Below are 57,671 nucleotides of genomic sequence, written 5' to 3' on the forward strand. Positions count from 1 at the left end.
ATGCCGAACCATTTCACGAGCAGAAAGTTAATAATGCCCGACGTCGGGGACAAAAACGTAATCATAATACCGGCAATGACGACCGTGGACAAAAAATGCGGCAAATAGCTGATCGTCTGCGCGATGCGCTTAAGCCATTTGAATCTCAGCTCGTGAAACAGCAGCGCCAGAATGATCGGCGCGGGGAAGCCGAACAGCAGGTCGTACGCGTTCAGCATGACTGTATTGCGGATCAGCTTCCAAGCATCGGGCGTATTGAAGAAAAACTCGATAAAATGATCCAGCCCGACAAATTTGCTGCCGAGTATGCCGCGGCCGATCGAAAAGTTCTGGAAAGCAATAATGATTCCGTACATCGGCACGTACTTGAAAATGATGTAATATAAAATACCGGGGAGCATAAGCAGATAGAGTGCCTTATGCTTCTTTAACACATACAGGGTACGGGACATCGCTGCGCTGCACTTCCTTTCTGCAATCGTTTTCAAACTACTCGTTCCCGGTGTATCCCGGTGCAAGGCTAACTATACGCCGCTGGCCGGCGGGACGTAAAGATCGCATATTTTGGTAAAGTAGCCGTTATTGCGGGAGGCTAAAAACGCTGTAGCGGCGCGGGTTCGGAGGAAAAAAAGAAGACATCCGAAAAAACGGAGTCTTTTTGAATAACTCCACAAAGTGGAGGATAGTCTTCGAAGTGTGTTCCAAATACTTTGCGGGGAGCCCCGGAACTTAAGAAGCTTGATTTTACGATGTCGCGCTGTAGAGGTTCCGGTATTTGGCCGGCGTAATTCCTTCGTATTTGCGGAAGATGGGGATAAACGAGTTGCGGCCCCAATAGCCTACCTTCTCGGCGATTTCGTCGATTTTCAAATCCGTTTCGAGCAAATACTGCTTCGCCTTGCCCATCCGCACTTTGGCGATATATTCGACGTACTTCTCACCGACCTCTTCCTTAAAGGTGCGGCTGAAATGCCCGACCGACATGTTCATCTGCTGGGCGAACCGTTCGATGGACAGCTCCTCGGCGTAGTGGCCGTGAATATAGGCGAGCACTTCGTCGAACTGGCCTTTCCCGACATGGGGCTCCTCCTTGCGGAACAACAGCGCATGAATGTCTCGGAACGCTTGACGCAGCTCCTCCACCGTTACGCAGCCATCCAGCATATGGAACAGCTTCGTGTAAAAAGCGATGCTGTAATCGGCGTGATCGTGCTCGGCCGCCCGAATCCACGTGTTAAGCACATCGGAGCAAAGCGCCTTCATCTCGAACGCGCGCACATGCTTGCCGGCTTCCAGCAGCTCGAACACCGCTTGCAGCAGGCTGTCGTAGTCGCGGGACCTGCACTGATTGATGATCCGATTCACTTCCATCATGGGCAAGTAGCTGTCCCAAGCCTTCCGGTCGTGCCTGAGCGGCTCCTCGAAACAAATTTCCACCTCCGGCTGCACACCCTTGAACCGGAGCATGGCGCTGGCCTGCTCATAGGAGATGTACAGTTCCTCGATCGAGGCCACAGTGCTCCCGACGCCGATCGTCGCCTTGTAGTACGGCGAGAACCGCTCCAGCTCCAGCTTGATTTGCCCCGCTGCTTCCTTCGGTCCAACGCCCGGCCCCGGGTTATGGTGCAGTACGCAAGCGAGTATATCGGACTTCGTATGGCTCAGCCATATCGTCTGATCGGGGAACAGCTTCCGGATGCGGTCCTTCAGCTCCGCCAGCAGAAACGTCCGCGACGTTTCGGATTGTCCTTCCTGAACCCGCGAATAATATTGGAACTCGACGCACAGGACGGTTCGGATCGCTTTCGGATCGTACGCGAAGTCGATCTCCTTCGCGCTCGCTTCAAGCGTGCCCGAATCGCGAAAATCGCCGAGCAGCAGCTTGGTCACAAAATGCTCCTGCACCATCGGCACCATGCCGCTGACGAGCCGCGACAGCTGGTTGTTTTCGGAGATTAGCATGCCGGAGAACCGCTTGATCACGTCAAAATCGTTTCCTTCGCGGCGCACCGCTCTGCCCGGCTCGTGATGGGTGGCGAGGCCGGTCTTGATCTCGAGTATCGGGGCATACAGCTTCCTGCTCAAGTAATAGGACACCACGCTGCCAAGCACAAGGAAAAAGCCGAGGAAAACGAGAGAGAGCAGTCGGATCATGCGGGCCGGTTGCAGCAGCTTCTGCAGATCGATAACGCTTACGTATCGCCACGAGTCGTTAAAGGCGGACTGGATCGACGATAACGTTTTCTTGTTTGCCGCTCCCGATCCGGCTTCCATCGAACCGGTCTGGACGACCGCCTGGCCGGCGCCGTCGATAATCGCCGAGCCGATCACCCAATCTTCGCGGCCGCCGATGCGCTCCTGCAGCACGTCCATGTTCATATCCAGCACCAAATAAACGTCCGGGTCGGCGGAATTAAACGGATAGCTCATAATCGTCGAGATGACGGTGCGGGGAGGCGTGGATTTGTCCGGGGTCAGCGGACTGACGCCGAGCGAATAAGGCTTCGTGAAATACATCATCTGCTTGCCGGACAAGTTCGGAAACAGCTTCGCCCGATCGGCGTCCCCGACCGGATGCTTGAAGCGGAAATAGTACGCTTTGTCGCTGTGCGTCTCGGTATCGATGACGAGATCGTATCTGGTCATATATAGATAAGCGTTCAGCACAAGATCGCCGTTTTCGATTTTGCCGAGCTGGCTCATGAGCGAATGGAGCCATTCGTTGCGCTGCTGGTTGTCGAGGGAATCGCCCGCGACCGGGAGGAAGCTTTTGAGGTTGACGTCGCTCAGCATATGGATCATCGTCGTTTGCAGCGCCGTGAATGCGGTGTCGATATGTTCGGAGTTATTCGTCATGATGATGTCGTTTCGCTGTCTCGCATCGTCCTCGATGAGACGGACAACGAAAAAGTACGTAAAGGTGATGGCCACGATGACTGGAATCAGGAAAAGCACGAAGTATTTGGCGTAAAATTGCCAAAACAAAGCGATACGAGGCCTGTGCAATCGCAACATTCGGATTCGTCCCCCTTTTCACACATTGTATCTTTTGGCCGCATCCTGATTGTTACCGCTTACATGATCCATGTACAAAAAATTATATCATCGTGCAATATTATTTCAATAGTTTAGGACTTGTTGCGTAATATTTATTTTTCGTAAAAAATCGGGATTTGCGAAGGTTCGCTTCCCTTCTGCAAATCCCGACAATTGCGCAGCTACAACCGAGCTTCGGCCGCTTGCACGTGGAACGGCAGCCGCTCGTACCCGCCAAGCTCGCGGACGATCGGAAGCAGGCCGCCAAGCGCCTCCCGATCCAGCTTTCCGATCGTGGACGCCTTCACCATATCTTTGCTCGTAATCCCTGAGAAGGCGGCGGCATAACCGTTCGTGGGCAAAACGGCGGTTATGCCGATCCCGTAGTTGGCCGCAGAAAACGGCGTATACGGTCCGATTAACAGTTCTCCCGCATTCTCGATCAACTCGAGCGCTTTCCGCTCCGTCTCCGGCTTGCAGACGATCATGACATGCTCCGGCGCATAGTCGTTTATGAAACGGCAGCCCTCCTCCGTCGACGAAGCTACGACGATGGCGCCAAGCCCATTTGCGCCGAATACGGTATGCAAATAGTCCTTTCTCGGCGGCTCCGTTTGTCCGATCAGCTCGGCCAAGTGAGACTCCACCCGAGCCGCCAGTTCGCCGTTGGTCGTGACGAGGACCGCCGAAGAGTCCGGACCGTGCTCGCCTTCGTTCAGCAAATCGTAAGCGACGATGCGGGCATCGGCCGTTTCATCGGCAAAAACGACGCATTCCGTCGGCCCGATTCCGACGACCGTCTTCACTCCGTACGACGACGCCAGGCTCATCGCCGCGGCGATGCCGCCGGGCCCCGGTCCGAATATCCCATTCGCGCGAGGTATCGACGCCGTTCCGTGGCAAAAGCCGGCGATGACGGCAACTCCGTTGCCGACGACAATCTCGCCTGCACCGGCCATCCGTGCCGCAGCTACAGTGGCTGGATCGCCGAGCCCGTTTGCAAGCGGGGGCATTCCGACAACGATACGGCGAACGCCGGCCGTTTGGGCCGCCGCCACGAGCATGAGCGCCGTCGAGATGAGCGGGCCTTTCCGGGCGGGAATCCAGATGCCGACCGTATCCAGCGGGCTAATTTTTTCGCCGATGATCGTCCCCGGCCTGATGACGCGCTGCCAGGATGCGGGCAGCAAAGCGGCGTTTACTTCGCGGATATGGTCCCGGGCTTGCTCCATCGCCGCCTTCAGCGGTGTGGGAAGCTCGCTCAAGCAGCGTTCGATGTAATCGTCCGTCAGCTTCACCTGTGCGATTGGGACCCCGTCGAACGACTCGGTCAAGCGTACGACCGCCTGATCGCCTTCCCGCTCCACTTGATCGAACAAGTCCGCTACGCCCTTTGAAACGCTGCGGTCATACAGCTTGCGCTGCGGCGCCAGACGACGGGCAAGCTCTGCTCGCTCCTCCGGCAATCGGTACGTGATCGTGCTCATGTTTCTTCCTCTCCCTTGATCGTTTTCGGTTTCCTCTCCAAAAAAACAAAGAAGCCATACAGGTACAAAAATACCTGCATGGCTTCTATAAGCTGCGCAGGTATAAGTGCAAATAGCGCTTATACCTGCGGATAGTTTCATCCGGGGTACAAACGCTCTACGTATGATGATGCCGTATCGGATTGTACGCAACTGCGTTCCGCATGAAAATACCGCCTTTACTGGGATTTAGCAAATCTTACTATACTCTTGATCGTATGGCAAGAGCCTGCGCCACTTACAGCTGCTGCTTCCACCATACATCGTACGGAGTGACCGGAAGCTCCCGCTTATGCTGCGATCGCCGGAAGATCGATTCGATTTTGTCCGCGACCTCGTCCGCAACCGGCTTTCCTTCCAAATAATCGTCAAGCTGCTCGTACGAGAGGCCTAGCTCCGTTTCGTCCGCTTGCCCCGGCTTGTTATCGAGCAGATCGGCTGTCGGCGTTTTCATGTACAACCGCTCAGCCGCGCCCAGCTCCTGAAGCAGCTGCTTGCCTTGCCGCTTGGTTAGGCCTGTCAGAGGAGTAACGTCCGCCCCTCCGTCGCCGAATTTGGTGTAAAATCCGGTAACGGCCTCCGCCGCATGATCCGTGCCGATGGTTAACGCCTCGCCGGCGTACGCTCCGATCAAATACCAGGCGACCATCCGAATGCGGGCTTTCACATTGCCTTTATCATAATCCTTAATCGGGGCTCCTGTCGCGGCTTCAAATTCGGCTGCGATCCCGTCGGTTGCCGCTTTGATATTAAACGTATATACCTGATCCGGCTGTATAAATTGCAGCGCTAGCTGGGCATCGTCCTCGTCCGCTTGCACCCCGTACGGCAAACGAATCGCTATAAACCGGTACCCCTCGTCGGACGTTTCCTCCCGCAGCTCCTCCACGCACAGCTGCGCCAGTCTGCCGGCAAGCGTCGAGTCTTGGCCGCCCGAAATGCCGAGCACGAGCTTTTTCGCTTTGCAGTGGAGCATATAGCCTTTGAGCGCGTCGATTCGGCTTCGGATTTCCTCCTTGGCGTTAATTGCCGGACGAACGTGCAGCGTATTCATGATCTGTTCCTGAAGTCTGGTCATCTGCGGCCACTCCCTCGATAGTTCTGTTTTCCTTAATAGTACCAGATAGAGACAAGGAATAGAAACATTACTGCCTGCGCCCGAAGCAAAGGCGCCGAACCGTTCGGTACCGGACGGACGGAAATTTCGTGCGAATGGGCAAACACCCATCTCCGGGGAACGGAATATGCTGGAGCAAAAGCGATTGCTTGCACCGAACTACTATACGAGGAGTGCTGCATATGAACGGAACGGCCCGCCACTATTTCGCAAGAGGCAATACGGCTCGCGGAGCCCATTTCCTGTACGGCTCGGCTTTTCAGGGCTTGAGCAAGCTCGTCCTGCTGCAAGGTCCCTCCGGCACCGGCAAATCGACCGCGATCGAGCGGCTTGCGTATGAGCTGATCGCTCAAGGACAGAGCATCCAGCTGTTTCATTCCCCGATTCAACCGAACGATCTGGACGCTCTGATCGCAACCGACCTGAACATCGGAGTTGCCGATGCGAACGCCTGCGAAGGTTTGCCTTTAACCGAATCGGCTGCCATCGTACGGCTCGACTTCGGGCAAGCGGTTAACTATGACGCCATCGCTGCGGATAACGGGGAACGGATAGATGCGCTCCGGGAGCAGCTCGTCGACGCTTATTCGAAAGCGTACGGAACGTTTGCCGAGGCGCTGCGCATACACGACGACTGGGAGAAGGTTTACATCGCCAGCATGAACTTTCAAAAGGCGGATCAAGTCGCCAAGGAGCTGGCGCAAACGCTCTTCGCCGAACCGCCTGGCAAAAACGCGGTCATTCGCCATCTGTTCTTCGGAGCCGCCACACCGAAAGGGGCTGTCGACCATATCCAAAACTTGACCGCCTCTCTGGATAAACGGATTTTTATTAAGGGCCGTCCGGGGTCGGGCAAATCGACGATGCTCAAATATTTGGCCAGAGCCGCCGAGACATCCGGCTTCGACGCGGAGGTGTTTCACTGCGGCTTCGATCCGAACAGCCTCGACATGCTCATCTTCCCGGAGCTGCGCACCGCGATTTTCGACAGCACGGCTCCACATGAATATTTTCCCGACCGCCGGGGCGACGTCATCCTCGACATGTACGAGCGGACCATGTTACCCGGCACCGACGAGCGCTACGCGGATGAGATCGAGCCGCTTCGGCAGCGTTATTCGCAAAAAATGAAGGAAGCTACAGCCTTCCTCGGCGAAGCGCAAAAATTCGACGCGCGCATCAAGGAGTTTTATACGGAGGCGACCGACTTTTCCCTCGTTCGTACGCTCCAGACTCAGTTGGAGCGGGAATTTATACAGTCATGAACGGAGCGGTCAGCGAGTTAGCGGAACTGTTTTTCCGCTAATCCGCAAAAGAGGTGCGAATTTCAGGGGGGTTACTGATATAGCGGAACTTTCGTTCCGTTCACATAAAAGCTCTAAAGCCAGCCGGCTCCTAACGGAGCTGACTGGCTTTTTACTTCGAGGCGCCGCCGCGCGGCTTGCCCGTCTTATCCTTTGGCTGCTCTGGCGAGCAGGTCGCGTACAACGACGCTGACCGCCATCAAACCGGCAACCGGCGGAACGAACGAATTGCTCGCCGGCGGCTGCTGCGCCTTGCGGATATCCGGCGCGTTCTCCGGAACGATGCGCTGCGTCACGTCATCGCGCGGCTTGATCGGCTCCTCGGTCGAGAAGACGACCTTGACGCCTTTTTTGATGCCGTCCTTGCGCAGCTTTTGGCGGATCACCCGGGCGAGCGGGTCGACCGACGTCTGCGAAATGTCCGCCACGCGAAACTGGGTCGGGTCCATTTTGTTCGCCGCACCCATACTAGAAATGATTGGGATTTTGCGCCTCAAGCATTCTTTGATCAGGTGGATTTTGTACGTGACCGTGTCCGATGCGTCGATGACGTAATCGAGCGGATAGTCAAAAAACTTCTCGTACGTCTCCTCGGTATAAAACATCCGCAGCGCGATCGCGTCGCAATCCGGATTGATCAGCTTCGCTCTGTCGCGCATCAGTTCGGCCTTCGGCTGGCCGACCGTCGTCGTCAGTGCATGGATCTGCCGGTTGATGTTCGTCACGTCGACGACGTCCTTGTCGACCATGATCACCCGGCCGACCCCGGTGCGCACCAGCGCCTCCGCCGCGATCGAGCCGACCCCGCCGATGCCGAGCACAGCGACCGTGCTCCGCTTCATCACGTCGAGCCCTTCCGGACCGATCGCCAGTTCCGTTCGCGAAAATTGGTGGAGCATACGATACCCCCAAAAGTGAAGTTTGTCTTCGCAGCTTATTCCGGGTACTTTTGGGGGAGCCCCCGAGAAAGAACCCCAAAAGTGAAGTTTAGCTTTGTAGCTTAGTCCGGGTACTTTTTGGGAGCCCCCGAAAAAATACCCCCAAAAGTGCAACAGCGGAAGCGAATGTTCCGCTTTTAGCTTGAATCGTCTAAAAAAGAAAGGATTGCGGAACAAATAGTTCCGTTATTCCGCAAATCCCTTTGCTTTTTGCCGACATTTTTGCATGTAACGGAACTATTTGTTCCGTTATGCCGCCTATCCAAGCCGGTTTTCGACCAATAGCGGAACTTCAACTTCCGCCTAACCGGTTCCCAGCGAAACTCTGCACGGATCGATTACGCCTTCGCGGCGACTTCCTTAACGGCCACGCGGATCGACAGGTCGTCCAGCTGTTTCGTATCCACCGTCGACGGCGCGTTCATGAGCAGATCGGTCGCGCTTGCCGTTTTCGGGAAAGCGATCGTTTCGCGCAAGTTGGTGCGTCCTGCAAGCAGCATGACAAGCCGGTCGAAACCGAAGGCGATGCCGCCGTGCGGAGGCGTGCCGTATTCGAACGCGTCCAGCAGAAAGCCGAACTTCTCGTACGCTTCTTCGCGGGAGAAGCCTAGCGCTCCGAACATTTTCTCCTGCACGTCGCGTTTGAAAATACGCATCGAGCCGCCGCCCACTTCGTAGCCGTTCAGCACGAGGTCGTACGCCTGGGCGCGGATTTGGCCCGGATCGGTATCGAACAGCGGCAGGTCCTCTTCCTTCGGACGCGTGAACGGATGGTGTTCCGCCACGTAGCGCTTAGACTCCTCGTCGTAGCTGAGCAGCGGGAAGTCCACCACCCAAGCGAATTTAAACACGCTGTCGTCGATCAGGCCGAGGTCGCGGCCAATTTTCAGACGCAAATTGCCGAGTACGTCGGCAACGACTTTTTTCGTATCGGCGGAGAACAGCAGCAGGTCGCCTTCCTCGGCGCCAAGACGCTCTTTCAATGCAGCGATCTCTTCCTCGGAGAAGAACTTCACGATCGGCCCTTTCCACTCGCCGTCCTTCACTTGAATCCAGGCGAGGCCTTTCGCTCCGTAGCGGGCCGCGAACGGCAGCAGGTCGTCGATTTCCTTACGGCTCCACGTGCCGCAGCCTTTGGCGTTGAGCGCCTTCACTTGGCCGCCCTTTTTCGTCACGTTTGCGAATACTTGCACTCCGGAATTTTGCACGAGGTCGGATACATCGACCAACTCGAGGCCAAAGCGCAGATCCGGCTTGTCCGAGCCATACTTGCCCATCGCATCGGCATAGCTGAGTCGCTGGAACGGACGGGCGATGTCGGCGCCGACCGTCTCCTTGAACAGACGGACGACCAGTTCCTCCATCAGATCAAGCAATTGATCGCGGGATAGGAACGACGTCTCGATGTCCACCTGTGTAAATTCCGGCTGGCGGTCGGCGCGAAGATCCTCGTCGCGGAAGCAGCGAGCGATTTGGTAATACCGTTCCAGCCCGCTGACCATCAGCAGCTGCTTGTAAATTTGCGGCGATTGCGGCAGCGCGAAAAACTCGCCCGGATGCACCCGGCTCGGCACGAGATAATCGCGCGCGCCTTCCGGCGTGCTTTTCGTCAGGATCGGCGTCTCGATCTCGAGGAAGCCGTTTTCGTCGAGGTAGTCGCGGAATATTTTGGCCGCTTTCGAGCGCAAATACAGCGTCTTTTGCATTTCGGGACGGCGCAAGTCGAGATAACGGTATTTAAGCCGAAGCTGCTCGTCGATTTCGATGCCGTCCTCGATGAAGAACGGAGGCGTTTTGGCCGTATTCAAAATGTCGATCTCGCTGATCCGCACTTCGATCTCGCCGGTTGCCAGGTTCGGGTTGACGGTGGCCGGGTCGCGTTCGACGACTTTGCCTTTAACCGCAAGCACATATTCGGTGCGCGCCTTGTCGGCGATGGCAAGCGCTTCTCCTGAAAAATCCGGGTTGAACACGATTTGCACAATGCCGCTGCGATCGCGCAGATCGATGAACAGAACACCGCCCAAGTCGCGGCGAACCGCGACCCAGCCGTTCAGTGTAACGATTTCGCCTACATTCGCTTTGCTCAGGTTACCGCAATGATGTGTTTTGAGCATCATAGTTTTCTCATCCTCCGCTACTCATTCGTTTAGTTTCGTTTTCGTGCTGGTCAGTTGCCGCGTTTGGCCGCAATGGCGGCAGCCACGTTTGCGAGCGGCACTTCCTCCTGCTCGCCGGTTGCCATCGTTTTCACCATCGCCGTGCCGCGGCTCAGCTCGTCTTCGCCGATAATGACCGTGAATCGGGCGGCAAACCGGTCGGCCGATTTCATCTGGGCTTTCATTTTACGTCCCAAGTAATCTTTTTCCGCCGACAGTCCCGCCGCGCGTAGCTCGAACAGCAATCGGGTCGCTTCGTTCTCGGCCGCTTCTCCCATGCCGATCACATAAGCATCCAGCGGCAGCACGCCTTGGACGTCTACGCCTTGCGCTTCGAGAACGAGCAGTACCCGTTCCAGCCCGAGTCCGAAGCCAACGCCCGGACGGTCAATCGCACTGCCCCCGATCGTACCGACGAGCCCGTTGTACCGGCCGCCGCCGCTTATCGTGTCGATGGCGCCGATGCCGGCCGCCTTGTACTCGAACGCCGTATGCGTATAGTAGTCGAGTCCGCGCACCATCCGCGGGTTGATGACGTATTCGATGCCCATGTCGGTCAAATGCCGCTGCACTTTGGCAAAATGCGTAGTGCACTCCTCGTCGAGAAAATCGAGGATCGACGGAGCGCCGACGCCGTACTCCTGATCTTTTTTGCAGTCGAGAATACGCATCGGGTTGCGGTCATAGCGCGATTGGCAGTCTTTGCACAGCTTGTCCTTCACCGGAGCGAAAAACTTCTGCAGCTCTTCGCGGTAAACGGCGCGGCACGACGGATTGCCGACCGAGTTGATCTCAACCGTAACGCCCTTCAGGCCGATCTCCTTGTAGAACAAGTAGCCCATCGCGATCACTTCCGCATCCAGCGCCGGGTCGGTTGCGCCGATCGCTTCAATCCCGAACTGGTGGAATTGGCGGTAACGGCCGGCTTGCGGTTGCTCATAGCGGAACATCGGTCCGATATAATACAGCTTGCTGACGTCCGGTTCGCCGTACAGCTTGTTCTCCACATAAGCGCGGACGACCCCTGCCGTTCCTTCCGGCCGAAGCGTCATGCTGCGGTCCGCCTTGTCCGGGAACGTGTACATTTCCTTCTCCACGATATCCGTCGTTTCGCCGACGCCGCGCTGGAACAGCTCCGTCGTTTCGAATATCGGAGTGCGGATTTCCTTGTAGTTGAACCGGCGGCAAACGTCGCGCGCCTTTTCTTCGATGTACTGCCATTTCTCGACGACGCCGGGCAAAATATCCTGCGTCCCCTTCGGCTTCTGAATGCTCATGTTCCTCCTCCTGACCTCCTTTTTCATATAAGGCGCGATCAAATAAATAATAGACCGATCCGTTGTCCAGAAAAGTCGTAATGACGTGTGTAACAAGAAACAACATCAAGTCCGCTATTTCTTTGATCGCGCCAAAACGCAAAAACGCCCCCGGCAGCAATTGCCAGGGACGGGACTTCGTGTGTCGAATGACCCGCGGTACCACCCGCATTCGCGCTTTTAGCCGGATTCGAGCCGACCGGCATAGGCCGTCAGCCGAAGCGCCGCATAAGCGCGCACTTTCATGCGGTTAACGCCCGCCTTACGCGAAACGGCTACTGTCCGGACGCCGACCTGATCCGATTCTGCCCGATTACGAGCAAAACGGCCTGTTGTCGAGCGCACGGGGTTCCCCGTCCGTTCTCCGGGATGTTATTCGTCCGTCCATCGCCGGGAAGCTTGCAGCCTGGTCTTCCCTCTCTGAGAAACGTGGGTTCGGAGTACTCGGTCCCATCCAAGAATCGTGAAAGTATCGTTATGATTGTATCCAACGGACCGGACAAAGTCAAGCAGAGCCCAAAGCCTCGGGCCGAAGCCCATACATGCAACAGTCTTTTGGGCATCTTATTTATCCCGAAACCAGCATATTTGGAAAAATAGAGTGTTTTTAGGACCCTTATCTCCCATACAATCGCCGGATAAAACGATTTCGACAAAAATAAAAGCCCCAAAAAGCTGCTATGCCCCCGACATCCGGAGTATAGTTGAATTAAGATGCTCCAGAGACTCCAATTTTAGCAAGCTCGTGGCAGCACACCTCGTTCCGTTCATGCTACCATCTTCACCTTCACAAGTAGACAAGCTCGCCGATGGGCCATACCCCAACCGGCATATTGAAAAATCCCACCACAAAACAAGCAGCTTGCAAGAAGACTTCTCTGGTTCGATAAGCACGACTGACCCGAATCGCTTCCGGCGTGATACAATATTCGTACGATACCAAGCACCCCGATCCAAGAAAGGAGCTGCATCCGAATGGATTTCGTCGGCAACTGCTCGAAGTGTCAAACCGCCGTTTATTGCAAGGGCGGCTTTCTGGACGGCGTCACCGAACATCATGTTTTGTACTGCCATTCCTGCTTTGCGGCCGTGCTGAAGGAACGGGAGCAAGCGGCGACCGCCTCCGGCCAGGGCGACCCGCAGGCGCAGCGGGACCCGGCTTGTAACGAATAAGCTTGCCGGGAAAAACGCAACCCGTCCGCCCCTCCCGAAGAAACGCAAAAATCCCCCACAGTCCGCTGCGGGGGATTTTGCGTTTCTTCGATATAGAATTTTTAATTTTTCGGACCTTCTGGATGAAAAGAGGAAATTGTATACCAAGAAAAGCTACCGCTTACGCAGGGTCATTCATCGTGGAGAAGGCTTCGTCTAAAAGCTTTTCTTATTTTTTGTTCAGCGCTTCGACCAGATCGCGAATCATCATATACGTGTCACCGTTGTTCAGCTTCGCTTTGTCGGCGATGCCGTCCAGCGTCGCTTGCTGGAGCAGCCCTCTGGACTGGAGCTCCTTCACGGCCTGTGCCGCCGGAACGTCCGCACTGATTGCCTTCGTTATCGTGAACGCCGCCTGGTCCAACGTCAGCGCCGCCTTCGCCGGCTCCTGCACGCCGGTAACGGCGGGCGCCGGATCGCCGGTCAGCTTGTTCACGCGCTTTACGCCCTGCATCAGATTCACCATCCGCTGCGGGTTCGAGTCCGGCTTCGTATCGAAGCCGCTGTTGTCGTAGCCGCCGATAACGAGTCCCATGCTGACGACGGTTTTGAGCCCCGGATACGCCTTCTGGTCCATGAACGCTTCCTTCTTGGCCTCGTACGGCTTCAGTACCATGCCCTGCTTGTTCAGCATGTCCTGAAGCTGCGCTATCTGCTCCTTCGATGCCGACATTTGGCGGAACGTCACGCCCTTGTCGCCAGCCAGCTTGGCCGCGGCACCGGCCGCTTCGGCCGTAGCCATGCCGACCGGAATGACTCGCGCGCTGCCGTGAGGAAGCGTATCGAAGCTGGCGGAACGTCCGACCACGAGCAGATTGTCCACCTTTTGCGGCACGATCGAGCGGAACGGAATCGCGTACTTCACCGGATGGCTCATGACCGCTCCGTTGTCGGTCGGCGACGTCCGCTGAATATCCACCGGATAGGAGCCGAAGCCGATCCGGTCCCACTGGTCGCGGTTTTCCAACACATCGATCATCGTCATCCGGTACTCGCCCTGCATATGGCGCGTTTCCCGGATGTACAGCTCCGGCGCGGTAGCGTCCAGCTCCAGACCCGCGAACTCCGGATAAAGCTTCTTCATATGGTCCATAACGTATGGCAGCTCTTTTTTACCGATTTCGAACGCTTCCTCGCGCGATTTCGGGTCAAGTCCGTCAATGCCGAAAATTTGCAGCGCGTTGATGAGGATCGTATCGTCATTTTGGCGGCCGATGTTGAGCCCGCGCATTTTCACCCGTTCCTTGTTGTTCGGCGGGTATTTCTGCATTTCCCCGAAGCCCCATGCGCTTCTTTCGTTCGCGTCGGTGTTCGGATCGCCGTCGTCTCTGAGCCGCTTCTGGATTTGCTTCCATACGTCCGGCGTGACGTTTTTCAGCCGGAATACGAGCGTAACCGCCATGCGCGATTTCTCATCGCCTAAGTCGGCTCTGCCGATCGTAAACGGAACGCCCGCCGCTGCCGCGATATCTGCGTCCTGAGTCGCGTCGATCACCGATTTGGCGGCGATTTCCTGCTTCGCGCCGTCTGCTTTCGTTACCGTAACGCCGACGATTTTGCCGCCGTTCATCTTCGGCTCGATCGCTTTCGTTTTCAGCAGCAGGTCGATGTTTTTCTCGTTTTTTACTAGCGTATAGAAGGCGTTCGCCGCCGTTACGACGTCGAAGGAGTCCCCCTCCACCTGCTTGTACCATTCGCTGAAAATACCTTCGTTCAGTATATAAGCCTTGCCGGGGTTTTGCTCGTTTTTCTCCCGGTCGTAATTGTGGTCCAGGCTGTTCAGCCATCCCAGCGTCATGAGGCCGCCCAAAATCTCCCGGTCTCGTCCGTCCACGAGCAGCGTCTTCTGTCCGTTTCGCGCGGCGGACACAGCTGCGGCTACGCCTTCCGGATCGGTGCCGACGACAACGACATCGTATGCATTTTGTACCGAAGCCGCCGACTGAACCGGCATCAGCTTGCCCGGCTCCAGCGCCTTCCCTTTATCGCCCCGGTCCCACAGCAGGCCGATTGCCGTAACGGCGGCAATAAGAATGGCAATAATGAGCAGTGAAACAAATACGATAACATTTTTACGTGCGGTAGTGCGGTCCACGTGGCGAGCCATGAATCCCATCCTATTCTACGATTGTAAAATGACATCCAAAGTGTATCATAATCGGGCCATTCGGGCAAAAAGCGACAACATGGGACAGATAAGGCCGCAAACCCTGATCCGCCTCTATGTTCGAGACACCTTATCTGCAGACGGCCGCTTGATATCCGCTTCCAATTGTTGCAAAATTCAATATATTGTCACAACTCCATGGATAGTTTCGTGGAATAATTATACATGCAGGCCAATAGGGCAAGCCAAACCAAACTAGGGGGACGTTATGACTACTGGGGATATCAAAATATTCGCCGGAAGTTCCGGAAAAAGCTTCGCCGAAAACATGTGCAGCTATCTCGGAGCCGAGGTCGGGATATCGGAAACGCGGACGTTTTCCGACGGCAATACGTTTGTCCGAATCGGGGAAACGGTCCGGGGCAAGGATGTCTACCTGGTCCAGTCGATCGGGCTGAAGCCGAATGACGAGTTTGTCGAAATCTTGTTCTGGATCGACGCGTTCAAACGGGCAAGCGCAGACTCGGTCACAGTCATTCTCCCTTATTTCGGCTACGCCAAAGGCGATAAGAAGGACGAGCCGCGCGTATCGATCCGGGCCAGAGTGTGCGCGGAGGCGATTGAAACAGCCGGGGCCGACCGAGTCGTAGCAATGGACCTGCACAGCCATCAAATTCAAGGCTTCTTCAAAAAGCCGGTCGATCATCTGTTCGCCCTGCCCGTCCTGTGCGAAGCGATCGCCCGCATGCAGCTCCCCGACCTCATCGTCGTATCCCCGGATGCAGGCTTCGCCAAGCAAGCCCGCAAATATGCGGATTACCTTCACGCCCCTCTCGCCATCGGCGACAAGACGCGAAAGGATCACAGCGAGCGGGCGGAGCTGATGGAGCTGATCGGGCATGTGGAAGGAAAAACGGCGGTTATCATCGACGATTTCTCGATTTCCGGCGGCACGCTTGTCGAGCTTTCGAAGCTGCTGATCCGCAGGGGGGCGAAACGAGTGCTGGCCTGCCTGTCTCATCTCGTGATCAGCGAAGCCGGTCTGCGCAAGCTCGAGGACAGTCCGATCGAGCTGATTATCGGCACCGATTCCGTCTACAATCCTCGTCTCTCGTCTTCAAGCAAAATCAAAATCGTATCCGTAGCGCCTCTGTTCGGAGAAGCGATCAGCCGCATCCATTCGCGAGATTCGGTGAGCCCTTTGTTCGAGAAGGTGTCGGAACGCGTTATAGCCCGCGCACTCGAGCACAATCGAGACTAGCGGGCCGATTCTACATGGCATGGTACAACCGAAGCGGCGGCAAGCGGGAGCTGAAGTCCAATTCCCCCCTTGCCGCCGCTTTTTTTGTCCTGCCCGCTCCCCGGACCAAAATGGCAAAAGTTTGGCCCGGGGCCGCAAAGCCAGGAAACCGCATTGCCCTTATGATATGGAATATACGCTCCCATGGAGATGGAGAGAAGGGATGTACAACATTAAGGGATCGCATCCGTATGAACGGTGCGGAGGGAATGGAGGGAGGCAGAGCTTCGGCAGTCACTGACGTTCGGCGTCGGACGCTGCAAATGAAAGGCAATAGGTTCGGCAGCAAAATTCAAAAATGGAGGAGCACCCACATGTTCAAACAAAACTGCAGCGTGATCGGGCTCTCCGGTTTCGCCGCAGCTATGATTCTGATGACGGGATGTTCGGGGGGAAAAACGGAACCATCGTCTGCCGCCCCCTCGGACGGCGCGACTGAGAACAAAAGCAGCGAGCCCATCGAGCTCGTCTTCCACACGAACACAGGAGGCGACTTGGACAGCTTCAATAAAAATATCGGAAACCGGATCAGCGCCAAGTTTCCCGACTACAAAATCACCTACATCCAAAGCAAACAGGGCAGCACGCTCGCCGACCTGATGGCGCAAGGCAAGCAGGTCGATATTTTGTATCAGACCGACAGCTATTATTTCGAACTGGCGGACAGCGCCAAGCTGCAATACGACATGAGCGATCTGGTCAAAACGCACGGTTTGAACCTGAGCACGATCGAGCAGCCAGTCCTGGACAGCTTGCGGAAATCTGGCGGCGGCAAATTGTATGCGCTTCCAGTTAGTAATCTGACGCAGGTTATGTATTACAACAAAGGCCTGTTCGATAAATTCGGGGTCCCGTATCCGAAGGACGGCATGACCTGGGACGAAACGCTCGAGCTCGCCAAAAAAGCTGGACCGCGAGGAACAAGGACAATCGTATTTCGGCTTCGCCGCCTCCCCCGCTCACATCCTTGGCAACAACCAGCTGTCCATTCCTTACGTGGACATACAGACCGACAAGCCGACATTCACGAACGACGCTTGGAGCAAGCTGATCGACACGTATATCGTTCGCCCCGCGCAAGGCCAAGGCTACCAGAAATTTATTACCAAGAAGAAAAAACTGCCGTACCGTCTGGAGTTTACCGATACGCCGCAAATCGCCATGTTCGTGTTTAATTCCAACTTCCCGTTTTCGATTCCGAATATCGATGCGATCAACTGGGACCTTGTATCCTTGCCGACTTTCGCGGACAAGCCGAAAATCGGTTCGCAATCGATGCCCGTCGTATTCGGCATCACCTCGATTTCCAAGCAAAAGGACGCCGCGATGAATGTCATTCAATATTTGATGTCCGAGGAGATGCAAATATCCGAATCGAAAAAAGGCGTCATGCCCGTCTCCACCACGGACGCGGCCCGCAAAGCGTTCGCCCAGGACACGCCGTTCAAAGGGAAAAACTGGGGGGCGCTCTACTACAACCAGATCGCTCCGGGCGTTCCGAAAAGCAACTATCAGCTTAGCGTGGAGAAATCGTTCACGTCCTACATTCAGCCGATCGTCGAAGGCAAAAAAGACGTAAATACGGCGATGCGGGAAGCTTAGGAAGCGGCGGAGAAGCTGATTGCCGAAGCCAAACAGAAAAAATAGCCGGGTCGCTCCATCGCACCGACGAGGCAGCGCCGAAAACCGGAAACCGCAACCCCGGCGCGACAAATGAGAAGAAAGGAGCCTCGCTTCATCCGGCGAGCGCTCCTTTCCAGCAGAGCTGAGCTTATTCCGATCGAAGTCTGCCCGACCTTCGCCATATCGATTCTTGAGCCCGTTTCACTTACACCCGCGAAAACGAGATTCCTCGCATCCTGTGGTCGGATGGGTCTGCGAACGGTTTATCGTGGTTTGACGATCTGAGCGTGGAGCGCAAAGCGACACCTTGACGAATGAAATGCCCACATACGGCAGCGGCAGCCCGGGATTATTCCCAGACTGCCGCTATTTGCGTATGATTCGTTCTTACGGATAAAACGTGCTGGCCGGCGTCGTCGTCGGACACCACCGGGCCGGGCGAAGGAAGTCGAGCAGCGCATTTTTGGCCTTGTCCGTGCCGATGTAGTACAGCGCTTCAGCCGCATGGGCGCGAACGTAACGGTTGCTGTCGTCCAATGCAGCGATCAGCGCCGGTACCGCCTTCTCCGCCTGCACGCCCCATTTGGATAAGCTCAGCCCAACTGTAAAGCGCACTTGGGCATCCTCGTCCCGCAGCGCGTTCGATAACGCCTCGACGCCGACACTGTGCGGCTTCTTGCCGCTCCATGCACCGACCGAGCCAAGCGCATCCGCAGCCGCGCAGCGCAGTCTTGCCGACTCGTGGGACGCCAGTCCTGCAAGCGTCCGCATCGCTTCCTCCGATTCGCTCGTCCCCTTCAGCTCCCCGAGGGCGAACACGGCATAAAACACCTTGTCTTCGTCGGCTCCTCCGGCAACCCGCGTCAGTCCCGGAATCGCCGCATCTCCGGCTACGGATAAGCCGTATCCGGCAAGACGCGAAGCTTTCCCTTCGCCATGCTCCAATGCTCTCAGCAGCGCCTCGACGCCGTCATCGCCCATCCGGGCCAAGCCGTAGGCGGCGTTAATGCCGACCGGCTCGAACTCGTCTTCCAGCGCGCGCTCCAGAGCGGCTGCGGCGCCGTACGGCACAGCGGCTGCGCCAAGCACGGCCAGACGATCGCTCGCTTTCGTCCGCTCCTCCGCATCCCCGGAGCGAAGCTGCTCCAGCAGTGACGCGACTTGCACCGGCGACGCCACCTCCGAGTCTTGCGGCTCTTCGCGGCCGCTAAGCCAGTACCACGCATCGCGCCACATCGCTTCGTTCGGATACACCGCATCGCTAATCGCCGCCGGCGTCACCCACTCCAGCTCGCGATTGTCCCAGCTCGGCACGGTCGGCGCCTGGGTGCGCATAAATTCAAACTTGAGCATAAACCGCTCCTTGCCAAGCAGGTTGGCCGTAGACCGGTGCCAGATGTCGTAATGAATCAGGACGAACGTTCCGGCTTCTCCTGCCGCCGTTACTTCTCCCCGGCTTTCGTCCGAGGTGAACGTGCGGCTGTCGAAGTTTTGCGTTCCCGGCATTACGCCCGTCGGTCCGAGCTCCACCGGCGTATCCTGCGGGAAGTACATAATCATCGCCCACCACGGACGGTGGTTGCGCATCCGCTTGTAGCCCCAATAGCTGTCCTTGTGCCAGCCGCCCGGCTTCGGCGAGTTATTGAAATGCCCGTGCCGGTGCGCGTGCATCATATAGCCTTCACCAAGTACGCTTGTCAGTGCTCCGCTGACGACCGGATGGTCGAATACTTTTTGCAGCTGCGGAATGCGCGGAAGCAGATTGTTGCCCGGATTGCCTTCGCTGCTGTACACTTCGCTCAAATTGGCGATCAGCTCTTCATGAAACGATTGCGAAAAATCGGTTTTGAGCAGCAGATAACCTTCCGTAATAAATTGGCGCATCTGCTCGTCGGTAAGCAAGCGGTTTTGATTGTCCATCCCCGTTCTCCTCCATGCCGCATAAGGTTTTGATCTCCCCTTAAATATGACGGATTCCGAATCATAAAGAAATGGAGGAAGTTCACCTTCATTTACACAAAACAAACCTGTTTTTAGCAAATATGTACATCGGTCACGATTTCATCAGCTGCCGGTATTCGGTCGGAGCTACGCCCATATGCTTCTTGAACATGCGCGAAAAATAATAAAGCTCCAGCCCTACGGCGCGCGCAACCTCCGACACCGGCTCGTTCGTCGCCGTCAGCAGCGATTTGGCCGTTTCCATTTTGAGCCGCTGGACGTACTGGATCGGCGAGACGCCGACGAGCTCGCGGAATTGGCGGATCAAATAGTTCGGATGAAAATGAACCAGATCGGCAAGCTGCTGCACCGTCACATTTTCGTGCAGATGCGTTTCGATATATTTCAGCACCAGGTTCAGATTGTGCATCCCTTTGTCTTCCCGCGAGGGCGGAAACGAGAGACGGTTTCGCGCGGCGCCCTCCAAATACAGGCTGATCATTTCGAAAAGCACCGCCTTCTGCATCAGCACGGAGGAAAATTCGCCGCTCTCGTAATGCGCAATAAGCTCCTTGAACAACCGGGTCAGCCGCTCTCCGTCTTCCACATCGATAAAATACGGAGCGCCGGTCAGGCGGAACAATTCGGTGTCGCCGATCCTAGCCGTAAAATGGCACCAGTATTTGCCAAAGTAGTTCTCGTCCAGCGAGTAATACGACATCTTCACGCCGGCCGGCATGACAAAAAGCTGTCCGGGACGGGGATAATACGTTTCCCCGTCGATCACAAGACAGCCTTCGCCTTCGCGGATATAATAAAACCGGTTGAAGTCCGGCACGAAATTCAATTGCCGCCAGCGCGCATCCACCTTCGAATAATTGGCGAACGTCAGATGCACCTGCACGTTGGCCAGCAAATGCCGCAGCCGCGACAGCGATTTGTTCGTCTTCATGCGATTCCCGCCGTTTACAGGATACTGGGCGCAGTTCCATACGCTTCGTCCAGCAGCCTCATTTTTTTGTCGAAATATTCCTTGTACGCCTGATTGTAGATCGACGGCTCTTTCGGATTCGGGAACCGTTCGATTTTTTGCAAATCCTCGCCTTCTTCTTCCGCACCGGACGGATACACGACCTTGCTGACGGCGCCGCAGCCAAGCCCGATAATCGTCTGACGCTCCTCCATCATGAGGATGTTGTACAAACTGTCGCGATCGCCGAGCGCATAACCGACGTTTTCGAGATTGCCGAGAATGTTTTTTTGCCGGTACATGTAATAAGGATGGTACCCGTTCGCGGCCATAAAATCGTTCGCCATCTGCATCATCTCGGCGATTTCATTGCGTCCCCCCACTTCGTACTGGTCGCGGTTTTTCGTCATTTTCGAAGCGCGCTTGAACGACAGCGTGTGAACCGTGAGCGACTCCGGCAGCAGCTTCGCCGTCTCGTCCAGCGTATGCTGAAATTCCGCCGTGCCTTCGTTCGGCAAGCCGATGATCAGGTCCATGTTAATATTGTCCATCCCCATCTGGCGGGACAGCAAAAACTTCTCGACCGTTTCCTCCACCGTATGGTGGCGGCCGATTTTATCCAGAGTCAGTTGCGTAAAGCTTTGCGGGTTGATGCTGATCCGGTCGACGTTCCATTTCTTCATCACGCGCAGCTTGTCTTCCGTAATCGTGTCGGGACGCCCGGCCTCGACCGTCAGCTCCCGCACCTTGTCCATATCCGGCAGCGATTCGTGCATCGTTACGAACAAGGCGTCGATCTGCTCCGCCGTAATGCTGGTCGGGGTGCCGCCTCCCCAATAGATCGTCGTAATGGACAGCCCGGCCCTCTTCAACCATTTGCCCGTTTCGCGAATTTCGTAATGAAGCCCTTCCAGAAACGTATCGACGGAGCCGTTATTGCCGCGTATGTCGTAAGCGGGGAACGTGCAGTATGCGCATTTCGTCGGGCAGAAAGGAATGCCGATGTAGAGGCTCACTTCGCGGTCCAGCTCGAACAGATCGGGAATGACCTGGAGCTGGCGTTCGGCGATGTCGGCAAGCAGAGTCGCTTTCTCCTCGGTCAACAAATACTCCTCGCACAGTTGCCGCACACTGGCCTCGCGTCCTTGCTTGCGGAGCATACCGTGCATCAGCTTCGTCGGTCTGACGCCGGTGAGCACTCCCCACGGCTGCTCTATTCCCGTCGCCTCCTCCAGCACGCGCAGAAGCGCCGAGCTGATGACTCGCTTCAGCTCCTTGCGCCGCTGATCGTCCGACTGCCCGCCAAGGCGCCGCCGTTCCCCTGCACTCCAGCTCTCGGCCGTGTCCGCCATCTGCAGTTGCGCCTGCACGTCCGCCGTGTCGTTCTCACAGTTCACCGTAAGCGCGATCCGCATCGCAGCGTCTTCCGCCGCCTCGTGCACAACTTCGACCTGCTCGAAAAATAGCTTGCATATATGAAACAGATTGATGTCAAAATCGGGAAAGTTGTTTTGAATCACTTGAATTTTCATCGCTCAATACGCCCCTTACTTCTTCGATCCGTATAAGCTGAACGAACAACATCGAGGAATAGGCCTAAGTGCAATGGAGGAATGGAATGGCCTCGCAGCGAGTTTTGGCTTGGAGTTCCGACGGTCCGAAGGCCCATTAAATCCAGGGAACTCCAAACAAGATGTCTGAAGCGGACTTCCATTTCGGAATGGAACGGACCTCCACAACATTCGTTCAGCTTATATAGCACACCTATTTTATCACAATAACCGGCGGGCGGCATCTCGCGGATCGAAGAAACGGGCAAACGGATTTAAGAGCGCATCGGCTTGCGGGGCGAATGTTTCTTATGGGCATGGCCGGAAGCCCATTCTTCGGCCGCTTCGGCGGCGAACGCTCCGCCGCTCATTCCCGTCGATTCGTGAACATCGTTATGCATAAGCCGATTGCCCGGCTCAAGCAGTATCGCTTCTTTTTTGGATCGGCGCATCAGGCTTGTGTCTCCTTCACTCTTTCGAAACTGTATTACCAGTTTCTCCAGGAAAGCGGAAATCCATAAGGCCGCTTGCCAGGGCGGCCGAAACGCAAAATAAGCTTTGGCCGAATCGCACCAAAGCTTCGTTCGTCTTTGTTTTCTTTACGCCCTGCTCAAGGAGAGACTGCCACCGCCGCGCGCGCCTGAAGCCGGCGTTCTTCCCGTTCCGATTCCTTAATGCGCGGGCATGTATAGCAATAATAACCGCCCTCGGTCCGGTAATACTGGCAGCAGGAGTTTTTCATTCGAAGCTGCTTGCAAGGATCCTTCAAATCTTCAACCCAGCGGATTATAACGTCAAACGGGTTTATGACCCGGCCGAATACGGACGCAGGAAGCTCCTTCACTAAAAACGAGTAATCGTCCGCGATCGCCGCGCGCTCCCGCTCGTTCGCAGCCGCCAGCATCCATTGCTCGGTCATGAAGTTGAATCGGGTCGGAAGCAGCCCCCACAGCTGCCCTATGTCGATTCCGGACACGTTCGACACGCTTTCGTACAGCGGCTTGACCGTACCGCCGTAAAACCCTGCATAAACGTCCTCCAGCCAGCTCCGGTGTTCCGCCAGCCCGATAGGCGCCGCTTGCGCCGACCAGCGGTCCAGCTTGTAGGCGATTCCTGACTTCCCTTCTTGAGCGAACAGCTGCACCGATATATTGTTCAGCGACAAATCGATCGAGCGGCCGAGCACCGATATCGCATACTGCAGCGCCAGCCCAACGTTCGCAAATTGGTTGCAAAAATACGTTGCCGCCGCGATCCGGTCCAGCCCTTTCATAAGCGGTCTGTAAACCTCGAGCAGCCGTTCCATCTCTTCCGGCTCCAGCAGGCGCGACGCAGGTATGACATAGACGACCTTGTCCGCATCGCTTGGACCGACATTGAACTTGTGCAAGCTATCGAAATTCACAGCGGCCACTCCCTTTTCTATGTAAACCATTAATAGTCGAAATTGATAATCATTATCATTATAACGACAAAAAAAGAGCCCGTCAACGGCTCTCCAAAAGAAGCGTCACCGGTCCCCAATTCGTAAATTGCACATCCATCATAGCGCCGAATACGCCGGTTTCCACTCGCAGCCCTTGTTCGCGCAGCAGTTCGTTAAACCGCTCGTACAGCGGCTTCGCCTGCTCGGGACGGGCGGCCGCCATGAAGTTGGGCCGCTTCCCTTTGCGCGTATCTCCGTACAGCGTAAACTGCGACACCGATAACACCGCGCCGCCCGCGTCCAGCACGGACAGGTTCATCTTCCCTTCGGCGTCCTCGAAGATGCGCAGCCCGGCCAACTTCTCGGCCAAATAACGGGCGTCCTGCTCGGTATCTTCGTGCGTAACGCCGACCAGCGCGACAAGCCCTTGTTCGATGCGGCCTACGACTTCGCCGTCTACCGTCACCTGCGCCTCCTTGCTTCTCTGTACGACGATTCTCAAGTTCCGTGCTCTCCCTTACGTTTGCATAATCCGCTGAACGGAATAAATGTCCTTGACGCGTTTGATTTTTTCCACAACCGCATGCAAATGATCCGTATTTTTAATCAAAATCGTCATGTGAATGATCGCCATTTTGTTTTTGTCCGAGCGGCCGGATACGGCGGATATGACCGTTTTGCTTTCCGATACGGCCTGCAGCACCTCGTTCATAAAGGCGCGGCGGTTATTGCCGGTAATCTCGATCTCGACATGGTAGTTCGCCTCGACGGCCGCTTCCCATTCGACCTCGATCATCCGGTTCTGGTCGTCCTCGTCCCCGCACGGAATGTTCGTACAGTCTTCGCGGTGGATTGAGACGCCTCGCCCGCGCGTAATGTAGCCGATAATCGGATCGCCGGGAACCGGGTTGCAGCAGCGGGCGAACCGGACGAGCATATTGTCCACGCCGTGGACGCGAACGCCGTGCGTCGGCCTGCTCTTCTTCTCGAGCGGCGCCTTCACTTCCTTCACTTCGCTGGTCAGCTCGAGCGCTTTCGCCTGCGCTTCTTCGTTTTCCTTGCGCAGCTTGTCCGTCAGACGGGTGCAGATTTGCGCCGCCGTTATACCGCCGAAGCCAACTGCGGACATCATATCCTCGATGTCGCCGAAGTTGAACTTCCTCGCGACCTCCTGCAAGTTGTCGTCGGTCATGATCGACGAAGGCTCGAGGCCGAGACGCTTCAGCTCCCGCTCGATCGCTTCCTTGCCCTTCTGGACGTTCTCTTCCCGCTTCTCCTTTTTGAACCATTGCTTGATTTTGCTGCGCGCATGCGAGGACTGGGCGATTTTCACCCAATCCTGACTCGGGCCGTATGAATGCTTGGACGTCAAAATTTCCACGATATCGCCCGTGCTCAGCTTATGGTCGAGCGGCACGATGCGTCCGTTCACTTTCGCTCCGACGGTCCGGTTGCCGATCTCCGTATGAATGCGGTAGGCAAAATCAAGCGGCACGGAACCGGCCGGCAGCTCGATCACCTCGCCCTTCGGCGTAAACACGAATACGAGGTCGGAGAAAAAGTCCATTTTGAGCGATTCCATAAATTCCGCGGCGTCTCGCGTTTCCTGCTGCAGCTCGAGTATTTCGCGAAAAAAATTCATCCGGTCGCCGAAGCCGCCCGAAGGCACCATCGAGCCTTCCTTGTACGCCCAGTGAGCGGCGATGCCGAACTCGGACGTCTTGTGCATGTCCCATGTGCGAATCTGCACCTCGAGCGGCTCCCCGCTCGGGCCAACGACCGTCGTATGCAGCGACTGGTACATATTCGGCTTCGGCATGGCGATATAGTCTTTGAACCGTCCCGGCATCGGCTTCCACAGCGTATGGATAATGCCGAGCGTCGCGTAGCAATCTTTAATATTTTCGACAATGACGCGAATGGCAAGCAGATCGTATATTTCGTTAAACTGCTTGTTTTTCGTCGTCATCTTTTTGTAAATGCTGTAAATATGTTTCGGCCGTCCGGAAATATCGCCTTGGGTGCCCATTTCCGCAAGCTTGCCGCGAATGCTGGCGATAATCTCCTCGATATATTTCTCGCGTTCGACCCGCTTTTTCTGCATCAGGTTGACGATCCGGTAATACTGTTGCGGATTCAAATAACGGAGGGCGATATCCTCCATCTCCCACTTGATCGCGGATATACCGAGCCGATGGGCAATCGGGCAAAAAATCTCCAGCGTTTCGTCGGCAATGCGCCGCTGCGCTTCCTCGGACTGGAATTTGAGCGTGCGCATATTATGCAGACGGTCGGCCAGCTTTATAAGAATGACCCGGATATCCTGGGCCATCGCCACGAACATTTTGCGATAATTTTCGTTTTGCTGCTCTTCCTTCGATTTGAACTTGATTTTCTCCAGCTTGGTCAGGCCGTCGACGAGCAGTGCGCAAGTTTTGCCGAATTGCTTCTCCACCGTAGCGAGCGATACGGTCGTATCCTCGACGACATCATGAAGCAGGGCGGCGATAATCGAGGTGACATCCATCTGCATATTCACCAAAATTTCGGCAACGGCCAGCGGATGCAAAATATAAGGCTCCCCCGACTTGCGTACCTGCCCATGATGGGCTTGATCGGCAAAGTCGAATGCTTCGCGGATTCGAACGAGGTCGTTTGGTTTCAAGTAAGCCGCCGCGCGTTCCAGTAAAAGCTCAATGCCCATCGTTATTATACCTACTCCTGCCACATTCGTTTTATGGTTCCGGGCTCCCCGCAAAGCTTCAGGAACAATCTTCGGTTTGGGGGGCAGAGATTATGCTTCGCTTTGAGGGTTGTTTCTTCATTATGCCCTTGAATACAGGCTTCGTCAACTGAAACGGGTCAATTTCAGGCCAACGCTATCTAGCGTTTCATCCACAAGACGATGGCTTTCGTTCTCGACATAATCCCCCACAAAGCGGGGTTCGGGCTTCGATGCTTTGCGGGGGGCCTCAACAAAAAAAGACAAGTGCTTTTTCTGCATATTTCTGCTATTCTATTGGATGGTATTTTATAATTGTGTCCAATTTGTGACAATTAACGAACGTAAAGGAGAATGTCGCCCATGCAGCAACGCATCATCCAGGTGGACGAACGTCCACCGCTACCGAAAAGCATTCCGCTCGGCCTGCAGCATCTGTTCGCCATGTTCGGCTCGACCGTCCTTGTCCCGTTTCTGTTCAAGGTCGATCCGGCGACAATCCTGCTGATGAACGGGATCGGCACCTTGTTCTACCTGATCCTCTGCAAAGGAAAAATCCCGTCTTATCTCGGCTCCAGCTTCGCCTTTATTTCGCCGGTGTTCGTCGTGCTCGGCTCGAAGGGATACAACGCTGCGCTCGGCGGCTTTATTGTGGTCGGCGTCGTTTTCTGTCTGTTCGCCTTATTGATCAAATCAGTCGGGACACGCTGGATCGATGTCGTATTCCCGCCGGCAGCGATGGGCGCCATCGTCGCCGTTATCGGGCTGGAGCTTGTCCCGGTTGCCGCCAGCATGGCCGGGCTCATTCCGGGGACGGACGCGCCGAAAGACTGGTCGATCGATCCTACAGTCGTAACCGTCTCGCTAGCCACGCTCCTGATTACGATTATCGGCCAAGCGATGTTCCGCGGTTTCCTGAAAATCATCCCGATTCTGATCGGCATTGTAGCAGGTTATGTGATCGCCGCCGCCAGCGGACTGGTCAGCATGGATAAAGTAAGAGAGGCGGACTGGTTAGCCGTCCCGACGTTTTACGCGCCTTCGTGGGATTGGCCGAGCATTCTGATCATCCTGCCTGCCGCTCTCGTCGTGATTGTCGAGCATATCGGCCATCTGATCGTAACCGGCAATATTGTCGGCAAAGATTTGACGAAAGATCCCGGTCTCGACCGTTCACTGCTTGGCAACGGCATCTCTACGATCGTTTCCGGCTTTGTCGGCTCTACGCCAAATACGACTTACGGCGAAAACATCGGCGTACTGGCGATTACGAAAGTATATTCCACTTGGGTGCTCGGTCTTGCCGCCATATTCGCCGTGCTGTTGTCGTTCGTCGGCAAGCTGGCCGCGCTGATCAATACGATTCCGACCGCCGTCATGGGCGGCATCTCGCTGCTGCTGTTCGGCGTCATTGCCGCTTCGGGTATCCGCATGCTCGTTGAGAGCAAGGTCGATTACTCGAAGCCGTCCAACCTCATCTTGACGACGATCGTGCTTGTCATCGGTATCAGCGGAGCGAAGCTGGCCTGGGGCAACTTTGAGTTGAAAGGCATGGCGCTTGCCACGGTAGTTGCCATCGTACTCAGCCTGTTCTTCAAGCTTAGCGAAGTGCTTGGACTATCGAACGACAAGGAAGAAGCGAAGTAATGCAAGACGGCTGTTCCATTTCTGCCAGCTTGGCTATGTACAGGCAAATAGGAACACGCAATATACTACGAAAGGCTCGGCCCTCCATAAAAGGCCGGGTCTTTTTGCTGCTATCGTACAAAAGGCGCAACGCCCGGGATTATTTCCCGGAAAATATTGTCGACTGCTCGGTCCGGCGCATCAGTGCATGGGAACGCAAAAAGCGCGGTCACTATGACCGCGCCTAATCAGCACTCGGATCAATATTGAACTAGCGAAAAAACGTCCAGGTCCTGCAACTTGTCGCGTCCGTTCAAGTAGATCAGCTCAATCAGAAAAGCCGCGCCGACAATATCGCCGCCAAGCTGGTTGATGAGGTTGATCGTCGTCGAAATCGTGCCTCCGGTTGCAAGCAAATCGTCGGCGATCAGCACGCGCTGACCGGGCAAGATCGCATCCTTGTGAACAGCGAGCTTGTCTTTGCCGTACTCCAGATCGTACCCCGCCTCGATCGTTTCGCCCGGCAGCTTGCCGCTTTTGCGAATCGGCACAAAACCGACGCCGAGCGCATAAGCAAGCGGAGCGCCGATGACGAAGCCGCGCGCCTCGGGACCGGCAACGAGATCGATTCCGCTACCTCGGTAATGATCCGCCAGCGTATCGATGACCTGTTTGTAAACCGCTCCGTTGTTAAGCAGCGTCGTAATGTCCTTGAACCGGATTCCCGGCTGCGGGAAGTCGTGGATAACGCGAATATGTTCCTTATAATTCATACAATTCCCTCCATCGTCCGTGTCGCCCGTGCTTCCAGTTTGTCCGAAATCCACTCCGCAAGCTGCTGGGCGTTTGAATATACTAGCATCTGTTCCACTTCGCTGCGCTTCAGCCGGCTTTGGTACGCTTCCGATTCGTTCATGTCCCGCTTACGCGGAGACGAGACTGCCGTATACGTTTCTCCCTGGCGAACGATGAACTCCAGCTCTTCGAACACGTTCAGCATGAACCGGATCAGCCCCTCCGACAATCCGAGCTTTCGCCGAACCGGCTCGAGAAACGCCGCGTTGCCGATAGCCCAGTTGTTCTGGCGGATCACAGCCTGATAAAGCGCCTTGAATATGTCTCTGGAAGGGACCGAGGCGTAGTCCCGGTCCCAATCGGCGAATGCGGCATAGATTCGGCTCGCCTCGCACCGCTCCAGCAGCTTCTCGAGACTTGCGAGCTGACCGGGCATGGACAGCAGCAGGACATCGGACGCTTCCTCGAATACGGCTTGTTTCGCCACCGCATTTAAGGGAATAGCTCCTCTCCGCACATCCATCGCCCATAATCCGCATGGGAGCCTGTCGGGGTCGATCTGCCTTGTCGGCGAATCGGCATCAACGACGATGGCCGAATATCCGCCATTGCGGTCGCTGATCCGCCTCAGCTCCTCCGTCACCTCTTCGAGCTTCTGAACCGCCTGCTTCGCCCCTCTCCAGTCGAACACCTGCGTTTGCGGAATTTGCATATCGTGAATGAGAATTTGCGGCTTGCGCACGCCGTTCCATTCATTGATGCCGAATTCGCCGAGAATGTCCACCTTCGCTGTTGCGGAGATCAGATCGAGATACGCGCCGCGGCCAAATCCAATCGCCTCTACCGTGCCCCCCTCCGCGGCTTCCGGTTTCGCCAACATCAGCTTCAAGTGCTGGCGGTCTTTGCCGAGCGCCCGCTTCTCCTGCACACGCAGGCCGGACAAGACGAATCGAGGCGACGGGTTCGCCATGCCGAACGGAGCCAGCATTTCAAGCTGGCGGATGAACTCGACCGTCACGTCTTCAAGCGCAAATTCCGCATCGACGTTTTGCACCGGAACAAGGTCGTCTTCCGTCAGCCACTCGTCCGCTGCTGCGTTCATCGCCTGCCGAAACTCGTCCAACCGGTCGCGATGCAGCGTCATGCCGGCCGCAGCTTGGTGGCCGCCGTAATGATCGAGCAATCCGGCGCACTGCGTAAGTGCGCGATACAGATCGAAGCCCGGTATCGAACGCGCGGAGCCTTTCGCGAGTCCCGTCTCGGGATCGATGCCAAGCACGATGACCGGACGATAGTAACGCTCCAGCAGCTTGGCCGCGACAATGCCGATGACGCCGACGTTCCAGCCTTCCTCCGCTACGACAATCACCTGATCCCGGGCATCGGGGTCCTGAATGGCTCTTTTCTCCAAAGCCTGGCCCGTCATCTCCTCGACGATCCGCTGACGCTCCTTGTTCAGCTCGTCCAGCGATGCCGCAATATGCTCGGCTTCTTCCTTGTTGTCCGTCGTGAGCAGCATCACGGCATCCTCCGCATGGTCCAGCCTGCCGCTCGCGTTGATGCGCGGGGCAAGCGAAAAGCCGAGATGTGTGGCAGTCACTTCTTTACCCGTCACACCCGACACGTCCAGAAGAGCCTTGATGCCTATGTAGCTGCTCTTCTGCATTCTGTCCAGGCCGAGCTTCACGATCGAGCGATTCTCGCCAAGCAGCGGCATCAAATCCGCGACCGTACCGATCGCGGCGATCTCCAGCAAATCGAGCGGCGGCTCGCCAAGCAAAGCATGGGCCAGCTTAAAAGCCACGCCCACGCCGGCAAGCTGCTTGAACGGGTAAGGGCAGCCCGGCTTTTTCGGATTCAGGACGGCGACCGCATCGGGAAGCCACTCGGGCGGCTCGTGGTGATCGGTAACGACAACGTCGATCCCGAGCTCCTTCGCCAGGGCGACCTGCTCCACCGCACTGATCCCGGTATCGACTGTGATCAGGAGCGTCACGCCGCTCTCCTTGGCGAGTTCGATCGCTTTGGCGTTCAGACCGTAACCTTCGAGAGCCCGATGCGGAATGTAGGTATCGAAGTCGGCTCCCAGTCTGCGAAGCAGGTGAGTCATTAGCGCGGTACTGCTGACTCCATCCGCATCGTAATCGCCGTAAACGCGAATTTTCTCGTTCGCCTGAAGCGCCTGGCGAATACGCCGGACCGCCTCCTCCATGCCGTCCAACAGAAAAGGATCATGAAAATGATCCTTTTCGCCTTTGAGGAAGCGTTCGGCTTCCCCGATATCGGTAATCCCGCGAGTTACCAGCAGTCCGCCCACAACCGGGTGAAGTCCTAACTCCTCGCACAGTCGGTCCGCGATCGCGCTATCTACGGTGCCTATGTTCCATTTTGCTTTTGAATGAAGCACGTCGCACCTCCGAATTCATGCTTCCGCGGCGGGAAGACGGTATGGTTAATGCAGTAAAGTCGGATAGTCGGAATGTTCCGAGTCGACATCCTTATACGGGTATCCGGAGTCGTACGGATTGACGTGAATGAATACGTCGGATACGTGGGAGAACTTGCTCAGCAGCTGGTGCTTCACCGCTTTGCCAATGTCGTGACCTTCCACGACCGTAATCTTCGGATTGACGCAAATTTTAATATCTACGATCACATAATGGCCGTGCTCGCGGGCGCGCAGTTCGTTCACGGCGATAACGCCTTTGACCCGAAGCGCCGCCTCGAGCAATTCTTCCGTTTCTTCCTGATGAAGCACATGATCGATCGTCTTATGAATCGAATCTTTGACCATCTTATAGCCCATCCGCAGAACGAGCACCGCTACGAAAATACCGGCGATCGGGTCCATGTAAAACAGCAGCGGTTGGTTCATGTAATTGCCGAGCACCGCTGCTCCGACGCCGATGAGGACGGCCACGGACGACATGACGTCCGTCCGGTGATCCCAGGCGCTTGCAATCAGCGCGTGGCTCGACAGCTTTTTGCCCAAACGGAAATTGTATTGAAACAAGAGCTCTTTGACCACAATCGAAATGCTGATGGCGATGAGCGCATATCGCTCCGGCGCCTCGCCTACTCCGGCAAATATCGATTTGACGGAATTAAAGCCGATTTCGAGTCCGACAAGAAGCAGCAGCACGGAAACGATAATCGCCGAAACCGATTCCGCTTTCCCGTGGCCGTACGGATGCTCTTCGTCCGGAGGACGTTTCGCCGCCTTCAGTCCGATCAGCACCGCAATCGAGCCCGCCACGTCCGAAAGCGAATTGGCCGCATCCGCGAGCAGCGCCTTACTGCCCGACAAAAAGCCGACGATTCCTTTCATGACCGCAAGCGCAATGTTTCCTATAATACCCAGCCAAGCCGCAAATCGCGCTTTTTGATAACGCTGATCCGCCATATGGCCCCCCTTTAGGAGACTTTACCGGAATTACGCACGTGTTTGGCAATTCCGGCAAACTCCTTGCTTAACGTTATAGAAAGTTTAACTTCGCTTGAGCATTAACGCGAAATTAAACTTTCTATACCAAAATAAGTTACCGCTAAAACACGAAAACGCATCAACTGCAAGCTTCGATCTCAAAGCGCCTTCAGTTACGGATTCGCTTTAGCCGGCGCCGCCTTAACCGATTTGAGCGACGATTTTTTCAGCAAATACCACATCGGCGTAGCGAGACAGATCGAAGAATAAACGCCGCTGACGAGACCGATCATTTTTGCGAGCGCGAACAGCTTGATCGATTCGCTGCCGAACAAATACAGACAGAAGGCGGCGATCAATACGGTAACGACCGTGTTGATCGAACGGCCCATCGTCTGCCAAATACTCGTGTTGACGAGATCGGCCAAATCGCTGTCCGTCTTGAGCCGGCCGAAGCGCAAATTTTCGCGTATCCGGTCAAGTATAACGATCTTGTCGTTAATGGAATAACCGATCGTCGTAAGGACAGCCGCCACGAACGGCAAGTCCACCTCGAGACGGAATATCGAGAAAATCGCGATAACGAAAAACGCGTCATACAAAATCGTAACGATCGCGGATAGCGCGAACCGCCATTCGAAACGGATCGTAACGTACAAACTGATGGCGATGCTGGCAATGCCAACGGCAATCATCGCCTTATTTTTCATTTCGTTCGCCATATCCGGCGATACGGTGTTCACTTCTGACGATACCTTGTCTCCGAAGGCCGCAACGAACGTAGCCGTCACCTTCTTCACTTGGTCCTCCGTAAGCACATCGTCGTAACGCGCCGACACCCGGTCGTTGTTCGCGCCGCCGATCGTTACTATAACCGGAGTTAAGCCGGATTCGGCAAATATTTTTTCCACCTGCGCCTTGTCCGTCGCCTTGCCGACCGCCAGGTCGAGCGAGGTTCCGGATTTGAAGTCGACGCCGTAGTGCATGCCCCACAAAAGCACCATGACGATACCGATGAGCGTTACCGCAGCGGATGCGATGAAAAAGATGTTGCGATGTTTGACAAAATCAAAACGACGCTTAGAGATCACGTATTTCAGCCTCCTTGACGCCGAAATACGTCGGCTTCTTGAATATATTCGCGCGCAGTAGCAAATCGATCAAAAATTTGGACAACACCACGTTCGTAAGCATACTGATGATAATGCTCACGATCATAGTCAAAGCAAATCCCTTGATCGCTCCGTTGCCGACAAAATAAAGCACGCCGCCGGAGATGATGTTCGTAATGTTGGCGTCCATAATCGTTCTCAAGCTATGTTTGGAGCCCGATTTCAAAGAGGACAGCAAGCTTTTGCCGCTGCGGATTTCTTCCTTGATCCGCTCGAACTTGATGATGTTCGCGTCGACCGCCATCCCGATTCCGAGAATAAGAGCCGCAATGCCGGGAAGCGTGAGTGTCGCGTTCATCCAGTAGAAGACGACCAGCACGAGCCAGGTGTATATAATCAGCGTTACCGCCGCCACTATGCCCGGCACACGGTAAAACACGATCATGAACAGCAAAATAAGCAGAGAGCCGATAATGCCGGCTTTCACTGTCTGCTCGAGCGATTGCTGTCCGAGCGTAGCGCCGATCGATTGCGTGTACTTTTCCGTCAGTTTGAGCGGAAGCGCGCCCAGATTGATAATGTCTTTCAGGTTTGTAGCTTCATCGTACGTGTAATTCCCCTGAATCGTCGCTTTGCCGTCGGTAAGCACCGACTGGACGACCGGGGCGGACAGTTCGTCTTCGTCCAAATAAATCGCCAACGGCTGGTTTAGCAGCCTGCGGGTCACGTCCGCGAATTTGTCCTTGTCCTTCACTTCGATCTGAATAATCGGCCGGTTCGCCTGATCGAAGCCGACTTTGGCGGCGCCTTCGACGAAATCGCTGCCGATCATTTCTTTTTTGCCGTCAGGTCCGCGGAACGACAGCTCCGCAGGCTTGCGAAGCAGCTCGCGTACCTGCTCCTGATTTTCGACGCCGGCGAGCTTGACCCGAATCCGGTTCGTTCCTTCCGTCGTCACGTCGGGCTCGGCGACTCCGCTGGAGTTCGCCCGCTTTTCCAAGCTTTGCGCCGTCTTGATGAGCGAGTCGCGGGTAACCTCTTTGCCCGCCTCGATCGGCTCGGCTACATACAAAATCTCGAAGCCGCCTTTCAGATCCAGTCCAAGCCTCACCTTCGAAAGCAATCCGGGGCTTGACCATACGACAACGCCTAGCGAAATGACCACGATAAGCAGAAATGCCGCTAATCGTTTGATGTTCATGTGTGCGACTCCCTTCCATACTCAATATTCCTATTATACCCACCGTCTAAAATCGAGTCAATTTGACCTATTCCCCCAAAAGTGACGCCAATCTTCGCAGCCGATTCCGAGTACTTTTGGGGGAGCCCCCGAAATCTTTTCCCCAAAAGTGACGCCAAGCTTCGCAGCGGATTCCGGGTACTTTCCACCAAAAAAAGAAGCCGCGTTTCGGTCAGAAACGGGCGTCGCCGCGGTAAATACTCATCGTCATCCAATTCATGAAGCTCGTTACTTTGAGCGATAGGATATCACTAACCATCTGATGCAGCATCGGCTGACCGGTTTTGACGTATTTGTCGCTGACGCAGTTCCAAATATCGACTCCGGTCACCTGCTCGTAACCGATCAGCCGGAACTCGTCGGCCTTGTACTTGCACAGCTCTTCGATCGTTTCGTTCAGCTCCGCCTCCGTTAACCCGGCGCTCTCAGAAGCCTCGTATTCGTCCTCGTTCATACGCTCGTTCCTCCCAGCGCAGCAAATGGCGTTGTTCACGATCGTCCTACCAAACCTATTCGCCGTCTGCGGCTCGATTCCTTCTCCGCCTGTAAAGGGTCGTCCAAATTTGTTGCATGAGTCCGCTACTTGTCCGCATATCCATAAGCAAAAGTCTATCTACCGTGCCCGCCAGTCCATTCCACAACGGAAGGAAGAAACCGCTTTGACGAAGCAATCGTTCATCAAAGGGACCATGATTCTATTAGCTGCCGGCATCGTAAACCGGATACTCGGCTTCATTCCGCGCATCGCCCTTCCCCGCGTCATCGGCGCCGAAGGAGTCGGCTTGTACCAGCTCGGCTATCCGTTCATGATCGTGATCATTACGATCATTTCCAGCGGAGTGCCTCTTGCCGTCGCCAAACTGGTCGCAGAAGCCGAGTCGGCGAACGAGGAGAAGCGGATTCGCTCGATCTTGCGCGTGTCGCTTTTCCTGACCGGCGTGCTCTCGATTTTGTTTACCGTTTTTTGCATATGGGCCGCACCCTGGATTACATCCACGCTTATTACCGATTCCCGGGTGATCTACACGTTCCTCAGCATGTGCCCGATCTTGCCGATCGTAGCCATATCCGCCGTTTATCGCGGTTATTTTCAGGGCAGGCAGAACATGATTCCGACCGCCGCTTCGCAGGTCGTCGAAACGCTCGTGCGTATTGTAGCCATGCTCGCTTTCGCCTATTTGCTGCTTCCCTACGGATTAGAATGGGCCGCTGCGGGTGCCATGATCGGAGTCGTCACCGGCGAGCTGTTCGGGATGCTCGTGCTGCTGCTCAGCTTCTGGCGCAGCCGCCGAGGCAGCCGGACAAGCAGCGCTCGCAGCGCATCGGATCTGGCCAAAACCGGCGGTCTTCGGCCGTTCCGCATCTCGGAATTGCTCCAGATTGCCATCCCGGTTACGGCCAGCAAGCTGGTTGGCTCGACCTCGTATTTGCTTGAATCGATTCTGATCGCCCAGAGCCTCGCCGTCGCCGGAGTCGCTACCGCTCTCGCCACCGCTCAGTATGGCGTGCTGCAAGGGATGGTCATTCCGATTTTGCTGATGCCGGGCGCTCTCACGTATTCGCTATCCGTGTCGCTCGTCCCGACGCTGTCGGAGGCGGCAGCCCGGGGCGATATGAAGACGATCCACAAACGGCTGCACCAGTCGCTTCGCCTTGCCCTCGTAACGGGCGCTCCCTTTGCCGTCATCATGCTCGTGCTCGCCGAGCCGCTATGCTATTTTTTGTACAACAACGCCGAAGTCGGCAAAATGCTGCAAATGATGGCCCCGGTCGCGCTGTTTCTTTACTTTCAGGGCCCGCTGCAAGCGACCCTGCAAGCGCTCAATCATCCGGGCAGCGCTCTTATGAATACGTTCGTCGGCGCCGTCGTCAAGCTTGCGCTGATCGTATTTCTCGCCTCCAAGCCGCAATGGGGCATTCTCGGGGCCGTCATCGCGATGAACGCGAACATTTTCCTCGTAACGATGCTGCATTGGCACAGCATATCGAAGCTGCTGCGCTTCCGGATGCAGAGCGTGCATTTCGTCAAAACCGGGCTCGCGGCCCTTTTGATGGGACTGAGCTGTTATGCACTAATGCACCAGCCGTTGTTCGGCACACCTCTCGTCCGGTTTATGTCCGCTTGCGCTGTCGGCACGCTCGTTTATCTTATCTGCATCTTCATGCTGAAGCTTGTGGATCGAAGCGACCTTACCCGAATTTCGTGGCCCGGCAAAAAATAAGCGGATCGTTCGCCAAAAACAAATAAAACGCCAATCGGCGTTTTATTTGTTTCGCTTTAAGTCCAAGTACAGTCGTCCCCGGTGATCGATCGTGCAAACAAACACTTTTTTGAAATCGAACACCTGATGCAGCTGAAGCTCATTTTTGAGCCAGAAACGGTTCTTCCCGATTTTCTCCAAATTTTCATCCTGAACTTTTCCGTCCATAATAAGCGGCAATGGCAGTCCTTCGTAACGGAAACGCGGTTGTTCCCGGGGTGGCTCCGGATTGCCCGGCTTTGTTCCGGCATCCGGCTTATCCTTGAACGCTTCCTTCTCAAGAACGGACAGCTTCCCGGACGTCTCGAGCACGGCAAATTCGACATCCGCCAGATTGGGCAGCCTCTTCTCTCGCAGCTGCATCATCAGATCGTCAAGCGTATACCGCTGCTTGCGCATCTCCTCTTCGTTCAGCTTGCCGTTTTCGATCAAATAGCTGGGCTTGCCGTCGAACCACTGCCGGATCGTCCGATTTTTCAAAGTAAGAAACGCCGTGCCGATCTGGATGAGCAGCAGCGTCACCATCGGCAGTATTCCTTCCATAACCGGCATATGCGGATCATCGATAAGGAACGCCGCAATTTCGGCGATCATGATGGAAATGACCAGATCGAAAACGGACAATTTGCCGATTTCCCTTTTGCCCATCAGTCGAATGATTATAAATACGACGAAGTAAATGAGCACCGTTCGCCCAAAAATGGTCCACAGCTCCATCTCCCGCCTCCTCGCTTCCGCTTCCGCTTTCTCTTCGTATTCTGACCGGGTTCCCTTCGCCTCATGCAGCCACCCGGCATTCAATAATTGCCAGAGTCTTGTACTATTCCGCTCGCCTCTCCCATACAATGGGTACAAAACCATTATTGCGAGGTGCATGTCCGCATGAACCCAATAGACCGGCTGCCGCGTATCCGTATTACATCCCCACTGCTCTCCGGCATCGTAAACGCTTTTATGTGGCTGAGCGTCGGAGCCGTGCTCGCATCGCTCGTCGTGGCGATGACCAGCATAACGGAGCAGTCGCTGACCGCGGCCACGTTTCTGATTCACGGAATCGCATCCTTATTCGGCGGCTTCTCCAGCGGTAAACGGGCAAACAGCAAAGGCTGGTACTACGGCGCGATTCTGGGGGCGATCTATACGGCTATCGTCGTCCTGGTCGGCTTTCTCAGCTTTGACGCGGGGATCGGCAAAGACACGGCCGTTATGCTGAGCATTGCCGTTCCGGCGGGAGCCATCGGCGGCATGGTCGGCGTCAACGCCAAACGCTCCTAAGGAATGTGTTTGCAAACTACATCCTTTGCCGGGCGGCTTCTAAACAAGCCGCAGTTGTAACTTCTGGCATTCTTTCACCTTTCCCCTGCGGTATGTTATAATGTTAAATCGATTGAACTATCCACCACTTAGGGGGAACCGATGTTGTTCACGATTTACTCGATGACGCATGCGACCATACTGATAACGATCACTATTTATGTGCTGCTCTTCTTCTCCCTAAAGAGACATCCGCTATACCCGTTTCATGCCGCCGGCATGTTCGTGCAGGAACTGTTTACTTCCCGCAAATATAGACTGCATCTGCTCGGCTGCGTCGTGATTTTATTTTTCAATAAAATCGAGATTACGCTTGAAAACAACATGAAGCACCATAACGACTTTACTCCTTTTATATATGGGCTGGAAGGAAACTTTGTCGCTATTTTTCAAAAGCTGTTTGAGAACGGCGTGCTTACGTCCGTTCTTACGTTTTTTTATGTCGTTATCTTTCCGTGCCTGATGATTGCATCGCTTGCCATTTATACGTTTCAAAAAGATTTCAAGCTGTTCTACACCGTTTGCTATGCGCTAATGATCAATTACATGATCGCGATTCCGTTTTACTTGTTTTTCCCGGTAACGGAGGTGCACGCCTTCAATCCAAACGTCCGCTTCCTCATGCTGGACGCGTTCCCGACATTCGAGAACGACTACAGGCCGCTGTCCGATCTGGACAACTGCTTCCCGAGCCTGCATACGTCTATATCGGTCACGATGGCGATGATTGCGCTCCGCTGCAAAAACGGCTTCTGGAAACGTTTTGCGCCGATCAGCGCGGCCGTTATCATCTTCTCGATCTTTTACCTGGGCGTTCACTGGCTTACCGACATGGCCGGCGGCATGCTGCTCGGACTGTTCGCCTCACGCCTCGCGCTTCGTCTTGCCGAAGGCAGAACGATATTTGCCGGCTCGCGAGCGGAGCTAAAGGAACAAAACGTTGACGGTTAAATCTCATCGAAACTACAAATCCTGATTAATAGGCGAAACCCTCCGGTTCACTATGCCAGTGAATGCGGAGGGTTTGTTTTCGACGCAAAAAAAAGAGACCGCAGCGGTCTCTCGTCTTGGCAATCAGTCTTTCTTCTCTTCAGCAGCGGGCTTCTCGCTTTTGTCTGCGGCAGCAGACGCCGAAGCGCTCTTCGCATTGATCGCGGAGCGATCGAACGTAAGCTTCGTCGCGTCGTTGACGCGCAGGACGACGATATCGTCTGTAATTTCCATAATCGTTCCGTGCAAGCCGCCGATCGTCGTTACTTTATCGCCCTTTTTGAGCTCGTTCAGCATCGCGTTGCGTGTTTTTTGCCGCTTTTGCTGCGGACGGATCAACAGGAAATACAGAACGGCCAGCATCACCACGAACGGGAGCACGGTCGTCAAAATATTGCCCCCTGCCGGAGCGGCCGCCGCATCCTCAGCCAAATACCACATGTACTAACCTCCTAAAATAATTAAAATCCGCGGTCGTTGTCCTTCATCCCGTACCGGTCGAAAAATTCGTCCCGGAAATCGAGCAGCCGGTCTTCCGCAATAGCTTGTCTTACATTCCGCATCAATTCCAGCAAAAAGTGCAGGTTGTGATACGTCGTCAGCCGGATGCCGAACGTCTCGTCCGCCTTCAGCAGATGGCGCAAATAGGCGCGGCTGTAATTCGTGCACGTGTAGCAGCTGCACGCCGGATCCAAAGGGCCGAAGTCGCGGGCGTTTTTGGCGCCCTTCACGACGAGCCTTCCTCCGCTGGTCATCACCGTGCCGTTGCGCGCAATACGCGTCGGGAGCACACAGTCAAACATGTCCACCCCGCGGATCGAGCCTTCCAGCAGCGCGTCAGGCGAGCCTACCCCCATTAAGTAACGCGCCTTTTGAGCGGGCAGAAGCGGTACGGTGCATTCAAGCATCTCGTACATAAGCTCCTTCGATTCGCCGACGCTCAGTCCACCAATAGCATACCCCGGGAAATCCAGGGAAGTCAACTGCGACGCGCTTTTCTTGCGCAAATCGGCGAACATGCCGCCCTGTACGATACCGAACAGCGCCTGATCGTCCGTCCGCTTGTGGGAAGCCAGACATCGCTCCGCCCAGCGGGTCGTCCGCTCCAGCGACTGATCGACGTATTCGTAGGTCGCCGGATACGGCGGACATTCGTCGAAAGCCATCATTATATCCGAGCCGAGCGCGTTCTGAATCTCCATCGCAATCTCGGGGGAGATGAACAGCTTGTCTCCGTTCAGATGGTTGCGGAAATGGACGCCTTCTTCGGTAATCTTGCGCATTGCGCTCAAGCTGAACACCTGAAAGCCGCCGCTATCGGTCAGAATCGGCCGGTCCCAGTTCATAAACTTGTGCAAGCCGCCAGCTTCGCGGACAATATCGTGGCCGGGACGCAGGAACAGATGGTAGGTGTTGCTCAAAATAATGTGAGCATCCATCTGCTTCAGCTCTTCCGGGCTCATCGTCTTGACCGTCGCCTGCGTGCCGACCGGCATAAACGTTGGCGTATCGATGACGCCATGCGGCGTATGCAGCCTGCCGAGCCTCGCGCCGGACTGCTTGCATGTCTTGATTAATTCGTATCGGACTGCTGCCATCTTCGTTCCTTTCCTGAAACTAATATATAAACATGGCGTCGCCGAAGCTGAAGAAGCGGTATTCGCGCTTGATCGCTTCCTGATAGGCGTTCCGGATCTGCTCGCTTCCGGCCAGCGCGCTCACCAGCATGACGAGCGTCGACTTCGGCAAATGGAAATTCGTCACCATCGCGTCTACGAGCTTGAACGTATAGCCAGGGTAAATGAAAATGCCCGACCAGCCGTCGCAGGCTTCGATCTCTCGAACCTCGAAGCGGCCGGCTACCGTCTCCAGCGTGCGCGCCGACGTCGTGCCTACGGCGATAATACGCCGCCCTTCAGCCTTAGCCGCGTTCAATGCCGCCGCCGTCTCTGCCGGTACCGAATAAAATTCCTCATGCATCGTGTGCTCTTCCACTCGCGACACCGCTACCGGACGGAACGTTCCGAGTCCGACATGCAGCGTCAGCGTTACGATGCGAACGCCTTTGCGGGCGATCGCGTCCAGATAGTCCGGCGTAAAATGAAGACCGGCGGTCGGAGCCGCCGCCGAACCGGGATGGCGGGCGTACACGGTCTGATAACGCTCCCGGTCGTCCAGCTTCTCCTTAATGTAAGGCGGAAGCGGCATAGAGCCAAGACGGTCCAATATTTCTTGAAAAATACCTTCGTATTCGAACCGGACGACTCTAGCTCCCATCTCGCCTTCATCTTCCACGACGGCCTGCAGATCGGGCCCACCGTCCGCCTCCGCTCCGCCGAACCGGATAACGGCTCCTTGCTTTAACCGTTTCGCGGGACGGGCAAGCGCTTCCCAGCGGTCCCCGTCTAACTGCTTCAGCAGCAGCAGCTCGACTTGGGCTCCGGTATCCGCCTTCACGCCAAAAAGCCGCGCTGGAATGACTCGTGTATCGTTCAGCACGAGCGTATCGCCGGCCTGCAAAAAATCGATCAATTGTCCGAACGTATGATGCCCGGTCGCCCCGCTCGTCTTGTCGAGCGTGAGCAACCGGGAAGTGGTGCGGTTTAGTAGCGGCGTTTGCGCGATTAAACGCTCCGGCAAATCGAAATCAAACTCGTTAACATCCATCCTGGGCTTCATTCCTTACCGATTGTAATTCCTTTATAATAATGCTGCAAAATTCGTTTGTAATCGTAACCTTGCTCCGCCAATCCTCTGGCTCCCCACTGGGACATGCCGAGGCCGTGGCCGAATCCGCTGCCGATGAGGCGGAACTGCATGTCGGGCGTTACGGCGCGGACTGCGCCTCCTCCCGCGACTACGATCATCGTGCGATCTCCGGCCTGCGAAGCGGCAGCCGAGGACGCGCCGAGCGCATACAGCGTTCCCTTCGTTTCAGGCACGTTGCGTGTTAGCCCGTTCGCCCCGACTATAGTATACCTTCCCGTCTCTTCGATTTCAAACCGGGTACTGGGCGCATCGTATAAAGTGCTGCGGTACTGGTCCGGCTTCGGCACGGATACGACTTGCCCGTTCGCCTTCAGCTCGGTGACGCGGCCGGACGGGCCGACCTTACTGACCTCCAGCTTGTCCAGCTTGCCCGTAATCGGCGTTTTCGCCGTCAAATTGATTTCTTTCACAAGCTCGTCCGCTTTGTACGGTCCGCGCACCCAGCTATACTCGTTCGATTCGGGCACTTTGCCAAGCGAAACGAGCTTCTCTCCCTGACTCACGGAGCCGATCGCTCCGTTTTTCGTATCGTCCACATAAGGCGCGGAGCGGATGTTAATTCCGGTACCCCGAACGGTAACGATCGGGAAACCCGCCGGATTAAACGTTCCCGACTCGCTAACGAAGTCTTCGCGGATGTACCCTACCGTTCCACTTACCAGAGCGACGCGATGCCATTTCGGCTTGCTCGTCTGGGCGCCCTCGTCCGGGCTTGTCGTCGCCTGCAAATACGAATACGGCTGTCCCCATACTTCTACGGGATCGCCGGTCATGCCGCCCGCATTCGAGTAGAAAAACGGGGCGATCAGCTTGCCGGCCTCGGTCATCACTTCGCCGGCCGTCGCGGTCACCGCAGCGGCAACCTTCTCATCTTCCTTCTGAATGCCGTAGTACACTTGATCGATCGAAGAGTCGGATGTATGAGCGATTCCATATTTCATCCCGAGACTGAGCGCGAACGTCCTTGCGGCCACAGCCTGCGCCTTGAGCGCCTCAGCCGGCCACGTCGGCGCCATCTCCGCCCCGACTACGGACACAAGGTACAACTCGAAGGGAAGCTCGTTAATGACGGCAAGCTTGCCGTTTAATTGACTCAGCTCGATAGCGCCGCGATATTGCCGCCCGCTCTTCTCGGCGACGGCGATACCGCCATCCTTCTGCCCGATCCATACTTTCTGCCCGGCCGGGTTAAACGCATAATGACGCACCGGAATCGACTCGTTCCCCGTCGTTACGTCGTCGCGCATCAGCAAATACGGAGCCGCCGGATTGACGGGCGCAAGCGCCGCACCCGGAGCGAGTTTGACCGCCTGCGCCTGTACGGCGGCCAGTCCCGCGGCGTCCGCCGCCTCGCCGAGCCACACTTCGTAGACAGGCTTGCCCGCAGCTTCCACGATCGCGACGAAGCTGTCGAGCCCCTGGTCGCTATACAGCTGCGCCTGCTGTCTGGCAGCCGCTTCGGTCGGGAACGCGCCGGCGCTGTAGTGGTTCGGTCCGGCTATTCTCATAGAAGCGACCGCGAGCAGCGAAGCGGCTTTCGCGTTCGCGGCGATTCGCTGCTTGGCGGCTTGAGCTTCCAGACTCGTTGCATACATGCCGGCGTACACCTGATACACCTTCTTGCCAGCCCTTGTCGCCTGGAATACGTAGATCGAATCGGAAGCGGTAGCCGCGAACTGCTGCAGCTGCTTCGCCGCCGACCGGTCCGCCGTTTCCAGCAGCAACACCTTATACCCGTCAAAGCTGAACCTCGCTTCGGGTATCGACGGCTCTGCCAGCCAGCTCCGCGTCCCGGCCGTGTCGCGTATGCCGATATCCAGCCCCTTGGCCGAAGCTAAAGTGACCGAAGGAACCGTTACATTATAAGTTTTGCCGTCCGCTACGAATAGCGCGACGCGAATTTGCTCCAGCAGCGGCACGGCCGCGTAACCTTCTGCGGCAAAAGCGGGCACGCACAACACCAGCGCAAGCAGCGCCGCCGCCCAGGCGGCTAACCGCCGGGGCTTCTCTCGTCTCGTCACCTTGATCTCTCCTCCGCGTTACTTGATGTATGCATGAACAACGTACATTTTTGGCAAAGAAAGTCGAAGTCGTTTCGCTGTAACCGTTCTTGCAGCAGCTTACATCCTCTTCGGCCCATTCAGCGGCGTTGCGCCAGCTATAGCGGAACTTTCACTTCCGCTTGGAGGAGCTACCTTAAAGACTTAGCCGTCCGCCGATGGCACCGGCAAGCCGAGATGCCTGTACGCAGCCGCCGTTACCGTTCTGCCGCGCGGCGTTCGCTGCAAAAAGCCGATTTGCAGCAAATAAGGCTCATACACATCCTCGATCGTCTGGCTTTCTTCCCCGATCGTCGCCGCAATCGTATCCACGCCGACAGGTCCGCCGCGAAAATGGGTCATGATCGCCCGTAGCATTTTATGATCGATCTCATCCAGCCCGAGATCGTCCACTTGAATGAGCCGGAGCGCCTTCTGCGCCATGTCCGCCGTGATGATGCCGTCGCCCTTCACCTGCGCATAGTCGCGCACCCGTTTCAGCAGCCGGTTCGCGATCCGCGGCGTGCCGCGCGACCTTTTGCCGATCTCGTCCGCCGCCTCGCCTACGATGCTGGCACCCAAAATGTCGGCCGCCCGGCTGACGATGTAGCTGAGCTCGTCGACCGTGTAATATTCGAGCCGGCTGACGACGCCGAACCGGTCGCGCAGCGGCGCGGACAGCAGCCCCGCCCGCGTAGTCGCGCCGACCAGCGTAAACGACGGCAGATCAAGCCGCACCGAGCGAGCGCTCGGGCCCTTGCCGATAATAATATCAAGGGCGAAATCCTCCATCGCCGGATACAGCACCTCTTCGACGGTACGGTGCAGCCGGTGAATTTCGTCGATGAACAACACGTCGCCTTCCTGCAAATTCGTCAGGATCGCCGCCAAATCGCCGGGACGTTCGATCGCCGGTCCGCTTGTCGTGCGAATGTTCACGCCAAGCTCGTTGGCGATAATATTCGACAGCGTCGTTTTGCCGAGGCCCGGAGGACCGTACAGCAGCACATGGTCGAGCGCCTCCTTGCGCATTTTGGCCGCCTCGATATAAATTTTCAAGTTTTCCTTCACTTGCGACTGACCGATATATTCGGCCAAATAACGCGGCCGCAAACTGAGCTCCGCGACTTCGTCCTCCATCATCAAATGGGCGGAAATGATCCGATCTTCCACTCGTCCTCGCCCTCCTTCTCCGCTTCCTTACCCTGCGGCATAAAGCGACTGCAGCGCCAGCTTGATCAGCGCGTCCGTTCCGTCGCCTTCCTTCGCCTTTTGCTTCACCGTCTGCCAGGCCCGGTCGGCCTCCGCCTCGGTATAACCGAGCGCGAGCAGCGCTTCCTTCGCCTCCGCCCACGCCTGGCCTCCCGGCGCGCCCGGCATAACCGCCTCCTGCATGGCCAACGTCAGCGCCGCGCCGCCTATGGAGGAAGCTACCGCGCCCAGCTTATCTTTCAGATCGAGAATGATGCGCTGCGCCGTCTTTTTCCCGATTCCCGGCAGCTTCATCAGAAACGTCACGTTTTCCTGCTGAACGGCGGCCACGACCGCCTCCGGACGCGCTCCGGACAGAATGCCGAGCGCCACCTTCGGACCGATGCCCGACACCTCGATCAGCCTCCGGAACAGCGATTGCTCCTCGCGCGAGCCGAAGCCGAACAGCAGGATCGCGTCCTCGCGCACATGATGATGTATGTATACCGTAGTATCGTCCGGTTTGTCCGGCAAAGCGAACGGATTCGGGCAAAACACCCGGTAGCCCACGCCCTGCACGTCAATAACGGCGTAGTCCGTCTCGCGATGCGCGATCTTCCCGCGCAAATAATCGATCATCGTTTCTCCACTCCGTTCAATTTTTGCGTCAGTCCCGCCGAATGCGCATGGCAGATCGCAATAGCAAGCGCGTCGGCGACATCGTCCGGCTTCGGCACGGCGCTAAGGCGTAGAAACATGCGCACCATCTCCTGCACCTGCTTCTTCTCCGCTTTCCCATAGCCGACAACCGCCTGCTTCACCTGAAGCGGCGTATATTCCGCAATCGCGATCCCTTTCTGGACGGCGGCCAGCATAAGCACGCCCCGCGCCTGCCCGACCGTAATGGCGGTCGTTACGTTTTTGTTGAAAAACAGCTTCTCGATGGCCATCGAGTCCGGCTTGTATTTATCGATCAAGTGGACCGTCGCCTCGTACACTTCCTGGAGCCGCACGGCGGGATCGGTGTTCGCTTCCGTCTGGATGCTCCCGTACTGGACGGGTACCAGCTTATGTCCCTGTTTGTCGATAAATCCGAAGCCGACGATTGCGATGCCCGGGTCGATGCCCAATACGCGCATTAACAGCCCCTCGCTCTCAGTCCGATAAGCGAACATATGTGTCCTCTATGGATTATAGCAAATTGAGCCTGCTATGGACAGGGCCGAGGGGCCGGAGTGCGGCTTTCGACAAAAATCGCAATGCAAAAAGGCCGACCCTAGTACAGGCCGACCCGTTGCTGCATCATCGTTATGGTGCGGACTTCATCACTTTCTCGCTTTCCTCGACGGCAAATTCGCTGAAGGTGGACAAAACGCTGTTGTATTCCGCCATGTCGAGCACGCGGATACCCGCTTTCAGCTGTTGAACCGCATCGGGCTGCAAGCTGCTCTCCATATATCCCATATTGAGCTGGAAAAAGGTGCGAATGACTTTCTGATCGTCAGGCGGGCCGTCGAACAGCGATAGGTTGCCGGTATGGTCCAGCCCGAAATAAGCGTTGTTTTTGCACGCGGGCGACAAGTCATCGATCGCTTCGGCGAACAATACGGCTCCGTCTTCTCTCAGCTCGACGCTCCAGCCCGGATGCTCGGCGTGCAAACTCGCCACCTCGCTCGCTTCCATCCGCCCGATCAGCATCATCTCTTCGCCGCAGACATACGACTTGCGCATGAATATATCCCGTTTGCCGCCGGCTTCCTCAAGCCGCTTCAGCACTTCGCGCGCACGCTGATCCTGCGCTGACGCCTGCACGCCGCCGGCATCCGGCAAGGCCGCCGCCAGCTTCGATTCCGCCTCGTAGCCCGGCACACCCGAAGAGCGGAATGCATATACCGATAACAATCCTACAGTCGCCGCCACAATGAAAAAGCCAAGCGACAACCAACGTCTCTTTTGCCGAAGACCCTTTTTCAGTTGTTTGTACAGGCCCCGCAAGTTCATGGGAATCCCCTCTGGTACTAGATTTTTTTTCTAGCATTCCCAGCAGGGGATTCGGTTATACGTGCTCCGGGGTAGGGAGGAAGCCGATTACCGGCGAATCCACGGGCTATTTTGTTTTTTCGCCCGTTTTTCCGGGGGCGTTCTGCGTTTTTTTGGTCTCAAGCTTACGGCCGCTTTTTCCTCGCGGGTTTTGTCCGAACGGGCCGGCTCTTGCGCCTTTACCACTGGCTGAAGCGTCAAGTCGCCCGTTCTTTCGTCGCGTCCGTCGCAGCCGCAATCTTCCTGCTGCATCAAAGCCGCGTGCGGAGAAAGCTCTGCCGGGTAAGCGGACGTCGGAAGCGCATAAGGCATTCCGTACATGTTCATCGGACTTACCCCGTGTCCTTGGCAGGGCAGGCATGGCCCGCCGGAAACGCCCATAACGGGGAATGGCTGATTCGGGAACATGGGCATCTGCTCGGCCGAGAACGGAGACACGGCACCCGGCCAATCCCAATCGGCGCAAGGTGCGGCGGCCGCTTGCGGGATCCCCGGGTATTGTTCATGCATGGCGGGAAACTGCATCGCCGGCGATACTTGCGCCATCGGATGCATCTCAGGGCCATCAAACTTGGACGGTGCGTGCTCAGCCTCAGCCACGGGAAAATAAGGCATTGGCTGTGGCATTGGCTGATTCATAGGCTGCATCATAGACTGCACCATCGGCTGATTCATTGGCTGCTGCATCATAGGCTGCGCCATCGGTTGCATCATCGGCGCCTGGGGCATCATCGGCCCGGGCCCGTGAAAATAAAAAGGTACCGGCGCAAGCGGCATCATCTCCTCCGACTTTCCCTTTCCCGGATGATGCGGCTCAAACTGAGCAGGCTGCAGGCTGTATGGCTGGACGGCTTCGACGGCCGGCATTTGGAACGGCATAAACGGAAACTGGGTCTCGTGCTCTTTCGTCATCGGGCTCAGGAACGGATGCGGCATTTCCTTCTCGATCGGCATCTCCTTCGCTTCCGGCTTTTCCTTCGCGATCGGCGCTGTCGGCGCTTCTTGAATCGGAAGCAGCTCGGGCCCCTTTGGCGCCTCTTGAACCGGAAGCACTTCGGGCGCCTTCGGCGCTTCTTGCACCGGCTGGACCTCGACATGCTCAACATTTTCGTGAGCCTGTTCCACCACTTGGTTCACCACGTTTTCATGGACATTCTCTACAACCTGGTTTTCCACGTTCTCATGGTGTTCCGCCATCATGTTCTCGTAGGCGCCTTCAATAACAGGGTGCCCGCCATGATCGTGGGCCCCCTCCTCAGCCTCGTGCGCATGCAAATCCGGAATGTACACGATGTCGCCCGTCATAAGTACGTTCGGGTTTTTCAAATGAGGATTGGCGTCGATGACCGCTTTGAGCGGCACGTTCCAGGCTTTCGCCAGCTTCCACAGCGAATCGCCCTGAACGACGACATGCTTGTGCAGAATCGCGCCTGACGGGGGCGGCGTAACCGAGCCAGAGGACGGAATTTTAATTTTCATGCCTACGTCGATTTGGTTAGGATCGGCAAGCTGGCTATTAAACGATATTAGCTTTTGCAGCTCGATTCCGTACTTTTTGGCGATGTGAAAGAGCGTTTCTCCCTTTTTCACCAGATGGATTTTCACCGGACTGAAACCTCCCGTTGTCTTGAATAACAATACAGTCTATGCAGACAATGGGCGTTTGACATCAATGGGTGAAAAAAAAAGCCCGCCGGACGAAAGTCCCGGCAGGCATAAAGAGCTGCGCCCCTTCAAGAGTCGAGTCTTTATTGCGGTTTGGTAAAGGAAAAAACCGGATAAGAGCCGAGCGTGCGCACCTGGCAGCCGATCGCTTCGATCTCCTGTAAAGCTGCGGGAAGCAGAACCGTGTCGAGTGACATTTCAATATCCATATAAAAATAGTAGTTGCCCAGCTTTTTCTTCGTCGGCCGCGATTCAATTTTGGACAAATTGATGCGCCGCCATGCGAATGCAGACAACACCTGATGCAGCGCGCCCGGATAATCTTCCGGCAGCGTGACGAGAATCGTCGTCTTCTGCTGCCCGTCTTGTCTAGGCGGCAACTTCTCCCGTCCAATCACGATAAACCGGGTGTAGTTGTTGTCGTGGTCGGTTATATTCTCGGCAAGCAGCTCCAGACCGTACAGCTCCGCAGAGGTGCGCGTCCCGATCGCGGCCATCCGGCTGTCCCCGGCTTCCTTGACGAGCCTCACTCCTTCGGCCGTGCTGCTCACATAGTCGAATTCGGCCTGAGGCAGATTGCTGCGCAAAAAGTCGTAACACTGCGCGATCGCGACATCCTTGGAAACGATCGTGCGTACGTCGGCATAGGGCTCGGCCCCACCCAGCGCGGAGCGGATGCCGATCAGATTCTGGATCGACGGATACACCCACTCGGCCTGAACCGGCAGCGTCTGATCCTCCTCAACGAGCAGATCGATATGATGCTTGACAGAGCCTTCGATCGTATTCTCGATCGGAACGACGCCGTATTCGACCGTCCCGGCCGCGGTTGCGGCGAACACGTCGGACATGAGCGCGTACGGGATGAACTCGTACGAGCCGTCCAAGAAAAAATAGCGGGCGGACTCATGGGACACGGTCCCTTCCGGCCCTAGGAAAGCGATCCGTTTCACGTGCGGCAAACTCCTTCTCGAATGATATCTTTTTGAGATCGTATCATTATGGAAGAAGTATTGCAATAAGTTCGCATTAATCAGCCGCGCAAAGCTTATCTTCTGCCGGACAAGCCTGCGTCCCTCAGGCAAACGCCGGGTTTTGTCGGAAGCATTCCTCCATCACCCGGATTTGCAGCCATACGCTCTCCGGCGTCACCGCCGGCGGCTTGCCTTCCGCAAGAGAAGTGTGCAGCGACTCGTAAAACGCGATTTGCGGTGCCGGGTAAGCCGGACCTACGGTTTTATTCCAGCCTCCCTCGTACCATTTCAGTTCCTCCTTGTCATAGAACGGCTTGCCGTCCGCGTCGCTCATCGGCGTTCGCTGCAACGTTTGCCGGGGCGCTTCCTCCGGCTTGAAATATTTCCATGTCGTTTCGGTCAGCGACGCTCGCAGGCTGCCGTTCGTCCCCTGGATCAAATAATAATTGGAGCCGGCGTACGCGCAGCAGCTCGATATTTCCAGATCGACCGTCGGCAGCCCGGAGCCGGCCATCATTAGCTTGCAATAATCCTCCGCGTCGCCGAAGCTGTTCGCCCTATCCATCCGGCACAGCAGGGCGGCGGGCATCCGGTCGGCGCCCAGAAATTGCAGCGCCTGATCGAGAAAATGGGCGCCGGTGTTCAGCAAATTGCCGCCATTGTATTCCTTCAGCGTCTGCCAATCCCAACGGCGCGAAAACTGGTTGACGGTCAGTCCGATTTGCACGATGCGCCCCAATACGCCGGAATCGAGGCATTTGCGGATTTCCAGAAACAAAGGATTGAAGCGCCATTGCTGGAAAATCGTCAGCAGCGTTCCCGCCTTGTCGCGGGCCGCGATCAAGGCGTCGACCTCCTTCGACCGGCGGGCGAGCGGCTTCTCGCACAGCACGTTGAAGCCCGCCTCCAGCAGTTCGAGCGAGACGGGAACATGCAGATGGCTCGGCGTCGCGTTGACGATCAGGTCCAGATCGTCCCGCTTCATCATCTCACGGTAATCGGCGTAGGACGCGCAGCCGTAGTCGCTCTCGGCCGCGCGCCGGCGCTGCTCCAGCTCGTCGGAGACGGCCGCGATCACATACCGCTCCGGCAGCCTGCGGAGCGTCTCGGCGTGAATGTTCCGGCCGCTGCGGCCCTGCCCGATAATGCCCACCTTCAGAATCGGTCCGCTCATGACGCTTCACCCGCCTTGCTTGCGGTCTTGTCCAAATAAACGGTTCGGCCGGTTTTGCGGCTTTCGTTGGCCGCCTCCAAAAAGCGGATCACCTCAAGCGTCTCCGAAGCGGGTAGCGGCGGAACGCCCGTGCGGAACATGTCCAGGATCACTTCAAGCAGGCTGGCGTATTTCGGCTTCGGGTCCGACTGGGCGTACACCCAATCGATGCCCTTTTCCCGGTGAATCGCTACGCCAAACGATCCGTTCCCTTTGCGGTTGCCGCGAATGACGCCGATCCGGCCGTCGCTCCACAGCCCCGCCGCCACATCGTGATCGTCCGAGGTGACGGCCGTCACCTGCACGCAGCCTTCCCCCATCACCGCATACAGCATCTCGGCGGCGTGAATACCGTACCAGAACAACCCCGGCTGCGTAGGCTCCAGCGCCATCGGTCCGCAGGCGTCCGCCCCGATCACCGGGCTTTTGCCCCCACTCCCGATCGCGTCTTGCAGCGCTTTGGCGTAACGCAGCGACGAAGCGCTCATCAGCGGAACCCGGTGCGCCTCCGCCAAGCGGACGATTTCGCGGGCATCCGCCGAGCTGACCGCAAACGGCTTGTCGATAAAAACCGGCTTGCCGTAACCGGCGATGCGGCGAAATTGAGGCAAATGGACACGCCCGTCGACCGAGTGGAGCAGCACCGCGTCGCTCGCCTCGGCCACCTCCTCCGGGCTGTCGACAATGCGGACGCCATACTCCTCCCGCAGTGTCGCCGTATACTCGGACACTTTGGAAATGCTGGACGGGAAATCGGGAGAGCCCCCCGGGTAGGCCGCCACGACCTTGCCCCCGGGCACATGCCACGGGTCGTTTTTGTCATGCAAAAGCTTCATAAACGCCAATACGTGGGACGTATCGAGGCCGATCATACCGATGTTCAAAACTTGCCGGGATTGCCCGACTTCCGGAGCCGTCATATTCGTCACCCTTTGCTGAAAATTGTCCGTTTGGGACCGGCCGGCGCAACGCGGGTTTGCCCGGTTTTCGCCGGCCACGTACAGAATAGCAAACGGCGGGACGGGGATACAGACGACACTGATGACGGTTTGCTGGATTCTCATGCCGGTTTTTGCCGGCATACCGGATTATGATGACAATGTCCTTGTCATCTGCGCAGCTCCACCGGCGGAACGCCCCAATATTTCCGGAACACGCGCGAAAAATAGCTAACATCCTTAAAGCCGGTTTTCGCGGCGGCTTCGTACACCTTCAGCCCGTTTTCCAGCAACGTTTTGCCGAGCTCCATTTTCAGCTTCCAGACGTATTCGGAAAACGGCTGTCCGACCTCGCGTTTGAACAGGCGGCTCAAATGGGACGGGTGCACGTGCAGCCGCTCCGCCACCTCGTTCAAGGACAGCGCCTGGTCGAGCTCTCGCTCCAGCATTTGCAGAACTTCGCGGATGAGCGGATGCTCCGCGGACCCGGACAGCCGGTGCACGTAACCGACCAGATGATCGGCCAACGTTTCCAGCAGCGCGAGTCCCTGCTTCTGATCGGCGATCGCTTGCACATTGAACATGGCGGTGTAATCCGCGCCGAACACGTCGGCCGCCGGCCAGCCGTTTTGCGAGGCTTGTCGGGCGAGCAGCAGGCAGCCTTCGAGCAGATGCATACGCCATTCATCGCCGGCGGAAGCCGCTTGCCCGGACCGGCTTGTCCACCACTGCCGCAAGGCGTCCGCGGCTTCGGCGCGCCGGCCGGCTTGCCACGCCGCCTCCAGCCGCTTCTCGAACTGCTCGGCGGAGGCGGCTTTTCTTTCCGTCGGCGGCTTCGCCCGTTTGCTCGCCGCAGCGGGGACGGCCGGCGGCAGCAGCGCCTCCACGCAAAGCTGCGCTTCGCCCTCCTCCGCCGCTTCGATCAACAGCCGCACCGTGCCGCGCATCCGGTCGAACTGCCAGCCCGGCGCCGTATCCGGCTTCGGGCGTTTCGGCCGCTCCGGCAGCCGAACCCCGTTCAACGAAAGCCGGGACGGCTTGTCCCGCACGCGCACGATTAGCTCGTAGTCGCGTTTGGCCGGCATGCCCACATACGTGCCGCAACGCGGTTCGATCCGCACCTTCACATATTCGGCGGTTTCCTCGCAATGAATGACGGTCGCCGCAACCTCGCCTTTCTTGTACCCGAACGTCACGCCGTCATCCTCGTACATCGTAAATTCACTGCTTCCGTGCGGATAAATATCGAGCGCGACGAGGGTAACCGGTGACTGCCCCACATAGTCCGTGTCCGGCCACATCGGGAGAATCGCTCCGCCGCGGACAAACAGCGGTCCACCCGCGCCGGCCGGCAGCCGGCAATCGAGCCGCTTCGGCCCTTCGTGCGTTTCCCCGGTCCAATAATCGAACCAGCGGCCGGCCGGCAAATAGACGCAATCGGTATAAACGCCGACGAGCATAGACGGCCCGAGCATATATTGATGCAGCAAATCGTCGCATGTCGGATCGTCGGGAAAATGCAGCGGCATCGCCCGCAAAATCGGCATTCCCGTTCGCGCGGCGACATGGGCCGCGGAATAAATATAGGGCAGCAGCCGGTAGCGCAGGCGGGCGTAAGCTTTGAACAGTTCCCGCACGCCGTCCTCCAAAAAAGCGGGATGACGGAAATAAGCCCAACTGTTGATTTGCGACCAAGGCTGCAAAAAACCGAAATGAATGCCCTCCTTCGTATGAATGAACATGTCGCAGGTCGTATGGACGTGTCCGCTCATGCCATGATTGAGCATGGAGACAAGCGCCTCCCTATCGTTGCCCGACTGCCCCGCACACGTCGCCGCATATCGCTGAATGCCGGTATATCCGGCAATCGTATACAGCATCGGCCGTTTTCCCGTTTGCTCCGCAAACCCGTCAAACATCTGCTTGGCCAGCAGGACAGGGTATAAATTGTGCATGTCCGCATCGCGCATCCCGTTGGCCCACTGCCGGTCGGGATGTCTTTGCAACTGCCGGCTGCCGATTAATTTGAAGGAAGCGACCCCTTGCTCGACAAACGGCCGCAAATGCGCGTACCACGGCTCCGGCGCTTCCCCGTCTTCACGCCCCCCGTCGCGGAGCCTGTATTCTTCGTACGCGCTCAGGTCGTAATCGCAATACAGCAGCAAGTTGAGCTTGAAACCGTGGCTTTGCAGCGCCCCGATAAACGTATGCGGACCTGTCGATATCGATTTGGGCATATAGAACCTGTCGGGATGCCACGCTTTCTCCGTGGAATGATCGTAGCGCCGCTCCATCCATCCGCCGGCCAGCCCCATCATATCGCAAGGGATGCCCTCCAGCCGGAAGCGAAGGGCGTCGTCGACCACCTCCCGGGCGTTCAGTGTGTCGTGGCCAATAAAGGTCAGGCCGTATGCCCAGATCGGCAGTAGCGCCGGTTTGCCGGCGATTTCCGTATAGCCGTCCAACAGCTCGCCGAACCCGTTTCCGGCAAACAAATAACAATCGAGCCGCCCCGTCTGCCCTTCGACAAGCAGCCGGTCGCTTTCCGCAGCGCCCAGATCGAACGTATGCCTGTGCGTCGTATTCGTCAGAAGCGCCCAACCCCGGCTGCTCATCACAAACGGAATCGGCACGTAAGCGGAAATGTTCGTCACCCGCATCTCCGCCCGCGTTCCCCGCTTTTGCAGCCGTTCCCGGGTTACGTCCCCGAGCCCGTACAAGTTTTCCTCCGCGGCGAGCGCGAATCGCGCCCGGAAGCCTCCACCCGACGGCCCGCAGCGGAACGGCTCCGCCGTGCGGGTCAGCTCCGTCCCGGCGGCGTCCCGCAGCCGCATATTCCCGTCGCGCAGATCGACCGCCAAAATCGCCTTTCCGCCATCCAACTCGACCGTATCGCGGGAACGCCGGACCGCACACCGCATCTCGCCGCCGGGATCGCGCAAAATGCCGTAACGGTTCAAGGGCGACTCGGCGAACGTCCCGTCGTCGCTCAGCCGGACGCGAAACGCGCCGGCGGCCGCAAGGTCTACACGCATCCACCCGCCGCCCGCCAATTCGAATTGCAGCGATGTGCCCATCTCCTCCACTCCATCAGTCCCCCCCGCCATCGATTCTGTTTGTATACTGCTTTACCCGCATCATACCATAACCGCCAAGGCTCGATCATCAAAATACATGAAGCGCTTCCAACTTGGTCATCCCAGTGCATGACATGCGCATAAACCTCCCCTGTTTTCCCCGCCGGGCCGCTTTTATACTGTAAACAAATCCAAATCAGAGGAGGTATACCGATGCGAAAAAGAGGGGTCATGGCTTTGGTCCTTTTGCCACTCGCCGCCATGCTTGGCGCATGTTCGCAAACGAACGGAGCGACGACGGACAGCAGCGGCGCGCAAACTGCGGAATCCGCTCCTGCCGTCGGGAAGAAGGAGCCGGTCGAGCTGATCTTTTATTACCCGTCCGGCAACGACTGGACACCGGATACATTTATGAGCACGTTCGGGGAGCCGATCAAGAAGAAATTTCCGCATATTACCCCCGTATTCATGCAATACGGGAGAGGAACGAGCTTGCCCGAGCTGCTAGCCGCCGGTCAACGGATCGACGTCTATTTCGGATCGCCGGGGGCCACGCGAAATCTGGAAGACAGCAAGTTGCAATACGATATTCTCCCGCTTATCCAAAAATACAAATACGACCTGAATCGGTTGAATCCGGGACTTGTAAGCGTAGCCAAAGCGTTGGCGCACGGCGGTATGAACAGTCTGCCCGTATTTGTTCCTCCGTCGGCGATTTACTACAACAAAGATATTTTCGATAAATTCGGAGTCGCCTACCCGAAGGACAACATGACCTGGGACGACCTGTACGAAATCAGCAAAAAGCTGACGCGCACGGAGAGCGGCATGCCTTATCTCGGCTTGACCGCTCCGGTCGGCACGTTGATTCCGCTGAACCCGCTTTCCCTGCCGCTGGTCGACCCGGCGAGCGAGAAGGCGAACTTTCAAACGGATGCATGGAAGTCGTTCATTACGAATTTTTCCCGGAATTTTACGCTTTCGGGCTACGACAACGATCTGAAAGCACTTGATGTCGGACGCCAGCGGGACTTCTTCTTCAAGGAGCAGCGCGCGGCCATGTGGATCTCCCTGACGAACCTGCACAAGCAGCCGGAAATTACGAGAGCGCTCAACTGGGACATCGCCGCCCTCCCTACGTTCAAGGAAGCGCCCGGCGTCGGTCCCCAGGCGTATCCGACCTTGTTCAGCATAATGCCCTTGACGACCCACCCCGACGACGCGTTCGAGGCGATCGCTTATTTGACATCGGACGAGTTTCAGATGCAGCAGTCCCGGGCCGGCACCCTATTGCCCGCTCTGAAAGACCCGTCGTTCCTTCAGGCGTTCAGCCAGGATTCGGTGCTGTACAAAGGCAAAAACGTAAAATCGCTAGTCCCGGCCAAATACGCGGACTCGATTCCGTTCACCCCCTATAACGGCTTCGGGCAAACCGGACTGCTCACCGCGACGATCGATTATGTGATCAAGCAAAAAGATATCAACACGGCGCTGCGCGAAGCGACGGATTTTACCAATCAAAGCATTCAAACGGCCAAGGCGGGGAAATAACCGCTCATCTTAAAAAATGAAACGGAGTGAATAATCTTGAACCCTCACGAACTCATGGAAACGAAAAGCTTGAGCAGAAGAACGCTGGTCGCCTCGATGGGCATGGCCGGGGCCGGCTTGCTGCTCGGAAAGCTTGTCCCCGCTTCCCGCGTCGCCCACGCCAATCCGCTCCCGCTGGAATGGAACGTCGTGACCGATTTCGGCGCGGTCGGAGACGGAACAACCGACGATACAACGGCGATCCAGAGCGCGTTGAACGCAACCGCGGCCGGCGGCACCGTCTATTTTCCGCTGGGAACGTATTTGATCTCCTCCCAACTGACGGTCAGCAACAAGGAAATTCACCTGTTCGCTACCGGGAAGGCGGTCATCAAGGAGGCGTCCGTATTCGGAGTGCCGATGCTGAAGCTGCTTAACGCGCACGGCTCCACGATCAGCGGCTTGTCGTGCGAGGGAGCGGAGACGTACGCCGGTTTCGCCGGCGCAAGCGGCCTGTTCAACGCCTTTATCCAGTTGGACCATTGTAACCAGGCGATCATTTCCAACTGCTCCGTGAAAAACAAAACGTATGCGTTCCTGTTGTCCGTCTGCCAGGAATGCCATGTGACCGACTGCTTCGTCCTCGGCTTCCTGAATGTCAACAAGGCGGGCGCCAACTACTGCTCCTGCTGTTCGATTAACGGCGGCACCCGAAACCTGGTGCGCGGCTTGCACGGAAAAGAAATGGGCTCCGGCGTGCTGGTCGGGCTGGAGGCGACGGATAATCATATCCGCGACTGCTATTTCGAAACGGTCTGGGATAACGGCGTTTACTTGTCATCGGGCAAAGGCAATTTGGTGCACAACGCGACGGTCAAGCAGACGGCCGGTACGGGGGTAAAGGCAAGGGGACACCGGAATATCATTAGCAATTGCCATGTCATGGATTGTTTGGTCGGGTTCGGTTTGACGGGGAACGGCGTCACTCCCGACAGCTTGGGCTATAACGGCTACGGTACTATTCTGGAAGGATGTGTCGCCGAAAACTGCAGCAGAGACGGCGTCAACATGGGCGCCCAGGACGGGTATCTCCCCCGGAACTTCAAGGTGATGAACAATACGTTTATCAACTGCGCCACGGAAGGCGGCGGCTACGCGGGTATACGCATGACCGCGGGCATTGACACCGAGGTATGCGGCAACACCTTTCACCGCTGCGCCGGCAC

General features: G+C 56.5%; 46 protein-coding genes and 1 pseudogene (2 of these 47 cut by a window edge). 11 read left to right on the top strand and 36 right to left on the bottom strand.

The genetic code is table 11. The features are described 5' to 3' along the window. From D7M11_RS16470 to nadE, 4 genes are all read right to left on the bottom strand, one after another. A protein-coding gene (locus D7M11_RS16470; RefSeq protein WP_120748335.1) for an ABC transporter permease crosses the window boundary here: on the bottom strand, positions 1-452 show its start. Its footprint begins 460 nt before the window's first position; only the first 452 of its 912 coding nucleotides appear in the window; its start codon is at positions 450-452; its stop codon lies beyond the left edge, outside the window. A 292-nt stretch (positions 453-744) separates the two neighbouring features. Beyond that, positions 745-3,015 (bottom strand): helix-turn-helix domain-containing protein, encoded by a 2,271-nt coding sequence (locus D7M11_RS16475; protein WP_120748336.1) that lies wholly within the window; start codon positions 3,013-3,015, stop codon positions 745-747. A gap of 203 nt (positions 3,016-3,218) precedes the next feature. After that, positions 3,219-4,523 carry a histidinol dehydrogenase gene (gene hisD, locus D7M11_RS16480; RefSeq protein WP_158606660.1) on the bottom strand — a complete coding sequence of 435 codons (1,305 nt, stop codon included), beginning with the start codon at positions 4,521-4,523 and terminating at the stop codon, positions 3,219-3,221. Between the two features lie 277 nt (positions 4,524-4,800). Then, on the bottom strand, positions 4,801-5,640 hold the full coding sequence (nadE, locus tag D7M11_RS16485; protein ID WP_120748338.1) for an ammonia-dependent NAD(+) synthetase: 840 nt from the start codon (positions 5,638-5,640) through the stop codon (positions 4,801-4,803). A 221-nt stretch (positions 5,641-5,861) separates the two neighbouring features. Between nadE and D7M11_RS16490 the strand changes: the two genes are divergently transcribed. Next, positions 5,862-6,944, top strand: coding sequence for a hypothetical protein (locus D7M11_RS16490; RefSeq protein ID WP_120748339.1), 1,083 nt, complete (start codon positions 5,862-5,864; stop codon positions 6,942-6,944). Between the two features lie 185 nt (positions 6,945-7,129). On the opposite strand, the gene D7M11_RS16495 is transcribed toward D7M11_RS16490, so the two are convergent. The 4 genes from D7M11_RS16495 to D7M11_RS36450 all read right to left on the bottom strand — a co-directional run bounded on the left by D7M11_RS16495 (position 7,130) and on the right by D7M11_RS36450 (position 11,741). Next, positions 7,130-7,882, bottom strand: a complete 753-nt coding sequence (locus D7M11_RS16495) for a tRNA threonylcarbamoyladenosine dehydratase (RefSeq protein WP_120748340.1) — start codon at positions 7,880-7,882, stop codon at positions 7,130-7,132. 377 nt (positions 7,883-8,259) lie between these two features. Further along, positions 8,260-10,038, bottom strand: a complete 1,779-nt coding sequence (aspS, locus tag D7M11_RS16500; RefSeq protein ID WP_120748437.1) for an aspartate--tRNA ligase — start codon at positions 10,036-10,038, stop codon at positions 8,260-8,262. Positions 10,039-10,091: 53 nt separating this feature from the next. Beyond that, complete coding sequence (gene hisS, locus D7M11_RS16505) at positions 10,092-11,357, bottom strand: histidine--tRNA ligase (RefSeq protein ID WP_120748341.1); 1,266 nt, start codon at positions 11,355-11,357, stop codon at positions 10,092-10,094. A gap of 219 nt (positions 11,358-11,576) precedes the next feature. Then, a complete protein-coding gene (locus tag D7M11_RS36450) occupies positions 11,577-11,741 on the bottom strand; it encodes a hypothetical protein (protein ID WP_158606661.1) in 165 nt (54 codons plus the stop codon). Positions 11,742-12,371: 630 nt separating this feature from the next. On the opposite strand from D7M11_RS36450, the gene D7M11_RS16510 reads away from it, so the two are divergent. Further along, complete coding sequence (locus D7M11_RS16510) at positions 12,372-12,569, top strand: hypothetical protein (protein ID WP_120748342.1); 198 nt, start codon at positions 12,372-12,374, stop codon at positions 12,567-12,569. Between the two features lie 208 nt (positions 12,570-12,777). Here the strand turns inward: D7M11_RS16510 and D7M11_RS16515 are convergent, their stop codons facing one another. Continuing rightward, the gene (locus tag D7M11_RS16515) at positions 12,778-14,715 is read right to left on the bottom strand and encodes an FAD-dependent oxidoreductase (RefSeq protein ID WP_120748343.1); all 1,938 of its coding nucleotides are present in this window, start codon (positions 14,713-14,715) and stop codon (positions 12,778-12,780) included. A gap of 268 nt (positions 14,716-14,983) precedes the next feature. Between D7M11_RS16515 and D7M11_RS16520 the strand changes: the two genes are divergently transcribed. The 3 genes and pseudogenes from D7M11_RS16520 to D7M11_RS16530 all read left to right on the top strand — a co-directional run bounded on the left by D7M11_RS16520 (position 14,984) and on the right by D7M11_RS16530 (position 17,617). After that, on the top strand, positions 14,984-15,976 hold the full coding sequence (locus D7M11_RS16520) for a ribose-phosphate diphosphokinase (RefSeq protein ID WP_120748344.1): 993 nt from the start codon (positions 14,984-14,986) through the stop codon (positions 15,974-15,976). Positions 15,977-16,389: 413 nt separating this feature from the next. After that, positions 16,390-16,881 (top strand): annotated as a pseudogene (locus tag D7M11_RS38080) (ABC transporter substrate-binding protein); the annotation flags it as partial. A gap of 130 nt (positions 16,882-17,011) precedes the next feature. After that, on the top strand, positions 17,012-17,617 hold the full coding sequence (locus tag D7M11_RS16530) for a type 2 periplasmic-binding domain-containing protein (protein WP_240041145.1): 606 nt from the start codon (positions 17,012-17,014) through the stop codon (positions 17,615-17,617). 408 nt (positions 17,618-18,025) lie between these two features. Here the strand turns inward: D7M11_RS16530 and D7M11_RS16535 are convergent, their stop codons facing one another. The 7 genes from D7M11_RS16535 to D7M11_RS16560 all read right to left on the bottom strand — a co-directional run bounded on the left by D7M11_RS16535 (position 18,026) and on the right by D7M11_RS16560 (position 26,229). Beyond that, positions 18,026-19,558, bottom strand: coding sequence for a HEAT repeat domain-containing protein (locus D7M11_RS16535; RefSeq protein WP_120748347.1), 1,533 nt, complete (start codon positions 19,556-19,558; stop codon positions 18,026-18,028). Positions 19,559-19,691: 133 nt separating this feature from the next. Beyond that, complete coding sequence (locus D7M11_RS16540) at positions 19,692-20,531, bottom strand: AraC family transcriptional regulator (protein WP_120748348.1); 840 nt, start codon at positions 20,529-20,531, stop codon at positions 19,692-19,694. 14 nt (positions 20,532-20,545) lie between these two features. Beyond that, on the bottom strand, positions 20,546-22,081 hold the full coding sequence (locus D7M11_RS16545; protein ID WP_120748349.1) for a coproporphyrinogen III oxidase: 1,536 nt from the start codon (positions 22,079-22,081) through the stop codon (positions 20,546-20,548). Positions 22,082-22,374: 293 nt separating this feature from the next. Beyond that, on the bottom strand, positions 22,375-22,551 hold the full coding sequence (locus tag D7M11_RS36455; RefSeq protein WP_158606663.1) for a hypothetical protein: 177 nt from the start codon (positions 22,549-22,551) through the stop codon (positions 22,375-22,377). A gap of 158 nt (positions 22,552-22,709) precedes the next feature. After that, positions 22,710-23,504, bottom strand: a complete 795-nt coding sequence (locus tag D7M11_RS16550; protein ID WP_158606664.1) for a (2Fe-2S)-binding protein — start codon at positions 23,502-23,504, stop codon at positions 22,710-22,712. 82 nt (positions 23,505-23,586) lie between these two features. After that, entirely contained in the window at positions 23,587-24,027 is a 441-nt protein-coding gene (gene dtd / locus D7M11_RS16555) for a D-aminoacyl-tRNA deacylase (protein ID WP_120748351.1), read from the bottom strand. Between the two features lie 15 nt (positions 24,028-24,042). After that, positions 24,043-26,229 (bottom strand): RelA/SpoT family protein, encoded by a 2,187-nt coding sequence (locus D7M11_RS16560; RefSeq protein ID WP_120748352.1) that lies wholly within the window; start codon positions 26,227-26,229, stop codon positions 24,043-24,045. A gap of 381 nt (positions 26,230-26,610) precedes the next feature. Here D7M11_RS16560 and uraA point away from each other — a divergent pair, with 381 nt between their 5' ends. Next, positions 26,611-27,894, top strand: coding sequence for a uracil permease (uraA, locus tag D7M11_RS16565; protein WP_120748353.1), 1,284 nt, complete (start codon positions 26,611-26,613; stop codon positions 27,892-27,894). A 239-nt stretch (positions 27,895-28,133) separates the two neighbouring features. On the opposite strand, the gene D7M11_RS16575 is transcribed toward uraA, so the two are convergent. The 6 genes from D7M11_RS16575 to D7M11_RS16600 form a co-directional block, all read right to left on the bottom strand. Next, positions 28,134-28,646, bottom strand: coding sequence for an adenine phosphoribosyltransferase (locus D7M11_RS16575; protein ID WP_120748355.1), 513 nt, complete (start codon positions 28,644-28,646; stop codon positions 28,134-28,136). Beyond that, positions 28,643-31,075, bottom strand: coding sequence for a single-stranded-DNA-specific exonuclease RecJ (recJ, locus tag D7M11_RS16580; protein WP_120748356.1), 2,433 nt, complete (start codon positions 31,073-31,075; stop codon positions 28,643-28,645). The genes D7M11_RS16575 and recJ overlap by 4 nt, the downstream gene beginning before the upstream one ends. A gap of 45 nt (positions 31,076-31,120) precedes the next feature. Continuing rightward, a complete protein-coding gene (locus D7M11_RS16585; protein WP_120748357.1) occupies positions 31,121-32,071 on the bottom strand; it encodes a cation diffusion facilitator family transporter in 951 nt (316 codons plus the stop codon). Between the two features lie 194 nt (positions 32,072-32,265). Then, a complete protein-coding gene (gene secF / locus D7M11_RS16590) occupies positions 32,266-33,183 on the bottom strand; it encodes a protein translocase subunit SecF (protein ID WP_120748358.1) in 918 nt (305 codons plus the stop codon). Then, positions 33,173-34,405 carry a protein translocase subunit SecD gene (secD, locus tag D7M11_RS16595; RefSeq protein ID WP_120748359.1) on the bottom strand — a complete coding sequence of 411 codons (1,233 nt, stop codon included), beginning with the start codon at positions 34,403-34,405 and terminating at the stop codon, positions 33,173-33,175. Before secD ends, secF begins: the two co-directional genes overlap by 11 nt. 211 nt (positions 34,406-34,616) lie before the next feature. After that, a complete protein-coding gene (locus D7M11_RS16600) occupies positions 34,617-34,898 on the bottom strand; it encodes a post-transcriptional regulator (protein ID WP_120748360.1) in 282 nt (93 codons plus the stop codon). A 205-nt stretch (positions 34,899-35,103) separates the two neighbouring features. Here D7M11_RS16600 and spoVB point away from each other — a divergent pair, with 205 nt between their 5' ends. After that, positions 35,104-36,666 (top strand): stage V sporulation protein B, encoded by a 1,563-nt coding sequence (gene spoVB, locus D7M11_RS16605; protein ID WP_120748361.1) that lies wholly within the window; start codon positions 35,104-35,106, stop codon positions 36,664-36,666. Between the two features lie 42 nt (positions 36,667-36,708). Here the strand turns inward: spoVB and D7M11_RS16610 are convergent, their stop codons facing one another. Further along, positions 36,709-37,422 (bottom strand): DUF421 domain-containing protein, encoded by a 714-nt coding sequence (locus D7M11_RS16610; RefSeq protein WP_120748362.1) that lies wholly within the window; start codon positions 37,420-37,422, stop codon positions 36,709-36,711. A gap of 165 nt (positions 37,423-37,587) precedes the next feature. Here D7M11_RS16610 and D7M11_RS16615 point away from each other — a divergent pair, with 165 nt between their 5' ends. Next, a complete protein-coding gene (locus D7M11_RS16615) occupies positions 37,588-37,980 on the top strand; it encodes a TIGR04086 family membrane protein (RefSeq protein ID WP_120748363.1) in 393 nt (130 codons plus the stop codon). Positions 37,981-38,121: 141 nt separating this feature from the next. Beyond that, positions 38,122-38,970 (top strand): phosphatase PAP2 family protein, encoded by an 849-nt coding sequence (locus tag D7M11_RS16620; protein ID WP_240041147.1) that lies wholly within the window; start codon positions 38,122-38,124, stop codon positions 38,968-38,970. A 123-nt stretch (positions 38,971-39,093) separates the two neighbouring features. Here the strand turns inward: D7M11_RS16620 and yajC are convergent, their stop codons facing one another. The 13 genes from yajC to D7M11_RS16685 all read right to left on the bottom strand — a co-directional run bounded on the left by yajC (position 39,094) and on the right by D7M11_RS16685 (position 54,915). Further along, the gene (gene yajC, locus D7M11_RS16625; RefSeq protein WP_120748364.1) at positions 39,094-39,450 is read right to left on the bottom strand and encodes a preprotein translocase subunit YajC; all 357 of its coding nucleotides are present in this window, start codon (positions 39,448-39,450) and stop codon (positions 39,094-39,096) included. Between the two features lie 20 nt (positions 39,451-39,470). Beyond that, positions 39,471-40,607: a tRNA guanosine(34) transglycosylase Tgt gene (gene tgt, locus D7M11_RS16630; protein ID WP_120748365.1), complete on the bottom strand. Its 1,137-nt coding sequence runs from the start codon at positions 40,605-40,607 to the stop codon at positions 39,471-39,473. A 19-nt stretch (positions 40,608-40,626) separates the two neighbouring features. Then, the gene (queA, locus tag D7M11_RS16635; RefSeq protein ID WP_120748366.1) at positions 40,627-41,676 is read right to left on the bottom strand and encodes a tRNA preQ1(34) S-adenosylmethionine ribosyltransferase-isomerase QueA; all 1,050 of its coding nucleotides are present in this window, start codon (positions 41,674-41,676) and stop codon (positions 40,627-40,629) included. An 8-nt stretch (positions 41,677-41,684) separates the two neighbouring features. Beyond that, positions 41,685-43,799: a SpoIID/LytB domain-containing protein gene (locus tag D7M11_RS16640; protein ID WP_120748367.1), complete on the bottom strand. Its 2,115-nt coding sequence runs from the start codon at positions 43,797-43,799 to the stop codon at positions 41,685-41,687. Positions 43,800-43,982: 183 nt separating this feature from the next. Further along, positions 43,983-44,990 carry a Holliday junction branch migration DNA helicase RuvB gene (gene ruvB / locus D7M11_RS16645; protein ID WP_120748368.1) on the bottom strand — a complete coding sequence of 336 codons (1,008 nt, stop codon included), beginning with the start codon at positions 44,988-44,990 and terminating at the stop codon, positions 43,983-43,985. A 27-nt stretch (positions 44,991-45,017) separates the two neighbouring features. Beyond that, entirely contained in the window at positions 45,018-45,647 is a 630-nt protein-coding gene (gene ruvA, locus D7M11_RS16650; protein ID WP_120748369.1) for a Holliday junction branch migration protein RuvA, read from the bottom strand. Beyond that, positions 45,644-46,147 carry a crossover junction endodeoxyribonuclease RuvC gene (ruvC, locus tag D7M11_RS16655; protein ID WP_120748439.1) on the bottom strand — a complete coding sequence of 168 codons (504 nt, stop codon included), beginning with the start codon at positions 46,145-46,147 and terminating at the stop codon, positions 45,644-45,646. Before ruvC ends, ruvA begins: the two co-directional genes overlap by 4 nt. A 169-nt stretch (positions 46,148-46,316) precedes the next feature. After that, on the bottom strand, positions 46,317-47,009 hold the full coding sequence (locus tag D7M11_RS16660) for a BofC C-terminal domain-containing protein (protein ID WP_120748370.1): 693 nt from the start codon (positions 47,007-47,009) through the stop codon (positions 46,317-46,319). 87 nt (positions 47,010-47,096) lie between these two features. Next, positions 47,097-48,653, bottom strand: a complete 1,557-nt coding sequence (locus D7M11_RS16665; protein ID WP_158606665.1) for a LysM peptidoglycan-binding domain-containing protein — start codon at positions 48,651-48,653, stop codon at positions 47,097-47,099. 143 nt (positions 48,654-48,796) lie between these two features. Beyond that, a complete protein-coding gene (gene pheA / locus D7M11_RS16670) occupies positions 48,797-49,666 on the bottom strand; it encodes a prephenate dehydratase (RefSeq protein WP_120748372.1) in 870 nt (289 codons plus the stop codon). Positions 49,667-49,790: 124 nt separating this feature from the next. Next, positions 49,791-50,861 (bottom strand): Gfo/Idh/MocA family protein, encoded by a 1,071-nt coding sequence (locus tag D7M11_RS16675; protein ID WP_120748373.1) that lies wholly within the window; start codon positions 50,859-50,861, stop codon positions 49,791-49,793. Beyond that, positions 50,858-51,982, bottom strand: a complete 1,125-nt coding sequence (locus D7M11_RS16680) for a Gfo/Idh/MocA family protein (protein ID WP_338042498.1) — start codon at positions 51,980-51,982, stop codon at positions 50,858-50,860. Before D7M11_RS16680 ends, D7M11_RS16675 begins: the two co-directional genes overlap by 4 nt. Before the next feature lie 26 nt (positions 51,983-52,008). Then, complete coding sequence (locus D7M11_RS16685; RefSeq protein WP_240041154.1) at positions 52,009-54,915, bottom strand: TIM-barrel domain-containing protein; 2,907 nt, start codon at positions 54,913-54,915, stop codon at positions 52,009-52,011. A 213-nt stretch (positions 54,916-55,128) separates the two neighbouring features. Between D7M11_RS16685 and D7M11_RS16690 the strand changes: the two genes are divergently transcribed. Beyond that, positions 55,129-56,466 carry an ABC transporter substrate-binding protein gene (locus tag D7M11_RS16690; RefSeq protein WP_120748375.1) on the top strand — a complete coding sequence of 446 codons (1,338 nt, stop codon included), beginning with the start codon at positions 55,129-55,131 and terminating at the stop codon, positions 56,464-56,466. Positions 56,467-56,520: 54 nt separating this feature from the next. Beyond that, positions 56,521-57,671: the 5' portion of a right-handed parallel beta-helix repeat-containing protein gene (locus tag D7M11_RS37755; RefSeq protein ID WP_120748376.1), read on the top strand. The gene runs 466 nt beyond the window's last position; the window shows 1,151 of its 1,617 coding nt (coding positions 1-1,151); its start codon is at positions 56,521-56,523; its stop codon lies beyond the right edge, outside the window.

This window comes from Paenibacillus ginsengarvi (genome assembly GCF_003626695.1).
Classification (GTDB): Bacteria; Bacillota; Bacilli; order Paenibacillales; family NBRC-103111; genus Paenibacillus_AB; species Paenibacillus_AB ginsengarvi.

Excerpts from the sequence above, each read along its gene's own strand:
- D7M11_RS16545 (WP_120748349.1), bottom strand. The coding sequence starts at position 22,081 with ATGAAAATTCAAGTGATTCAAAACAACTTTCCCGATTTTGACATCAAT.
- D7M11_RS16540 (WP_120748348.1), bottom strand. The coding sequence starts at position 20,531 with ATGAAGACGAACAAATCGCTGTCGCGGCTGCGGCATTTGCTGGCCAAC.
- D7M11_RS16675 (WP_120748373.1), bottom strand. The coding sequence starts at position 50,861 with ATGAGCGGACCGATTCTGAAGGTGGGCATTATCGGGCAGGGCCGCAGC.
- D7M11_RS16475 (WP_120748336.1), bottom strand. The coding sequence starts at position 3,015 with ATGTTGCGATTGCACAGGCCTCGTATCGCTTTGTTTTGGCAATTTTAC.
- D7M11_RS16515 (WP_120748343.1), bottom strand. The coding sequence starts at position 14,715 with ATGGCTCGCCACGTGGACCGCACTACCGCACGTAAAAATGTTATCGTA.
- D7M11_RS16560 (WP_120748352.1), bottom strand. The coding sequence starts at position 26,229 with ATGGGCATTGAGCTTTTACTGGAACGCGCGGCGGCTTACTTGAAACCA.
- queA (WP_120748366.1), bottom strand. The coding sequence starts at position 41,676 with ATGGATGTTAACGAGTTTGATTTCGATTTGCCGGAGCGTTTAATCGCG.
- ruvA (WP_120748369.1), bottom strand. The coding sequence starts at position 45,647 with ATGATCGATTATTTGCGCGGGAAGATCGCGCATCGCGAGACGGACTAC.
- D7M11_RS16575 (WP_120748355.1), bottom strand. The coding sequence starts at position 28,646 with ATGAATTATAAGGAACATATTCGCGTTATCCACGACTTCCCGCAGCCG.
- hisS (WP_120748341.1), bottom strand. The coding sequence starts at position 11,357 with ATGAGCATTCAGAAGCCGAAGGGGACGCAGGATATTTTGCCCGGCGTC.
- tgt (WP_120748365.1), bottom strand. The coding sequence starts at position 40,607 with ATGGCAGCAGTCCGATACGAATTAATCAAGACATGCAAGCAGTCCGGC.
- D7M11_RS16680 (WP_338042498.1), bottom strand. The coding sequence starts at position 51,982 with ATGCCGGCAAAAACCGGCATGAGAATCCAGCAAACCGTCATCAGTGTC.
- D7M11_RS16685 (WP_240041154.1), bottom strand. The coding sequence starts at position 54,915 with ATGGGCACATCGCTGCAATTCGAATTGGCGGGCGGCGGGTGGATGCGT.
- D7M11_RS16490 (WP_120748339.1), top strand. The coding sequence starts at position 5,862 with ATGAACGGAACGGCCCGCCACTATTTCGCAAGAGGCAATACGGCTCGC.
- D7M11_RS16495 (WP_120748340.1), bottom strand. The coding sequence starts at position 7,882 with ATGCTCCACCAATTTTCGCGAACGGAACTGGCGATCGGTCCGGAAGGG.
- secD (WP_120748359.1), bottom strand. The coding sequence starts at position 34,405 with ATGAACATCAAACGATTAGCGGCATTTCTGCTTATCGTGGTCATTTCG.
- D7M11_RS16690 (WP_120748375.1), top strand. The coding sequence starts at position 55,129 with ATGCGAAAAAGAGGGGTCATGGCTTTGGTCCTTTTGCCACTCGCCGCC.
- D7M11_RS16615 (WP_120748363.1), top strand. The coding sequence starts at position 37,588 with ATGAACCCAATAGACCGGCTGCCGCGTATCCGTATTACATCCCCACTG.
- D7M11_RS16520 (WP_120748344.1), top strand. The coding sequence starts at position 14,984 with ATGACTACTGGGGATATCAAAATATTCGCCGGAAGTTCCGGAAAAAGC.
- D7M11_RS16610 (WP_120748362.1), bottom strand. The coding sequence starts at position 37,422 with ATGGAGCTGTGGACCATTTTTGGGCGAACGGTGCTCATTTACTTCGTC.
- uraA (WP_120748353.1), top strand. The coding sequence starts at position 26,611 with ATGCAGCAACGCATCATCCAGGTGGACGAACGTCCACCGCTACCGAAA.
- nadE (WP_120748338.1), bottom strand. The coding sequence starts at position 5,640 with ATGACCAGACTTCAGGAACAGATCATGAATACGCTGCACGTTCGTCCG.
- hisD (WP_158606660.1), bottom strand. The coding sequence starts at position 4,523 with ATGAGCACGATCACGTACCGATTGCCGGAGGAGCGAGCAGAGCTTGCC.
- D7M11_RS16600 (WP_120748360.1), bottom strand. The coding sequence starts at position 34,898 with ATGAACGAGGACGAATACGAGGCTTCTGAGAGCGCCGGGTTAACGGAG.
- D7M11_RS16660 (WP_120748370.1), bottom strand. The coding sequence starts at position 47,009 with ATGAACTTGCGGGGCCTGTACAAACAACTGAAAAAGGGTCTTCGGCAA.
- D7M11_RS16510 (WP_120748342.1), top strand. The coding sequence starts at position 12,372 with ATGGATTTCGTCGGCAACTGCTCGAAGTGTCAAACCGCCGTTTATTGC.
- yajC (WP_120748364.1), bottom strand. The coding sequence starts at position 39,450 with ATGTGGTATTTGGCTGAGGATGCGGCGGCCGCTCCGGCAGGGGGCAAT.
- D7M11_RS16535 (WP_120748347.1), bottom strand. The coding sequence starts at position 19,558 with ATGGACAATCAAAACCGCTTGCTTACCGACGAGCAGATGCGCCAATTT.
- aspS (WP_120748437.1), bottom strand. The coding sequence starts at position 10,038 with ATGCTCAAAACACATCATTGCGGTAACCTGAGCAAAGCGAATGTAGGC.
- ruvC (WP_120748439.1), bottom strand. The coding sequence starts at position 46,147 with ATGCGCGTATTGGGCATCGACCCGGGCATCGCAATCGTCGGCTTCGGA.
- D7M11_RS36455 (WP_158606663.1), bottom strand. The coding sequence starts at position 22,551 with ATGCGCCGATCCAAAAAAGAAGCGATACTGCTTGAGCCGGGCAATCGG.
- D7M11_RS16585 (WP_120748357.1), bottom strand. The coding sequence starts at position 32,071 with ATGGCGGATCAGCGTTATCAAAAAGCGCGATTTGCGGCTTGGCTGGGT.
- D7M11_RS16620 (WP_240041147.1), top strand. The coding sequence starts at position 38,122 with ATGTTGTTCACGATTTACTCGATGACGCATGCGACCATACTGATAACG.